Origin of the sequence: Streptomyces sp. NPDC059256, assembly GCF_042753785.1 — a bacterium.
Classification (GTDB): domain Bacteria; phylum Actinomycetota; class Actinomycetes; order Streptomycetales; family Streptomycetaceae; genus Streptomyces.
Genome location: NZ_JBHYZO010000013.1, coordinates 63,942 through 105,471, shown reverse-complemented (window position 1 = coordinate 105,471; position 41,530 = coordinate 63,942). Strand labels below are relative to the sequence as shown.

Annotated in this window: 30 protein-coding genes and 1 pseudogene; 21 read left to right on the top strand and 10 right to left on the bottom strand. The window is 68.9% G+C overall.

Annotated features, from left to right (window positions below; translation table 11 throughout):
• Nucleotides 1-302 precede the first annotated feature (302 nt).
• Nucleotides 303-797, top strand: coding sequence for an SRPBCC family protein (locus ACFXJL_RS24885; protein ID WP_384642275.1), 495 nt, complete (start codon nt 303-305; stop codon nt 795-797).
• A 54-nt stretch (nt 798-851) separates the two neighbouring features.
• Complete coding sequence (locus ACFXJL_RS24880; RefSeq protein ID WP_384695774.1) at nt 852-2,123, top strand: aspartate aminotransferase family protein; 1,272 nt, start codon at nt 852-854, stop codon at nt 2,121-2,123.
• A gap of 69 nt (nt 2,124-2,192) precedes the next feature.
• Here ACFXJL_RS24880 and ACFXJL_RS24875 read toward each other — a convergent pair whose 3' ends face one another.
• The gene (locus ACFXJL_RS24875) at nt 2,193-5,123 is read right to left on the bottom strand and encodes a BTAD domain-containing putative transcriptional regulator (protein WP_384695771.1); all 2,931 of its coding nucleotides are present in this window, start codon (nt 5,121-5,123) and stop codon (nt 2,193-2,195) included.
• A gap of 613 nt (nt 5,124-5,736) precedes the next feature.
• Between ACFXJL_RS24875 and ACFXJL_RS24870 the strand changes: the two genes are divergently transcribed.
• Nucleotides 5,737-7,980, top strand: coding sequence for a tetratricopeptide repeat protein (locus tag ACFXJL_RS24870; RefSeq protein ID WP_384695768.1), 2,244 nt, complete (start codon nt 5,737-5,739; stop codon nt 7,978-7,980).
• Nucleotides 7,981-8,183: 203 nt separating this feature from the next.
• Complete coding sequence (locus ACFXJL_RS24865; protein WP_384695765.1) at nt 8,184-9,716, top strand: phytoene desaturase family protein; 1,533 nt, start codon at nt 8,184-8,186, stop codon at nt 9,714-9,716.
• 89 nt (nt 9,717-9,805) lie between these two features.
• On the opposite strand, the gene ACFXJL_RS24860 is transcribed toward ACFXJL_RS24865, so the two are convergent.
• On the bottom strand, nt 9,806-11,632 hold the full coding sequence (locus ACFXJL_RS24860; RefSeq protein WP_384695763.1) for a serine hydrolase: 1,827 nt from the start codon (nt 11,630-11,632) through the stop codon (nt 9,806-9,808).
• A 399-nt stretch (nt 11,633-12,031) separates the two neighbouring features.
• Here ACFXJL_RS24860 and ACFXJL_RS24855 point away from each other — a divergent pair, with 399 nt between their 5' ends.
• The 3 genes and pseudogenes from ACFXJL_RS24855 to ACFXJL_RS24845 all read left to right on the top strand — a co-directional run bounded on the left by ACFXJL_RS24855 (nt 12,032) and on the right by ACFXJL_RS24845 (nt 15,714).
• Nucleotides 12,032-12,511: a hypothetical protein gene (locus ACFXJL_RS24855; protein WP_358879962.1), complete on the top strand. Its 480-nt coding sequence runs from the start codon at nt 12,032-12,034 to the stop codon at nt 12,509-12,511.
• Between the two features lie 684 nt (nt 12,512-13,195).
• Entirely contained in the window at nt 13,196-14,554 is a 1,359-nt protein-coding gene (locus ACFXJL_RS24850; RefSeq protein WP_329026881.1) for a bifunctional o-acetylhomoserine/o-acetylserine sulfhydrylase, read from the top strand.
• A 149-nt stretch (nt 14,555-14,703) separates the two neighbouring features.
• Nucleotides 14,704-15,714, top strand: a pseudogene (locus ACFXJL_RS24845) (homoserine O-acetyltransferase).
• Nucleotides 15,715-15,766: 52 nt separating this feature from the next.
• Here the strand turns inward: ACFXJL_RS24845 and ACFXJL_RS24840 are convergent.
• Nucleotides 15,767-16,867, bottom strand: coding sequence for a calcium:proton antiporter (locus ACFXJL_RS24840; protein ID WP_358879965.1), 1,101 nt, complete (start codon nt 16,865-16,867; stop codon nt 15,767-15,769).
• A 217-nt stretch (nt 16,868-17,084) separates the two neighbouring features.
• Entirely contained in the window at nt 17,085-19,481 is a 2,397-nt protein-coding gene (locus tag ACFXJL_RS24835) for a penicillin acylase family protein (RefSeq protein WP_384695758.1), read from the bottom strand.
• Nucleotides 19,482-20,192: 711 nt separating this feature from the next.
• Here ACFXJL_RS24835 and ACFXJL_RS24830 point away from each other — a divergent pair.
• On the top strand, nt 20,193-20,435 hold the full coding sequence (locus ACFXJL_RS24830) for a DUF397 domain-containing protein (RefSeq protein ID WP_329026888.1): 243 nt from the start codon (nt 20,193-20,195) through the stop codon (nt 20,433-20,435).
• 183 nt (nt 20,436-20,618) lie between these two features.
• Nucleotides 20,619-21,140, top strand: coding sequence for a GNAT family N-acetyltransferase (locus ACFXJL_RS24825; RefSeq protein ID WP_358879967.1), 522 nt, complete (start codon nt 20,619-20,621; stop codon nt 21,138-21,140).
• Between the two features lie 94 nt (nt 21,141-21,234).
• Here the strand turns inward: ACFXJL_RS24825 and ACFXJL_RS24820 are convergent, their stop codons facing one another.
• Nucleotides 21,235-22,548, bottom strand: coding sequence for an amidohydrolase family protein (locus tag ACFXJL_RS24820; protein WP_384695753.1), 1,314 nt, complete (start codon nt 22,546-22,548; stop codon nt 21,235-21,237).
• A gap of 900 nt (nt 22,549-23,448) precedes the next feature.
• On the opposite strand from ACFXJL_RS24820, the gene ACFXJL_RS24815 reads away from it, so the two are divergent.
• Nucleotides 23,449-23,691: a DUF397 domain-containing protein gene (locus ACFXJL_RS24815; protein ID WP_358879969.1), complete on the top strand. Its 243-nt coding sequence runs from the start codon at nt 23,449-23,451 to the stop codon at nt 23,689-23,691.
• A gap of 65 nt (nt 23,692-23,756) precedes the next feature.
• A complete protein-coding gene (locus ACFXJL_RS24810) occupies nt 23,757-24,563 on the top strand; it encodes an SAM-dependent methyltransferase (protein WP_384695750.1) in 807 nt (268 codons plus the stop codon).
• A gap of 21 nt (nt 24,564-24,584) precedes the next feature.
• On the opposite strand, the gene ACFXJL_RS24805 is transcribed toward ACFXJL_RS24810, so the two are convergent.
• Nucleotides 24,585-24,899 (bottom strand): VOC family protein, encoded by a 315-nt coding sequence (locus ACFXJL_RS24805; protein ID WP_384695747.1) that lies wholly within the window; start codon nt 24,897-24,899, stop codon nt 24,585-24,587.
• Between the two features lie 697 nt (nt 24,900-25,596).
• Here ACFXJL_RS24805 and ACFXJL_RS24800 point away from each other — a divergent pair.
• The 3 genes from ACFXJL_RS24800 to ACFXJL_RS24790 all read left to right on the top strand — a co-directional run bounded on the left by ACFXJL_RS24800 (nt 25,597) and on the right by ACFXJL_RS24790 (nt 27,186).
• Nucleotides 25,597-25,938, top strand: coding sequence for an RNHCP domain-containing protein (locus ACFXJL_RS24800; RefSeq protein WP_329028001.1), 342 nt, complete (start codon nt 25,597-25,599; stop codon nt 25,936-25,938).
• Between the two features lie 26 nt (nt 25,939-25,964).
• The gene (locus ACFXJL_RS24795) at nt 25,965-26,390 is read left to right on the top strand and encodes an RNHCP domain-containing protein (RefSeq protein WP_384695744.1); all 426 of its coding nucleotides are present in this window, start codon (nt 25,965-25,967) and stop codon (nt 26,388-26,390) included.
• A 286-nt stretch (nt 26,391-26,676) separates the two neighbouring features.
• Nucleotides 26,677-27,186 (top strand): N-acetyltransferase, encoded by a 510-nt coding sequence (locus ACFXJL_RS24790; protein WP_358879973.1) that lies wholly within the window; start codon nt 26,677-26,679, stop codon nt 27,184-27,186.
• A gap of 242 nt (nt 27,187-27,428) precedes the next feature.
• Here the strand turns inward: ACFXJL_RS24790 and ACFXJL_RS24785 are convergent, their stop codons facing one another.
• Entirely contained in the window at nt 27,429-28,229 is an 801-nt protein-coding gene (locus ACFXJL_RS24785; RefSeq protein ID WP_358879974.1) for an SAM-dependent methyltransferase, read from the bottom strand.
• A 936-nt stretch (nt 28,230-29,165) separates the two neighbouring features.
• On the opposite strand from ACFXJL_RS24785, the gene ACFXJL_RS24780 reads away from it, so the two are divergent.
• Nucleotides 29,166-30,017, top strand: coding sequence for an SAM-dependent methyltransferase (locus tag ACFXJL_RS24780; protein WP_358879975.1), 852 nt, complete (start codon nt 29,166-29,168; stop codon nt 30,015-30,017).
• A gap of 484 nt (nt 30,018-30,501) precedes the next feature.
• Complete coding sequence (locus ACFXJL_RS24775; protein ID WP_384695740.1) at nt 30,502-31,431, top strand: class I SAM-dependent methyltransferase; 930 nt, start codon at nt 30,502-30,504, stop codon at nt 31,429-31,431.
• Nucleotides 31,432-31,561: 130 nt separating this feature from the next.
• Here ACFXJL_RS24775 and ACFXJL_RS24770 read toward each other — a convergent pair whose 3' ends face one another.
• A complete protein-coding gene (locus tag ACFXJL_RS24770; RefSeq protein WP_329026910.1) occupies nt 31,562-32,146 on the bottom strand; it encodes a helix-turn-helix domain-containing protein in 585 nt (194 codons plus the stop codon).
• 143 nt (nt 32,147-32,289) lie between these two features.
• On the opposite strand from ACFXJL_RS24770, the gene speB reads away from it, so the two are divergent.
• Genes speB through ACFXJL_RS24750 form a run of 4 tightly spaced genes read left to right on the top strand, consistent with a single transcriptional unit; the run spans nt 32,290 to nt 36,546 of the window.
• Nucleotides 32,290-33,255, top strand: coding sequence for an agmatinase (gene speB / locus ACFXJL_RS24765; protein WP_358879978.1), 966 nt, complete (start codon nt 32,290-32,292; stop codon nt 33,253-33,255).
• A 26-nt stretch (nt 33,256-33,281) separates the two neighbouring features.
• Nucleotides 33,282-34,730, top strand: coding sequence for a purine-cytosine permease family protein (locus ACFXJL_RS24760; protein ID WP_384695737.1), 1,449 nt, complete (start codon nt 33,282-33,284; stop codon nt 34,728-34,730).
• Nucleotides 34,727-35,584: a nitrilase family protein gene (locus tag ACFXJL_RS24755; RefSeq protein WP_384695734.1), complete on the top strand. Its 858-nt coding sequence runs from the start codon at nt 34,727-34,729 to the stop codon at nt 35,582-35,584. The genes ACFXJL_RS24760 and ACFXJL_RS24755 overlap by 4 nt, the downstream gene beginning before the upstream one ends.
• Entirely contained in the window at nt 35,581-36,546 is a 966-nt protein-coding gene (locus ACFXJL_RS24750) for a carbon-nitrogen hydrolase family protein (RefSeq protein WP_384695731.1), read from the top strand. The genes ACFXJL_RS24755 and ACFXJL_RS24750 overlap by 4 nt, the downstream gene beginning before the upstream one ends.
• A 200-nt stretch (nt 36,547-36,746) precedes the next feature.
• On the opposite strand, the gene gdhA is transcribed toward ACFXJL_RS24750, so the two are convergent.
• Both gdhA and ACFXJL_RS24740 read right to left on the bottom strand, forming a co-directional pair.
• Nucleotides 36,747-38,102 (bottom strand): NADP-specific glutamate dehydrogenase, encoded by a 1,356-nt coding sequence (gene gdhA / locus ACFXJL_RS24745; protein WP_384695728.1) that lies wholly within the window; start codon nt 38,100-38,102, stop codon nt 36,747-36,749.
• Between the two features lie 466 nt (nt 38,103-38,568).
• Nucleotides 38,569-39,909, bottom strand: a complete 1,341-nt coding sequence (locus ACFXJL_RS24740) for a tetratricopeptide repeat protein (protein WP_384695725.1) — start codon at nt 39,907-39,909, stop codon at nt 38,569-38,571.
• Between the two features lie 138 nt (nt 39,910-40,047).
• On the opposite strand from ACFXJL_RS24740, the gene ACFXJL_RS24735 reads away from it, so the two are divergent.
• Nucleotides 40,048-41,400 (top strand): M64 family metallopeptidase, encoded by a 1,353-nt coding sequence (locus ACFXJL_RS24735; RefSeq protein WP_384695722.1) that lies wholly within the window; start codon nt 40,048-40,050, stop codon nt 41,398-41,400.
• The last annotated feature ends 130 nt before the right edge of the window (nt 41,401-41,530 follow it).

The following is a 41,530-nucleotide window of genomic DNA, read 5'->3' as shown; positions in this document are numbered from 1 at the left end:
TTTGTGGGTTTACTAACCCAGCTTGGCCCGCCTGCGGGCTACCCCCCGCGTAACACCCACACCCCCCGGGTTGGGGTGGGGCGGGCCCGCCCCCCCCCCGCCCCCCCACCCCTCCTCACCTCACCCGACGCCCCTGCCCGTACAACAACCACCTCGCCGTCCGCTCAGATCCCCGCCGCGCAAGCACCGAGCGACGGGAGTCAATCGCGTGTACTCGACCCGACCACGGCCGGAGACCTACACGAACCTGCTGTTGCACAGCGCAAGGGCCCCGGCCGCCCGGGTGCCATCGAGCCCGCCCCATGAAGCTCCGCACCGCCGCGCACCACGGAAAGAAGGCCGCCATGCACTGTGTCGTCGTCGAACTCCACACCGCCCTGGCGCCCGCCCACCTCTGGTCGGCGGTCATTGACGTGGACCGGCACAGCAGCTGCTCGGAGAACATCGTCCTCGCCGACATCGTGGAACAGGCGGGGCCCGAGCACCGGATGACCGCCTGGCGCATGCAGTGGGGCGATGTCGGCCTCCAATGGACCCAGATCGAGCAGATCGACACCCGCGCCAGCCGGCTCTACTTCCACCGCGTCGGCGGTGACCTGCGCTGCTTCACCGGTCACTGGGCCGTCCGCCCCGCAGGCGTCGGGGGCAGCCTCCTCACGCTGTACGCCGAGTTCCAGATCGGGGACGCCTCGCTCGCCGAACGGCTCAGCCCCACATTGGCCAGCGGGCTCTGGGAGAACGCCCACCTCATGGTCGCCTCCCTCCAACCACGCCTGCTGTCGAGCGCGCTGCACTGATCCACCACCCCCGCCCCGCCCGTACATCCGTAGCCCGCTCACAGGAGGTCGCGCGTGGCCGCCAGCCCGCAGTCCCCGCCCCAGATCGCCACCGCCCAGCCCGGCGCCACCTTCGACCGGCTTCGACGCCATCTGTCACGCGGGGTCGCGCTGACCGCGGAATCGATGGGCAACGGAGCCGTCGAAGCCTCTGCCGCAGGAGCCTCGATCACCCTCTCGGACCGGCGCACCGCCCTTGACTTCGGGTCCTACTCGGTCGCCCTCCTCGGACACCGCCACCCCGGTGTCGTCGAGGCCGTACACCGCCAGTTGGCGACGATGCCCACCTCCACCCGGGCGCTCGCCAACCCGGTCACCGCGGAGGCCGCCGCCACCCTCGTCGACTACTTCGGCGGCGCCCTGCCCAAGGTCCATTTCGGTCTGAACGGCTCCGACGCCGTGGAAGCAGCGGTCAAACTGGCCCGCCTCGCCACCGGTAGGGACCGGGTGCTTGCGGTACGGGGCGGCTACCACGGCACCTCGCTCGGCGCACTCGCGCTGACGCACCACCCCGGATTGCGGGCCGGGTTGCGCGGCTGTGTGTCACAGACCGTCCACCTGGATCCGTTCGAACCCGCCGCCGTCATGGACGAGATCGCGCGGGGGCCGGTCGCGGCCCTCGTCTTCGAACCCGTACAGGGGGAGAACGGCGCCCTTCCCCTACCGACGGACGTGCTGCACCGCTGGGCACTCGATGCCAGGGCCCACGGTGCCTTCGTCATCGCGGACGAGATCCAGAGCGGGCTGCGCCGGTGCGGTGAACGCTCGGTCGCCCTTGCCGAAGGGCTCCCCGTGGACGCCGTCCTGACCGGCGGACCACTGGGCGGCGGAGTGATGCCCCTGTCCGCCGTGGTCTGTACGGAGGTGCTTTATCGACCGCTCGGCGCGGACCCCCTGCTGCACACCACCACCTTCGGGGGGCACCCCCTCAGCTGCGCCGCGCTCCCGGCCGCTCTGGACGCGATCGAAGGACTCGCCGAGCATGGACGATCGCTGGCCGATGGGCTGGCCAACGGGTTGCGCGGACTCCACGATCTCCACCCCAGGATGCTCAGCGGATTCCGAGGCCGCGGGCTGCTCTGGAGCATCGGATTCACCGCCCCGCACATGGCCGGCGAGGTCATGGTGAGGCTGGCCGATGCGGGCCTCCTGGTATCGCCGTGCCTCAGCGATCCCCGGAGCGTACGGCTGCTCCCTCCGCTCACCACCACCCACGCCGAACTCGACCAGGCACTGGGCGTTCTCGACAGCGCACTGACCGATGTGGCCCGCTGCGGGACCTTCTGATGCGTGATCACCATCCGACATGACCCGGGTACACCCTTCGTACGACGTCGGGGTGGCACCCCCCGTGGATCACGGTTCCGCGGTCAGCCGCCGCAGGGTCTGTTCCGCCTTGTCGCCGTCGACCGCACCGAGTCCCCGGTACAACGCCACTGACTCCCGTACACAGGCGATCGCCCGGTCGCGCTGTCCGAGTTCGGCGAGCGCCTCGCCGAGCGTAGCCAGCGCGCGGGCCTCAGCCCTGGTCATCGCCGTCTCCCGACCGATCTCCACGGCCTGTTCGGCGGCGCCCGCCGCGGCCTGGGCGTCCGCGCACAACAGATGGGTCTCCGCGATCCGATGCAGGACGTGGGCCTCCAGATACCGCATGCCCAACTCCCGACTCAGCTCCAAGGACGCCGCATAGCAACGCATGGCGGCCTCCGTATCACCGAGCTGCCTCCACGCAGTGCCGCGATGGATCAGGGTCTGGGCCTCTCCCATGGAGTCACCGAGCCGTCGGTACAGCGCGAGTCCGTCCCCGCTGGTGACGATCGCCTCGTCGGGCTGCTCCATCATGATGTGGGAGAACGTCAGATTGCCGAGCGCGTTCGCCTCTGCCGACAGATTGCCGGTGGCCTGCTGTAGGGTCCGCGCCTGAGCCAGCAGGGCTACCGTCTTGGCGTTGTGGCCGTGGCGATGGGCCGTCACCAGCGCTCGTACGATGAGCACCTCGGCGAGCACCAGCTGATCGTCCTGGCCGCGGCAGATCGCCTCTGCCCGTTCGATGGGGGCCTCGGCCTCTTCGGACCGACTGATCTGCCAGAGCCCACCGCCGAGCATGTAGAGAGCCCCGGCCTCCTCCCGGGCGAGTCCGGCGCGCCGGCTGCCGTCAGCGATCGCCTGGCCCAACTCCACGATGTCGTACCAGGCGTAGGTGCGCTCCAGCAGCGGGTCCAGCCCCAACAACAGGTCCGCGGCCGTGCCCACCAACGACGGCGCCCGCCTCACGGTCTGTCCCAGGACCCGCAGCACGAAGTCCCGTTCGCGGTCGAACCACGCAAGGGCGGCGTGCGCATCGCGGAAACCGATCCCCTCCGATGCCTCAGGCGTCAGCCGCTCGGCTATCAGATGCCCCGGCCGCACCACGCGATAGGCGTTGCGGGCGGTGGCGAGGAGGAAGTCGAGCAGATTCGCCAGACAGTGCGTGATCTCCGTGTCGGAGTCGGTCTCGGCGCTCAAATGGCGTGCGAACAGCCGCAACAGATCGTGGTAGCGATAGCTTCCGGCCCGAGGTGACTGCAACAGGCTGGCATCGAGGAGGGCGTCGAGCACGTCTTCCGCGTCGTACTCGTCGACGCCGAGCAACGCGGCAGCGCAGCTCAGCGAGACGGTCGCCGCATCGGGCAGCGCCAGCAGCCGAAATGCTCGCGCCAGTACGGGATCGAGCTGGTCGTATCCGAGCCTGAAGCACGCCTGCACATTGAGGTCCCCGGTACGCAGCTGGTCGAGGCCGCGGCGCTCGTCCGCGAGCCTGCGCAGGCACTCGGCGATGCTCGTACCGGGGCGGGCGAGCAGCCGACAGGCGATCACACGCACCGCCAGGGGCAGCTGCCCACAGGCGGCCAGCAGTTCCTCCGTTGCTTCCGGTTCGGCGGCCACCCGCTCGGGGCCCACCACGGATGTGAACAGCTCCAGGGACTCGGCGGGGGCGAGCGGGTCGAGATCGACGGGGTGCGCGGGGACGGCGGTCATCCGTGCGCGACTCGTGACGATCACGGCACAGCCCGGATAGCCGGGGAGCAGCTGTCTGATCTGTTCCGCGTCGGTCGCGTTGTCCAACACCACCAGGACCCTGCGGCCGTGCAGGGTGGTGCGGTACAGCGCGGCGCGTGCCTCCAAGCCGTCGGGTACCGCGCTCTCGGGGACGCCGAGGGCATGGAGGAACGCGGCCAGCACGGACGCGGGGTCCGCCGGATCCTCCTGGACGCCGGCGAGGTCCACGAAGAGTTGGCCCGCGGGGAAGTGTGCACGCACCTCATGGGCCACATGGACCGCGAGTGAGGTCTTGCCCGCCCCGCCGATGCCGGAGATGGCGCAGATCCGCACCGCGGAGCCGGCCGGTTGGGTGAGCCGGGCCTTCAGCTCGGCGACCAGATCCACCCGGCCGGTGAAGTCATCGATGTCGGTGGGCAGTTGTGCGGGCACGGGCACGGTCGCGGGGGCCGGAGCCCCGGAGGCGGCGCACAGCAGATCGGGGTCCGAGCGGAGGATCCGCTCATGGAGTTCGCCCAGGCGGGGGTCAGGGTCGATGCCCAGTTCGGTGGCGAGCGTCGTCCGGGTGTCCGCGAACACCGCCAGTGCCTCCGCCTGCCTGCCGCACTGGTAGAGCGCCCGCATCAGCAGGAGACGCAGGCTCTCCCGCAACGGGTGCGCCGCGACGGCAGCGGTCAGGTCGGCTACGGCGGCGCCGGCATGGCCCAACTCCAGATCGAGTTCTATCCGCGACTCCAGGAGATCCAGGTACCGCTGGGTCAGCCGCTCCCGCTGTGCCACCGCGAACGGCCCGGTCAGGCCGGTCAGCGGGGTCCCCTGCCAACGTCCGACGGCCCGGCGCAACAGGCCGTGGGCCCCCACCGCATCGCCCTCCTGTCGGGCTCGTGCCGCGGCTGCCGCCTCTCGATCCGCCTCCGTGACGTCGGCCCCGCCTGCCGGCAGATGGAGTGCGTACGTGGTGCCGACCGAGACCAGAAGACCCGGGCCGGCCGCGACGCGGTGCTCAGGCTCCAGGACCGTGCGGATGCGGGAGATGTAGGTGCGGACCGTGGTGGCGGCGGCCTTGGGCGCCTGATGGCCCCACAGTCCGTCGATGAGCTCCTCGATGGCGACCGGTTGCCCCGCGGCCACCACCAGCATGGCCAGCGTCGCCCGCTGTTGCGGGCCGGCGAGTGCCAACTCCTCGCCACCGCGCCAGCCGCGCACGGCTCCGAGGAGGGAGAACCTCACCGCGGGCAAGTCGCCCATGCCCGTTCCTTCCCCGAGGTCGGCAGCCATGTCCCCAGTCGCGGGGGGTTGTCCGGTGTGTTGCCCACCGGGATGAGCGGACTCGGCCCCACGGCCGACCTCACCGTGCACCGGTCGTCCCCGGAACGCTCATGCGACCACCATCCGTCCTCTGCACATTCGGCACCGGATCATCTCAACGATCAACCGGTGGGTGCGGTCGGTCCCGGCGAAATGGCCGGTTGCCGTGCGTTTGAAATCTGTAGCGGGCATCTCGGCACCGACGGCGCAATGTTTCGTACCGGTCTGCGGGTGCTTCCCGGCGCCGACAGAAGCCGGGTGCTGTGCGGGATTCCCGTTGCGCGGGCTTCGACAGTGATCGGGACCGGCCGATCGCTCCTGTGGCAATCTGTGGACCGCCCCCGCTGACGGGTTGCTGTCCCATCACTTCAGCCCCATCCGACGCGACGCCCCATGCCGCACTCTCGCGCAACGCAGCGGCAGGTCACATCTTGAGAGCGATGGGGCGACTCGGGCCCGCCACGAGCCCCTCGACGTACAGACTGCGCAGCCAGGACGCCATACTGGAGCGCCGGGGAGGGCGGCAGTGGAGCGACGGGGGCGACAGGACGCGATGGCGGAATCCAGGCTGATCCAAGGCCGGTATCGGCTTCTCGACGTCATCGGACGCGGGGGCATGGGCGAGGTGTGGCGGGCCGTCGACGAGTCGTTGGGACGACGGGTCGCGGTCAAGTGCCTCAAGCCGATGGGCGCACACCCCGACACGGGTATCGCGCCCGTGCTGAGGGAACGGTTCCGCCGGGAGGCCCGGGTCGCCGCGTCCCTCCAACACCGCGGAGTCACGGTCGTCCATGACTTCGGCGAGTCCGACGGCGTGCTCTATCTCGTCATGGAACTGCTGGAAGGCCGCAACCTCAGCCAGCTGCTGGAGGAGAACAGACAGCGCCCGCTGCCGGTCCACGATGTCGTCGACATCGCGGAGCAGGTGGCCGACGCCCTTGCCTACACCCATGAGCGGGGAATCGTCCATCGCGACCTCAAGCCCGCCAACATCATGCGGCTGACCGACGGCGAGGTGAAGATCTGCGACTTCGGCATCGCTCGACTCGGCGAGAGCATGGGACTGACCTCGCGCCTCACCGGCACCGGCATCGCCATGGGCACCCCGCACTACATGTCGCCCGAGCAGATCGGCGGCGGCCCCGTCGACCACCGTAGCGACCTCTACTCACTGGGATGCGTCCTGTACGAGATCGCCACCGGCGTTCCCCCCTTCGACCACGAGGACGCCTGGGCCGTACTGGTGGGTCACCGGGACACTCCGCCGCAGCCGCTGCGCACCCACCGGGACGACATCCCCGACCCCCTACAGCGCATCGTGCTCGACCTGCTCGCCAAGGCGCCCGACGGCCGTCCGGCCGACGCCAAGGACCTGCGCCGCCGCATCAGCACCTCGATCGAGCGGGCAGTGCCGCACCTCACCTACAGCGGCCAGGCACGGTCGCCCGGCGTCCGGTTCGCCCCGCACTCAGGAGCACTACCGGCCCTGCCGACCTGGACCACGGGCATGACGGGCGGCCACCGCGCGACCGGTGGCGCGGCGCGCCCCGAACCCGTGGACCCCCCGGCCGGCCTGACCGGCGAGTGGACGACGGGGATCGACAGCCGCCGTGTCGCCGCCGCGCCATTGCTCACCGCACCCAGGCGTCCCACCCCGTCCCCCGAGTCGCTGGCCGTACTCGCCAGTCGGCACAGCGCCGGACTCAGCCTCGGTCGCCTCGGTCGTTGGGAGGAGGCGGGCGAAGTACACAGGGCGGTTGCCGCCGAGCGCGAACACGCCCTGGGCCCCGACCACCCCGACACCCTCGCCAGCCGCTACGAGGTCGCCTTCACCCTCAGTAGGACCGGACGGGCCGCGGACGCCCTCCGCGAGTTCGAACGCGTGGCCGACGGCCGTGCGCAGACCCTTGGCGCCGACCACGCCGACACCCTGGCAGCACGTCAGGAATCGGCGTACGTGCTCGGCCAACTCGGCCGTCACTTCGAGGCGCACGAGATCTACACGGCTGTGCTCGCCTCCCGTGAGCGAACCATGGGCCCCGATCATCCCGACACCCTCCGCTGCCGCCACAACCTGGCCTTCAGCCTCAGCCGGCTCGGCCGGTTGGAGGACTCGTTCGCGATGGCGGTCGATGTCGCGTCCGCCAGGGCCCGAGTGCTCGGGCCTGACCACCCCGACACCTTGGTCACCCGCTACGAGGTGGCGTACACCCTGGGCCAGTTGGGGCGCTGGCCCGAGGCGTTGGAGACCTACCGGCAGGTGGCGACCGCGCGTGCCCGTGCCCTTGGCGCCGACCATCCCGACACGCTCGCCGCCCGCTACGAGGTGGGCATCGGTCTCGGTCGCCTCGGCCACACCGACCAGGCGCTGGAGCTCTATCAGCGTCTGGTCGCGGACCGCAGCCGACTCAGCGGTCCGCGCCACCCCGAAACGCTTCGCGCCCGGCACGGCCTCGGCGTGAACCTGGGCCGGCTCGGCCGTTGGGAGGAGGCACTCACCGAGGCCAGGGACGTCAGCTCCCTCAGATCAGGGGTCCTGGGCGCCGACCACCCCGACACCCTGGTGAGCAGCAGGGAGGTCGCCGTGTGCCTGGGCTGGTTGGGCCGCTGGAACGACGCACTGACCGTGTACGAAGGGGTGGCCCTGGCCCGGGAGCGCGTATTGGGCATCGACCACCCCGAGGCGCTGGCGAGCCGCAACGACGAGGCGCACTGCCTGGAGCAGTTGGGTCGGCGCGCGGAAGCCGTGGAACTCTACCGTCGGGTCGCCGCACTGCGGGAGAGACGCGGCAGCTGAGAAGGGGGATCCTTGCGGCCGTGCCTCCGTTCCAGGACGCTGCGTCCGCAGCCGTCCCGGCCTGACGGCCCCCTGGCGAGCCCCGACCCGAGCCCCGACCCGAGCTGCACACCGCATGACGACGGCGGCCCGTGATCACACCGCGACCAAGGTGTCGCCCTCCGTGGTGGTTCGACAGCGGCCCCAGCGGTTATGTTCCGGCCATGCCCGCACACACTTCGTACGACGTCGTGATCGTCGGCGGTGGCCACAACGGTCTGGTCGCCGCTGCCTATCTGGCCCGCGCCGGGCGCTCCGTCCTCGTGCTGGAACGCGGACCGCACACCGGGGGTGCCGCAGTCTCCGCCCGTCCCTTCGCCGGGATCGACGCCCGACTGTCCCGCTACTCCTATCTGGTCTCCCTACTGCCGGAAAAGATCGTGCGCGACCTCGGGCTGCGCTTCTCCGTACGACGGCGACGCGTGTCCTCCTACACCCCCAGCGGCAACAGCGGACTCCTCGTGGGCGCCGGTCGCACCCAGGACTCCTTCACCCAACTCACCGGAGGAGAGCGGGAATTCTCGGCATGGCAGGAGTTCTACGGTATGACCGGCGCCCTGGCCGGCCGGGTCTTTCCCACCCTGACCGAACCGCTGCCCACCCGCGCGGAGCTGAAGGCCCGTATCGACGACGAAGTGGCCTGGCGCGTGCTGTTCGAGGAGCCCATCGGCGCGGCGATCGAAACGTACTTCCGCCATGACCTGGTGCGGGGCGTGGTGCTCACCGATGCCCTGATCGGGACCTTCGCGGACGCCCATGACCCCGGCCTGAGCCAGAACCGCTGCTTCCTCTACCACGTGATCGGCGGTGGCACCGGAGAGTGGGACGTGCCCGTCGGTGGGATGGGCGCGCTCACCGACGCGCTCGCCCTCGCCGCGCGGAACGCGGGGGCCATGATCGCGACCCTGCACGAGGCCACCCGCATCGACACCGACGGCGAGCGGGCAGAGGTCACGTGCCGTTCGCCCCACGCCGAGGTGACGGTGGCCGCCCGTCATGTCCTGGTGAACGCCTCCCCGCAGGAGCTGGCCGCTCTGCTGGGCACGTCACCGCCGGAGCCGGCCGAGGGCGCGCAGTTCAAGGTCAACATGGTCCTGCGGCGACTGCCCGGCTTGCGGGACCGAACGGTCGATCCCGCGGATGCCTTCGCAGGCACCTTCCATGTCTCCGAGGGGTACGGGCAGTTGGCCGCCGCCTATCAGGAAGCCGCATCGGGAACCATGCCCAGTGCACCCCCGTCCGAGATCTACTGTCACACGCTCACCGATCCCTCGATCCTCAGTTCGGATCTTGCGGCCCGCGGCTATCACACCCTCACCCTCTTCGGACTCCACACTCCCGCACGATTGTTCGCCACCGAGCCCGCGCGAGCCCGCGCCGAACTCCTCGAAGCGACCCTCGCAGAACTCGACACCCACCTCGACGAGTCCATCCGGGACTGCCTCGCCACCGACGAGCAGGGCGAACCCTGTATCGAGGCCCGCAGCCCGCTCGACCTGGAGCAGGAACTTCGTCTTCCGGGTGGGCATATCTTCCACCGTGACCTCAGTTTCCCCTATGCCACCGACTCCAGCGGGCGTTGGGGCGTCGAGACGGAGCATCCCAATGTGCTGCTGTGCGGTGCCGGCGCGGTGCGCGGCGGGGGAGTCAGCGGGGTGCCCGGACACAATGCGGCCATGGCGGTACTGGGCCGGTGAACTGCCATCCTGGGCCCAACGCCGGGCCGGCCACTCGGCGCGGTGAAAGCGCGCACCGCGACGGCCGCGCCCTCGGCTTCCGTTGGGGTTCAGTCCGCAGACGCGGTCCATCCGACGGCCTCGATCCGGGCCGTATCCGCCGGGCGCCGCTCGTCGAAGAGCGTGCGGACCCGGTCCTCGACCCTGATCGCGTCGACGTAGACGCCCCGCCCGACCGACCGTGCATCCGTGGTGTACCTCCAGCGGATCCGCACCGAAGTCTCCCGCCAGGGTGAGAGATCGGCGGTGAGTCGGTGCCACACCCGTTCGGACCAGCCGCCCACCGATCCGTCCGGATGGTCCCCCGCCGGCTGACGCGCTCCCAGGCGTACGGTGTCGAAGGGCACCGGTCGCCAGGTGGTGCCGCCGTCGGCCGACGCCTCCAATCTGAGCCGGCCCGCTCCCGGGGCGATGTCCCACCACACGGAACTGACCAACCGGGTCGACGGCGAGTCCACGGGTAGTGCGGGCAGCGTCAGCGTCACGTCGGATGCGTTGGCCATCCCCGAGAACCAGGCGGTGCGCCCCCGTCGTGGACGCACCGCGACGGCCCGCGCCAAGCGATCAGCCGTCGCCACTCGTGGCGCACTCCCCGACCGCCAGGTGCGAACGGGGTGCACGGAGTTGCCCAGGACGATCAGGAACGAGTCGGTACTGGGGTCGAGCACCAGGCTGGTGCCCGTGAATCCGGTGTGCCCGGCACTGAGCGGTGTCGCCATCGCCCCCATGTACCAGTGCTGGTACAACTCGAAGCCGAGGCCGTGGGCGTTCCCCGGGAACTCCGTGTTGGCGTCCTGGAACATCAGCTCGACCGATTCCGGTCGCAGGATGCGTGCGGCCCCGTAACTGCCCCCGTTCAGGAGCGCACGGGCCAGCACCGCCAGGTCCCAGGCGCAGGAGAACACCCCCGCATGTCCGGCGACACCGCCGAGCGCGAAGGCGTTCTCGTCGTGCACCTCGCCCCAGACGAGCCCCCGGTCGAGGCCGGACCAAGGCGGTCTGGAGTCCTCGGTGGCGGCGATCTTCGGCCGCCATGACGACGGCGGATTGAACCGGGTGCGCTGCATCCCCAGGGGAGCGGTGATGTCCTCGCGCAGGAGGACGTCCAACGACCGGCCGGTGATCCGCTCCAGCAGCAACTGGAGGGCGATCAGATTCAGATCGGAGTAGAGGTAGGTGCTTCCTGGCGGGCTCACGGGGGCCTCTTGCCACAGCAGTCGCAGCATTGCCTCCCGGGTCGGTTCCCGGTAGAAGGCGATCCACGGCCGCAGTCCCGATGTGTGCGTCAACATCTGACGGACGGTGATGTCCTCCTTGCCAGCAGCCGCGAACTCCGGCAGATAGGAGGCGACGGTGGCGTCGAGCTTCAGCTCTCCTCGCTCGATCCGCTGCACGGCCAGCAGCGAGGTGAACAGCTTGGATACCGAAGCCAGATCGAAGACGGTGTCCTCGGCCATGGGGATCTGCCGCTCGGCGGGCAGTTCGACACCCGTGTCGGACCGCTCGTCGTATCCGGCGTAGCGCACGGCCATGCCGATGGGGCGGTGCAGCGCGACCGTGCCGCCACGACCCGCCAGCAGCACCGCCCCCGCGTACCAGGGCTTGCGCGGGGAGGGACGGAGGAACGCTTCGGCCTCGGTGACCAACTGCTCCAGGTGCGCCCCGATCAGACCGGCCCGTCCGGGCGTGCCTCGACGCAAGGTGGGCCCGCTCCCGCGAAGGGCAGCTTCGGCTGACGGGCCGTCGGCGTGCCCGTCGTCCGAGCCTGCGGCGTCCGCGAAGGAAGCCGGCGCCAATGCGAACGCCCCGCCGAGGGCCAGTGCCCCGCTTCCGAGCCGGCGTCTGCTGACTCCCGCGCCTGTCGTGTCCTCGGTCACCCGGAACCCCTCTCCTCTGTGAATCCGCCGAGAATTCGCGGGTCCTCGAATAGCAGTGAAGCTTTCTTGCGGAAGTCGTGCGCTGTCAACACTCCGACCGCTATGACACCGCCCGGCGGATTGCTGCTTCCGTCTGCCCCGCAGGTCGACGGTTTATCAGAGCTGCCGAGGCGTCGAGGCGCAACCCGGTCCCACCTGGGGGATCGGGTGCCCCGTGCCGTGCGCGGGAACACGTCCCACGGGACTCCGGCATGCGAGGGGGCGGGGCCTTACCGCGTCCGTGGCAGTGGGCGCAACAGCGCGCCCCACGGGGGACACGTGCGTATAGCCTGGCGACACGGAGCGGTACCGCTGCCGGGCCGCGGTGGGTACGGCCGGACTCTCCAGGGGGCGGGATCGATGAGCAGGGCGACACCAGTCTGCTGCGGGGACAGGCTCTTCTGGGCCTACGACGTGGGGCTGGGCGTCCTCTTCGCCGAGGCGATCCGCGTGGCCGAGGAATCCACCGCGGAGCGGCGTCCCCTGTGGTGGGGCGAGTTGGTGCACCAGCTGCGGGTGCATGCGGTGGTGGGGGCGAGCATGGCCGTGCTCCTGGACGAGTTCAGTGCGGAGGAACAGCGGGCGTTGCTGGGGTGGGTCTCACGAGCGGGCGTCCAGCTGACCGAGCGGGGTGGTGTCGATCTCGCCGAGGTCGCCGGGTGGAACGTGCTGGACGGCCAGACCATCGATCTGCGCGGCGCCCGCCATGTGGCCCCCGGCCCACTGGTGGAGTTGGGGCAGGCCATGTCCGATCTGGTGGACGACACCCTGCCGCCGCCACCACCGGGGCGCCACTGGTACTTCGGCACACCGGCCGGCCGGGTCCTCCAGGGAGAGTGAATTCCGGTGGGAGGGCGCTGGAACCGCACCCCCTGATCTTTGTATGCGCGTAGGGCGCGGTTTCGCCCCTACAGGCAGTCCGGTCCAGCCGTGAGCCCGCCCGGACGGGGCATGCCCAGCGGGTACACGATCCGTCTCTGTCCGCGGCCCGTTTGGGCCACGGTGCCGGGTCCCTTGCCCCCGGTCGTCCGGCCCTGGCCCGAACGAGGGGCCACTGCGTGCGGACCGACCCCGTACGGGCCCGAACAGGCTCGCATCAACACCGAACGTACATTCGGTAATTTATCCAATATTGCCGTGGTATTGCGGCAGTGTGGCGAAACGGGTGCCGCCCTTCCCGGTACCGCCCCGGGTCGTTACGTTGCAGTGCACGATCTCTCAGGACCCCTCGGCCATCGGCAGCGGGAAGGGCACGCGGTTGAACGACGGCACCTCACGACGACGGCGATCCGCGCGCCGGCCGTCCGCACGCGATCGGCATCCGCCCGTTGAGAGACCTGCCGAGCCGGCCACCGCTTTCGACGTCCGGCCACCGCCGCGCCGGACCGCGCCCGTCAGCCCGGCGCTGCCATCGCAAACTCCGCCCCTGCTCCGGCACCTCTTCGAGCAGTGCAGCGGATGCCCCGGGAACGCCCTACAACCTCCCTCCGTCCGACACCGTCCACCACATCCGAAGGAAGAACCATGAGCCAGCCCATCGACTCGGTCGCCGCCGGTCACACGCCCGACGACACCGCATCCGTACCCGGCCCGGGCTGGTCCTTCGAGACCAAGCAGGTCCACGCCGGCACCGCACCCGACCCCACCACCGGTGCGCGGGCCGTCCCGATCTACCAGACGACCTCCTTCGTCTTCCGTGACACCCAGCACGCGGCCGACCTCTTCTCGCTCGCGGAGCCCGGGAACATCTACACCCGGATCCACAACCCCACTCAGGACGCCCTGGAGCAGCGGGTCGCAGCCCTGGAGGGCGGGGTGGCGGCCGTGGCGCTCGCCTCCGGACAGGCCGCCGAGACCCTGGCGATCCTGACCCTGGCGAGCGCCGGCGACCACATCGTCTCCAGCACCTCCCTCTACGGAGGCACGTACAACCTCTTCCGCCATACCTTGCCCCGCTTCGGCATCGAGGTCTCCTTCGTCGACGACCCGGACGACCTTGACGCCTGGCGCGCCGCCGTCCGCCCCAACACCAAGGCGCTCTTCGCCGAAACGCTGGGCAATCCCCGCGGCAACGTCCTCGACGTCCAGGGCGTGGCGGACACCGCTCACGCCGCCGGCGTCCCGCTCATCGTCGACAACACGGTCCCCACGCCCTATCTGCTGCGGCCCATCGAGCACGGCGCCGACATCGTCGTCCACTCGGCGACCAAGTTCCTCGGCGGCCACGGCACCACCCTCGGCGGTGTCGTCGTGGACGGCGGCACCTTCGACTTCGGGGCGCACGCCGAGCGCTTCCCCGACTTCAACGAGCCCGACCCCAGCTACCACGGTCTGAGGTACTGGCCGGCCCTGGGGCCCAGCGCCTTCGCGATCAAGCTCCGCGTCCAACTCCTGCGGGACATCGGCCCCGCCATCGCACCGCACTCCGCCTTCCTCCTGCTCCAGGGCATCGAAACGCTCAGCCTGCGCATCGAACGGCACTCCGCCAACGCCCAGGCGCTCGCCGAATGGCTGTCGCAGCGCGATGAAGTGGCCGCCGTCCACTACCCCGGTCTGCCCGGAAACCGCTGGCACGGGGCCGCCCAGCGCTATCTCCCGCGGGGCGCCGGTGCCGTCCTCTCCTTCGAACTGCGGGACGGGGTGGAAGCCGGCAAGCGATTCGTCGACGCCGTGGAACTCTTCAGCCATCTCGCCAACATCGGCGATGTACGCAGCCTGATCATCCATCCGGCATCCACCACGCACAGCCAACTCTCCCCCGAGCAGCTCGCCGCCACCGGAACCTCCCCCGGGCTGGTCCGACTCTCGGTGGGCGTCGAGAACATCGCCGACCTCAAGGCGGATCTGGAAGCAGGATTCCGCGCGGCGAAGGGCGCATCCTGAACCCTCAGGCCCACACGGTGCCCCGGAACGCCCTCCTGCCCCCCGCCACCGGGGCCTGGCAGGAGGGCGACCCGCCCGGCCGGCGACAGTGGGCCCGACTGCGCTCGGCACTGCCCCTGGAGAGCGGCGGGGAACTCCCCGGGGTCCGGATGGCGTACGAGACTTGGGGGCAGCTCGCCCCCGACGCATCCAATGCGGTACTCGTCCTCCACGCGCTGACCGGTGACAGCCACGTCAGCGGCCCGGCCGGCCCCGGCCATCGCACCGAGGGCTGGTGGGACGGGCTGATCGGGCCGGGACGCGCCCTCGACACCGACCGCTGGTTCGTGGTCGCGCCCAATGTGCTCGGTGGCTGCCAGGGCAGCACCGGCCCGTCCTCGCCCCACCCCGACGGTGGTCGTTGGGGCGGAGCCTTCCCCTTCGTCACCACCCGGGACCAGACCGAGGCAGAGGCACTCCTCGCCGATCAGCTGGGCATCGATCGCTGAGCCCTCGTGGTCGGCGGCTCGATGGGAGGGATGCGAGCGTTGGAGTGGGCGGTGTCCTGGCCGGACCGGGTGGCCTCGTTGCTCGTGCTCGCCTCCACCGCGGCGGCGAGCGCGGAGCAGATAGCCTGGGCGAGTGTGCAGTTGGGCGCGATCCGTACCGACGCCAACTGGCGCGGCGGTGACTACCACGACGCCGGACCCGGGCGCGGACCCCACCAGGGCCTGGGACTCGCCCGACGACTGGCCCATGTCACCTACCGCAGCGAGAGCGAACTCGACATCAGGTTCGGGCGCGCGGCGCAGGGAGCGGAAGACCCCTGGCGCGGCGGTCGCTACCAGGTGCAGTCATATCTCGACCACCACGCCAGCAAACTGGTCCACCGCTTCGACGCCGGCAGCTACGTCGTCCTCACCGAGGCCATGAACAGCCATGACGTCGGTCGAGGCCGCGGCGGAACAGCAGCGGCCCTGGGCCGGGTCAGCGCCCGCACGCTGATTGCCGGCGTCGATTCCGACCGGCTCTATCCACTCGCGCAGCAACACCACCTCGCCGCACACATCCCCGGGGCCGACCGGGTACGCACCATCACGTCGCCCTGCGGCCACGACGGGTTCCTCATGGAGGTCGAGCAGGTCGCCGCGCTGGTCGGGGAACTACTCGACACCGAGTGACCCGGGCGGCCGGGGCCATATCCATGCCAGTCGCGTTTCTTCTGTGTACCGCTCAGGGACTGAAGGAGAGGAAGACAAAGGCGGCGAACAACACCAGGTGCACCCCACCCTGGAGGAGCGTCGCCCGCCCCGGTACCACGGTCAGGGCGCTGACCACCGCGGTGAGCACCAGCAGCACCATATGGGTGGCGTCCTCGCCCAGTACCAGTGGTCCTTCGAGCCAGAGCGTCGCCAAGGCAATGGCCGGAATGGTCAGACCGATGCTGGCGATGGCAGAGCCGTAGGCCAGATTGAGACTGGTCTGCATCCGACCCAGACGGGCCGCCCGTACGGCGGCGAGCGTCTCCGGGGCGAGCACCAGGAGGGCGATCACCACCCCGACCACCGCCGTGGGCAATCCCGCCGACTCCACACCGTCCTCGATGGCCGGCGAAACGAGCTTCGCATTGCCGACCACGGCCACCAGCGCCAGCACCAACAGCGCAACGCTCGACCAGGTCTCACGGTCGCTCGGCAGCGGGGCGTGGTCATCGGGGTCGGCGGCCTGGTCCTGGGAGCGCACCGGGAGGAAGTAGTCCCGGTGGCGCACCGTCTGGACTCCGACGAACAACGCATACAGACACAGGGACGCCCCGGCGGCGAACGCCAACTGGCTTCCGGTGAACTCGGGGCCGGGCTGACCCGTAGTGAAGGTCGGCAGCACCAGCGTCATGGTGGCGAGCGTGCAGACGGTCGCCAGGGCGCCGCCGGAACCCTCGGCATTGAAGACGGCGACCCGATTGCGCAAGGCTCCGACCAGTACCGAGAGGCCGACGATCCCATTGCACGTGATCATGACGGCGGCGAAGACGGTGTCCCTGGCGTAGGTGGACGCCTTGGCGCCGCCCCCCACCATCAAGGTCACGATCAGCCCCACCTCGATGACGGTCACGGCGACGGCGAGGACGAGCGAGCCGAACGGCTCACCGACGCGGTGCGCCACCACCTCCGCGTGGTGCACCGCGGCCAGCACGGCACCGATGAGACATACCCCGATGAGCGCAACGGCAGGACCGGGCAGCTCCCGACCCCACCCCAGTACGAGGGCGATCACCGCAATGGGCGGCACCCACGTGGTCCACTGGGATCTCAGCCGTGGTGCGCCAGTCTTCATGCACGCCACGCTGCCAGCAGCGAGGGCCGGGCGCGCGGGGTGCTGCGCCAACGGGGTGCGGAGCGCAACCCCTCACCAGCGCTCCGGAACGGACCGGCTGTCGACGTGCGCGACTGCTCGGGGCCGTCCACCCCGAGCAGCGCCGCCGATCGACTTCACCGTCGAGCCGGCCGCCCCCGCCCGCGGTCGATGGCCGGCCCGCTTCGCGCGGTGTGCCTCATCGTTCACGCACCCGCACCACCCGCAGGGCGGGCGAGCTCAGAATGTCCTTCTCGCAGAAGCGGGAGGTCACCCACTTCCCGGCCGCGTACAACGTCGTCTGGTCCTGGTAGTGGGGCGAGAGCGGATTCGACGACTGGGAGTACGTCAGCAAAGTCCGCGCCACCGGGCACCGCCCCCGGCCCCAGCCCACCGCCTGGAGATGACTCGACCCCATGGCCACCTCCGCGTAGCCGCCGCGGGCGGGATCCCATCGCGCCTCGACCTTGTTCCACACGCCGAGGGACTCCGTACCCCCGGGGACTGCGATGCGCTCGCCGTTGCGGACCACGAACTGGTGCCGTCCGAGCGGTGCGTCCAGGGCGATGCCGGCCTGGCGCAGCTCGGCCACCGCGGCGGTCAGTGCCTGTCCGAACAGGGCCGACTGGGTGTTGACCGTACGGGGTGTACCCACCGGATCCGTCACCGAGAACGGCGTCCGCCAGAGCGTTGCCGCCGACTGGGCGCTCAGCCGCCGCCAGAACCGGTCGAAGAGCAGTGCGCCGCGGCTGTCCGCGCCGACCGTGCGGTCCCAGTTCGCCAGAGCCCGGCAGGCTTCCGTGTCATCGGGCAGGGCAGCGGGGCATGCCCGGACCACATCGGCGATCGCCAGGTCCGCGACCGGTACCCGATGGGCGAACTGCTGACGCTGGAGGTCCGCCACGGTGAGGCCGCCCCTGGTGGCCATGGCCGATACATCCTCGATCCCACCGCGGGTGCGCGGCGATCGGGGAGTGCCGACCGTGCCGAAGATCCGTTCGTATCCGGTCAGCGGTTGACTCGCGTTGGCGAGCCAGGCGCTGTCGTTGGAGTTGGCGGCATAGGGAGCGTTGACCAGGGTGGGCATCCTGGAGGGGCCGAGGATGCCCGGTTGGACCGCGTCCTGGTCCGAGCCGAGAGCACAGGCAGTGCGGGACCCGTCCAACACGGCCATGCCCGAGGCCGGGTACATGGCCTGCCCCAGGGGTGTCGAGCACTGCGTGACCAGCTCATCCGTCATACGGGGCAACACCTGCGACTGCGTGAACAGCGTGCCGCCCCCGGAGTCCGCGGCGATGGTGTTGACCCAGGGCAATCCCTGGGTCCGTCGTAGCGCGCGCAGGGCTTCGCCGGTGGAACCGGAGGCACCCAGGGCAAGCGCCGAGTCGGGCAGGCGCAGGTTGCTCGCGTTCGGGTCGTGCAGCGCGTACGCGACGTTCGTCGACCACGGCAGGGGCAGCGTCGGGCCGAGCGAGGTGATCACGGGGCCGTACCGCGTCCACCATTGCGTGCGGGTCACGGGGGACGCGCCCTGCACCTCGACGGTGACCGTCCGCTGACGCATCCTCTCCCGCAGACCGTCCACGACGTACACGGTGGGATCGGCGGGGTCGAGCACCAACTGGTGCAGATTCATCGGTACGCCGGTGGAGACGGTGTGGCTCCACGCCACCTTCTCGTTGAAGCCGATGTTCACCACCGTGGTGCCCAACAGGGCTCCGCCCGACACGTTCAACACGCCGGGAATGGTCTGCTGGACCTGCCAGAACCGTCGTCCGCCGTGCCAGGGGTAGTGGGGATTGCCCAGCAGCAGTCCACGTCCGTCGGCGGTCGTGTCGCCACGGAACGCGACGGCGTTGGAGCCCATCCCCGTACTCCGTGTGCTCTCGTCCGAGAACAGCCGACGCGCCGCCTCGGCTGCCACTGCGGGTACGGGTACGGTCGCGGGTCCGCCCACCCGCTGGGGCGGCTGCGCCGAGGTGATGCTGTCGACGAGTCGTCCCTGACCGCCGAGCACCGCGAGGGCATGGTTTCGGCGCGCCACGTCCAGGGCGGACACCGGACGCACCCAGGCGGCGTTCCGGCAGGCGGGATCCGTGATCTGACGTTGCCTCAGCCAGGCGTTGTATCCGGCCGCCCAGCCCCGCATCAGCTCCTTCGACGCGCTGCTGGGGCCCCTCGGTGCGGGAGTGGCGAGGAGTTGTTCGACCGTCCTGCTGTTGCGCACCCCTCGGAAGTACAGATCGCTGGAGAGGTTGTTGGCAGCCGCCGACAGTGAATCGTCCGCGTCGGCGTCGGGGCCGAAGTGCAAGGACCGTTCGCCGCGGACCGTGAGGAAGCCGTCGGCGAGGACGCACACCTGATCGGCCGCCTGCGCCCAGCCGGTGCCGAAGCCGAGCCCCACGTAGTCCTTCGCCAGGACATGGGGGATGCCGTGCTCGGTGTACCGGATCACCGCGGACGGACCATCACCGGACAAGCGGAGATCGGGTGCTTCGGTGCTACGGGCCGCCGCGCTGGTCGGCAGGAGGGTCGCCCCTATCGCCAGGGCGATGCCCACGAGTCCACAGCGTCCGGTACGGGTACGGAGCAACACGGTGCCTCCCCAGAGGGGCGAACGACAGGGGTCGCCCCATGCAGTCAGCCCGGGCATTTCCTGTCAACGGGGCGATCAGGCCAACGGGGGAGGGCGTATGTCATCCCTTGCGCGCCCCCGGTTCACCGAGGTCGGGGTTGTGTTCTGTGCGGCGCTTGGGCCCCCCTGGGGCCGGTGGGCTCTCGCGCCGCGCGCGCCCCTGTTGAGGGAGTCCGGAACCTTTCGAAGTGAGGGTGTGATTCGACCTCGTCCCGGAAGGATTCGGATTGACGCCGTGCCTGTCGGCGGGCATCGGCGGGCATGGACGGGCGTCAGCGAGCCGCTGTTCGTTCGTCATCCAGGGCTCCCTCAAGGCATACTCTCAACCTCAAGTCTAGGGTGAGAGTTGTAGGGGTCGTCCTTCTGCTCGGATGCCCGTCGGAAGGCTCCCCCTCCCAGATTCCCGTAGCGGAAAGGCGGGGAGTCGGCGGATCCACCGATGTGTCGGTGGTGTTGTCGAACGCCAGATCCACCGGCTGGTGCCGGTCGTGAACGGCTGTCCCGGCACCGATCACGATCGATTCGCCTCGGCTGCCCGGACGTCTGGGCAGGTGGCCGGGCCGGCGGCTTCGGCGGACGATCGTGCGGTTCGTGCCGGGTGCGTCGACGGCCTGTGCGGGAGGGCGACAGGTGGCTACGCTGGCTCGGAACCCATGCGGGAGGAGCACGGACGTGGCCGAGAGCACCACCACCACGCAGATGTTTTCGAGTTGGGAGAAGCCTGAGCTCGACCTCAGCAGAGCGGATTGGCGCTCCGGTACCCAAGGGACGGGAGACGTTCAGATCGCGTTCGTCGAAGGCTTCATCGCCATGCGAAACGGCGGCCGACCCGAGAGCCCGTCACTGATCTTCACCCCGGCGGAGTGGCGGGCGTTCGTACTGAACGCCCGGGAGGGGGAGTTCGACCTCACCTGACCTGCGGTACCGCCTCCAGTCGTGGGCGCGGTGCGATGGGACGGCGCTCCGTCCGTCGAGCTGAAACCCTGTTCACCCGTGGACGGTACGCAGCCGTAGCTCGTCCTCGGCTCCCTGGCGTGCTGGCAACCGCCCCCGAAAAGCACGAGCGTCCACAACAACCCGTGTGATAGGCACGGGAGCATGGCGGATCTGATCACAACGCGGTTACTTCTCCATCCACTGAGCATCGACGAGGCCCGGCGATTGGTGGAGAGCACACCTCAGGGCGAGGATCATTGGGAGGCCGGATATCCCACTGACGGCAATGTGACGGGCGCTCGCATGTTCCTCGACAACTGCGCCCGGACAGGCGATGTAAGGCCGTACGGCCGATATGAGATCCGTCGCGCCGACAACGGCCGAGCCATCGGTGGCGTGGGCTTCCACGGCCCGCCGAACGCCGTCGGCACGGTGACGATCGGCTACGGACTGGCTCCCTCGGCGCAGGGCAAGGGCTATGCCTCGGAGGCGCTGCGGGGCCTCTTGGCGGCGGCGCGCGATTGGGGTGTGGCAGCAGTCGAAGGCGACGCTGATCGGGACAACATCGCATCCCGACGTGTGATGGAAGCCGTCGGGATGCGATGCGTCGCCGAGGACGAACGCCTGGCGTACTACCGGATCGCCTGGTCCGACGAGCCGGATGATGCTGGGGTTGGACCGTGACCCGCCGCCGAGGTGAGGCCGACGGTCGATGGCGGGTCACGGTCCGGTCGTACCCGGTGAGCGGCCCGACCGGGCGACGACCTGCGCGGACCCGTCAGGCGTCGACGGGGAAGCCGTAGCTGATCACTGTGCTCGGGTTCTTGAGTGCTGCCACGTCGTCCAGCGGATCGCGGTCGACCAGTACGGCGTCACCGCGGAAGCCGCGCTCCAGCCGTCCGGCGCTCCGCGACAGTCCCACCAGCCGTGCCGCACCCGTGGTCGCCGTACGGATCGCGTCCAGCGCGGGCAGCCCGGCCTCGCGCAGCAGTTCGACCTCTCGGCCGATCGGATCGACCGCACCGGTCGAGGAGTCGGTTCCGGAGGCGATGGGAACCCCGAGCTCATGGGCCCGTAGCGCGGCGCGCTGGGCGATGGGGAGGAAGCGTCTGCCGCGCTCGGCGAGTATCGGGTCCGGATCCGCTGCGAGACTGGCCATGGCGGCGAGCGTGGGAGTGAAGTAGGTACCCCTCCTCCGCATTTCCCGCATGGTGCGCTCGCCGAGGTACACCCCGTGTTCGATGCTGCTGACCCCGGCCATCACCGCGTCGTGGATGCCCTTTTCGCTGTAGCTGTGGCACAGCACGGTCGCGCCGCCCCTTCGGGCCGCGGCCACGGTCGTGGCGAGTTGATCGCGGTCGTACACCTGGGTCAGCGGATCCTCCGTCGGTGATCCGGCCCGCTCGTTGACCCGCGTCTTGATGACGTCGACGCCTCGGGACAGGTTCACCTCCACCACCCGGCGCAGCGCCTCGGCCGTGCGTACGCCGTCCTTGAGCCGGCTGAGCGGTGCGAGGTCCGGGTCGGCCAGGATCGTGTCCCCGAGCTTGGGTGTGACGAAGACGCCCGCCGCCCGTATCCGCGGCACGCGTCCGGGTGCCCAGCGCGCCAACTCTCGCAGCGCGATGTCCTGGTAGAAGCTGGTGCTTCCGCTTCTGATGCTCGTCGCTCCGAGCTTGATGGCCCGGTGGGCGTCGGTCTGGTTGCTCAAGTGGATGTGGGCGTCGATGAGTCCCGGCAGGATCCAGCGGCCGTTCGCCCGAATGACGCGAGCGACCTTGCGTACCGCCGCCACGTCGTTGCGCGTGGCCCTTCGGGTGCCTGCCGCACGGACGGAACCGTCTTCGATGACCACCACGGCATCCTCGGTGACCCGGCCCGTCAGCGGGTCAAGCAGCGTACCGCCGTCGATGATCAAGGTGCCCCCGCGGGGCGGGCGGGACTGATGGGTCCGAGCGCCTTCCGTCGCTGAGGCGGTTCCCGCGGCCGTGCCGGTGAGTGCCGCTCCTCCCGCGAGGACGGCCGCGCCGGCGAGTACGCCGCGACGCGTGACCCGGGAGGGAGGGGGCGGAATGGTGGGGTCAACGCACATGGACCTAGCTCCTTGAGGGTGTGGCTATGGCTCCGCGCTCGCTCTCCTGCTGCGCGATCAGTGCTCGATGGCCAGGACCCTAGCCGCATGTATGTGTGCAGACAACAGTTAATGCACGGGAGTGTGCAGTTCCGGCTGGTACGACGAAAGGGGCGTACCGCGCCTGCTCCTGTGGTCGGGGTGTCGTAGCCCCGAAGGCCGAAGCCGTCCTGACGTTGAGGCGCCGCTCGTTCGCCATGGGGCCAGAACCCTTTGTGTCTCCCGCTGTTCGGGAGTTCCGGGTCATGGGCCGTACCCACGCACTCGGTCGGCGGCGGGGCCCATGGCGAAACACGTCGGTTCCCCAACTGCCCAGAGGTGCCCCGGCGCGGGAGATCGGGGCAGTCGTAGTGCAGTCGCGTGCGTCAACACGGTGATGACCTGCATGCCTTCTCAGCTGCCGGGATTACACGCTGAACAATGCACAGTGCATTGTCGTGAAGTGCTCTGTGCACCCCACCTCACTCATGGCAAACTGCTCCCCAACGGGCCTACGGGCAGGGACGTTTGACGGTGTGCCGGAGGGTCGGTGCCGTTCGATGGACACCGGCCGGTCGAACGAATCGGTACGGCGGACCACGACACCGCGCGCCCCTGTCGGAGGGCGGACCCGGTCGCGAAAGGACCGGCGAAGCTCTTCGTCGGCCCGTGACGACGGATGGTCTGCACGAAGGAGGGGGAGACGATGTGGTGGCCACCACCGAGCCTGGTAGCCGGGCCGGCCACATCAGCATCCCCGACCCCGTTCGCGACCTTCCGCGACTCCACTCGCGCGACCGCCGCCCCGCCGAGCGTTGACCGCAGCACACCCCCCAGCAAGTTCAGAGATGTCCCGGGGACGGACATCCACAAGGAGATGCAATGACCGCGCGTATCCACCATGTCGACCACGCCGCCGCCGACCTGGGCGACGAGAACTGGAACCGGCCGTGGAGCGGACCCAACGGAGCCTCCTGCGTGGAGGCCAAGAAACTCCCCGGAGGAAGGATCGCCCTGCGTCAGTCCAGCGACCCCCACGGCCCGGCCCTGGTCTGCACCACGGAGGAGATGCGGGTCTTCATCCAGTGGACCAAGGACGGCGGCGCTGACTTCCTGATCTCTTGAGTGCCCACGGAGTCGTCTGACACCACATCCGAGGCACCCGCACCAACGAGAGACAAGGACGGAACATGACAGCGACAACGGACGATGGATCGCCCCAGTTAAACCCCCACCAACCCCATCCGGCCCGTATGTACGACTACTTCCTCAACGGGAAGGACCACCATGTCGTCGACGCGGCGGCAGCCGAACAGGTCCTGACCTTCTACCCCCAGGCCAAGGCCGCCGCACAGGCCAACCGTCGCTTTATGCAGCGAGCCGTGGGACAGCTCGCCCAGAGCGGTCTGCGACAGTTCCTTGACATCGGCACCGGCATCCCCACCGAGCCGAACCTCCATCAGATCGCCCAGGGCGCCATACCGGATGCGCGGGTCGTCTACGTCGACAACGACCCCATCGTCCTACGCCATGCCGAAGCCCTGTTGAGCAGCCGCCCTGAAGGGCGCACCGAGTACGTCCAGGCGGACGTCCGCCATCCAGAGGCGATCCTCGACGCGGCTCGTGAAGTGCTCGACTTCGACGAACCCGTCGGACTGTCCCTCGTGGCACTCCTGCACTTCATCGACGACGCACAGGACCCCCGCAGACTGGTACGCGACCTCCTCGCGCCCCTGGCGCCCGGAAGTCATCTGGTGCTGTCCCATGGAACCGCCGACGTCGACCCCGAAACCATGGCACGGGTCATGGAGGTCTATCGAAGCGGCGGTGTCACCGTCCAACTGCGCACCAGGGAAGAGATCGCCGCCTTCTTCGAGGGACTGGTACTCCTCGATCCGGGTCTGGCGCTGGTGGGGGACTGGCACCGACCGGTCGACACCCCGGAGGGCGACGACCTGCAGGTCCCGCTCTACGTGGGCATCGCCCGCAAGCAGTAGGGCGGGCAGCCCGGCCGCGGCTCAGAAGGACGGGGCCGCAGCCAGCACACTGAGGATCACGGTGCGTCCATCGGGATCGGTCAGGCGGTGTTGGCCCGGGGCGTATGCCGACGCGCCCCGGGCCGCCCGCACCGTGAAGCCGAGTCGTAGATATCCCGTGGCCGGGCGCCTACCGCTCGGATACAGCTCCCACACACACCCGTCCTGCGTCTGCGCGGCGTAGTGCTCGGGCCCGTTGCCGTGCCGCTCCTTGACGAAGTCGAACCCGAGACCGGTGTAGAAGGCGTGACAGGCTTCGAGCCGATCGGTGTAGAGCACGGTCAAGGTGGTGTGCACGTGGTCATCTCCTCTGCTGCGCCGTGGTGGCCGCTTCCATCAGAGCATGGGCCGTCCGTCGAACTGTCGACCACGGCCTCCTGGACCAGACTCTTCGTCCGACACGGGAAAACCTAGAGAACGTGCCCGTGGTGGCACCGCCACGGCCCTGCGTACGGATGTCCGCCCCCGGTGCCCGCCGACCATCGCGGACTCATCGACGCTTCTCCCTGGCCGATCGATGCGCCGCCCTGGGACGTGGTCCGACAGCGATGTGGGAAAACCATTGGCACGCACCGACAGGTGCTTGTTAGCGTGCTCACCGCCTCCTTAGGCAGCCGTTCCTCGATGCCATCGGACCGCTCGGCCCGAGAAAGTAGTTGATGTATGCCCCGGTCCGTGCCGAGAAGGCCCCGCCGAACCGTGAACCGGTCCGGTCGCTGACCACAGCCTGATCGCCGATCCGACCCCCGTCGCTGTCAGCACGGGCCGTCGGTGAGTCCATCAAGGTCTCCGACACCGCGTTCCCGCTGGTGCGTCGCTTTGGCGCGCCCCGAGAACCGCGGCTCCCACCGCGCCTCATGGCCACGATTCGCCCAGGGCCGCTCGGCCTCCTCCTGCTGTCATCGCTTCATACCTTCAGCAAGGAGCACCGAGGGTGTCTTCACACAACTCGCATTCCCCTGCCTCCGGCGGACCCGTTTCCACCCCGAGCCCCATCCAGCGGACGAAGACGTTCGCCTGTGTACGTTGCGGACTGACCGTCAGCGAACTCGGGCCGGACGGCACCGGGCGCAACCACTGCCCCAGTTGCCTGCACTCACGACACGTCCACGACCACGTCGAGGGCGGTGCTTCCGACTGCCGATCACGGATGGCACCCATTTCCATCGCCGTCCTCAGGAACGGCGACTGGATGGTGATCCACCGCTGCACCCGCTGCGACGAGCTCACCTCCAGCGCCATCTGCACCGACGACAACCAGCTGATCCTCATGCGCATGGCCGTCAGGCCACTGGCCCAGCCGCCCTTCCCACTCGAACTGTTCGCGGAACTGTGAGGGGACCGGAAGGACGGAGGACGACCATGCCACGACGCAAAGCACCCAGGAATCGCCAGCGCCCTGCGCGCACCCAACGACACAAGGACGTGCTCCACGGACACAACGGCAGCCAGGGGGAGGCGTTCAGATGCGTCGGCTGCCGGCTCGACGTCTCCGTGAGCGCGCCCGGAACAGCCCATCGAAACCACTGCCCACACTGTCTGACGAGCCTTCACGTCGACCGGCGCGTACCGGGCGACCGTGACGCCACGTGCCGCGGCCGGATGACGGCGCTGAGCATGGCCGCACGCGCAGACGGCGAATGGATGATTATCCATCAATGTCTGTCGTGCGGTGAACTCAATGCCAACCGGATCGCCGGGGACGACAATGCCCTGGCCCTGGTACGGATCGCCGTACGGCCGCTTGCGGACGGAAGCATGCCCGTCCGCGCGCTGCTCACCCTCTGAAGGACCGAGAGCCTTCCGGGTGCGATCCACCACAGCGGGTGGCTCGCACCCGGAAGGCCGGCCGAGGACGGCACCACTGCGCGTGCCGATCTCGGTCGAACACCGCCCGGGAGTCATTCACCTCCCCGGGCGCCCGCTGCAGGCGGCTTCTTCCTCCGGATACGGAATGGCATGTCTCGGCATGCCAGGTGGGGGAGAGATCATTCGATGCGTCCGCCCGGACGCGACCGCACTGCTGATGGCGTACCGCTCCCGCTCCCTCCTTGCTGCCGGAAAGAGATGCACCATGACCCAGTGGACCACCCGTGCCGAAGCCCCTGCGGACAGGGCGGCGATTCACCAGATCAATGCCGCCGCCTTCGCCACCGAAGCCGAAGCGGATCTGGTGGATGCGCTCCGCGCCGATCCCGACGCATGGATCGACGGACTGTCCTGGGTGGCCGTTGCCCCGGACGGAACCCTTGCCGCACACGCCCTGCTCACGCGGTGCCATGTGGAGGGCCGGCCCGCGCTCGCCCTCGCACCCTGCGCGACTCTGCCCGTCCACCAGGGCCAAGGGGCCGCCTCCGCGGCCATCAGGGCCGCCCTCGACGCCGCGGTACGGATGGGGGAGAGTCTCGTGCTCGTCCTCGGACACTCCGACTACTACCCGCGGTTCGGATTCCTGCCGGCTTCCCGATGGGGTATCCGCGCACCGTTTGAGGTGCCCGACGAGGCGATGATGGCGCTCGTCCTGGATTCGGATGTACCCGTTCCGTCCGGTGTGATCAGATATGCGGCACCGTTCGGCGTCTGAACGGCCCGCACTGCCTCACGCCTCGAACCAGCCGTCAACGGTGCACCAGCTCGATCCCGGTGTTCCCCTCGTGCCACCCCGGGTTCCCCCTCTTGGCCGGTGCCCGGGCCCACAGACGGCCGGCCCGGGCACCGGTCAAGAGGCGCAAAGAGACCTCCGACGTGGGTGCGATACCCGTACGTCGGAGGTCTCGGCCGTACTCGGCGTCGTGGAACCCCTCCGCCTAGCTGATCAACAGTCGGCTACGGCTTGACGGCCACGAAGCCCCACTGCTCCACCGGCTCTCCGGTCGGAGGCTGATCGGGCCGCCACAGACTGATCGAGCCGAAGCCAGGCTCCACCAGGTCGAGTCCAGCGCTGAAGGAACGCATCACCTCGGCCGCACGGGACTTGTAGGGCAGCGCCCCACCGCTCTCGTACTCGTCCGAACCCGCGCTGGTCTCCGGCGTCTCGATCGTGTCGCACTGGATGAGGCAACTGCCGGAGGGGAAGGCTCCGAGATAGCTGTTCAACAGGGAGGCCGCAGCCTCGTCATCCGTGACATGGCCAAGGGTCGACAGCAACATCAGGGCCACGGGCTGCTTGAGATCGAGGGTGTTCTCCGCCTCGCGCAGGACGGTCGGGGCGTCCGTGAGATCCGCGTGGATGTAATTGGTCGCACCCTCGGGCTTGCTGACCAGCAGCGCACGGGCGTGGGCCAGCACGATGGGATCGTTGTCCACATAGACGATGCGTGACTCCGGGGCGGATGCCTGGGCCACTTCATGGGTGGAGTTGGCGGTGGGCAGCCCGGTGCCGAGGTCGAGGAACTGCCGTATGCCGCGCTCCTCAGCCAGGTACCGCACGGCACGCGCCTGGAAGGCACGGGAAGCACGGGCGATGTCGATGATCTGCGGGAACATCTCCTCCATCCGTGCGCCCAGGGCCTGATCGACGGGGTAGTTGTCCTTCCCACCCAGCCAGTAGTTCCACACCCGCGCCGAATGCGGCGTACTCGTGTCGATCCGATCTGCCGGGGGCTGAGCCTGCTGCTCCGCGTTCATCGAACTCTCCTTGTGTCAGCCCCCGCACAGCACATACGGAGGCAGACCCATGGTTCACCAGACTTCCTGCATAAGCCAGCGGCAAAGGCACACAACTCCGTTACAGCGGTGCTCAAGTGGACTGTCGATCGGCGACAAGGCCCTCTCGAAAACGCCGACAGGGGGTCTTGAGGTCGTCGACCGCACCGAGAGGGCTTCGGAACGGCACCCAGGAACCGCGGGACCGTTCGACCGTCAGATCCCCTGAGGGGGGTCAGGCGCTCCGGTCCTGGAGGTCTGCGGAGCCGCTCTTCATGATCAACAGGGCATCGGCCCGAGCATGGCCGGATCTGGTGGCGGCACGGGAGTCCCGGATGGAGGCTCGCCCGGGTCCTGTCAGCAGCCCTCGACCACTGCGGGTACGGAGGCGGGCCCGCGGTGGGTTGGGGGAGTCGACCGGTGAGAGGACACGCCTCAAGAAATGCAGATCAATTCCTCCATGGTCCATACCGGAGATGCCCACGAGGGAATACTCAGGTGCTCGCCGGCGATCTGGACGGTGCATCCACGTTCCCCGGGACATACAACTGCCACACATCTGTCGTGTATCGGCAGGAGGTGTGCGCTCATGAGGCCTCCGGAACGCACGCGCACTCTAGCCGTGAAAGGGAAGTCGCAGGACTCGATAGGCCCGAAGGGCGAGGTGCAACCGGAGTGCACCAGCGTTGCGATCTTTGAGACGAAGGACCCTACCAGCCCAAGCGACCGCCGGAGAGAAACTTGGTCGCGAGAGCATCATCGCCCCCTGGCACCGCACATGACACAAGGTCAAGTTCCGTCACCCAACGGAGTGTTGGGGCGCTCCAGACGTTCCGTTCGTGCGGGTTTCAAGGGTAGTCTCATCGTCCCAGGGGGCAGCCCCTGGTCTCGCGAGGAAGAAAGGCGGAGCACACAGCCGTGGCCAATGACCGTGGGGTCGAGAAGAACTCCATCCCTTTTGATGTACCCACCTCTGCCCGGGCCTACGGTTGGATGCTGGGCGGCAAGGACAATTACGAAGTCGATCGAAAGTTCCTCCTCTCCACGCTCGCGGACTTCCCCGAGTGTGTGGACATCGCTCGACAGAACCGTGAGTTCCTTTACCGGGCGGTTCGCTATCTGGCCGAAGAGCAGGGAATTCGGCAATTCATCGACATGGGCTGCGGTCTGCCGACCGACAACAACGTGCATCAGGTCGCGCAGCGATTCCAGCCGGATGCCAGGGTCGTCTACGTGGACATCGATCCCATCGTGCTGGCCCACGGTCAGGCCCTTCTCGCCGACGACGCGAGCACCACGGTCATCACCGGCGATATGCGGAACCAACAGACCATTCTCAGCCATCCCGAGGTAGACCGTCTGATCGACCTCGATGAGCCGGTCGCCGTGCTGTTCCTGTCCGTGGTCCACCACCTGGCCGATGTGGACGACCCGCGCAGCGTGCTGCGAACCGTCATTGACAATGCGGCCCCTGGTAGCTATCTCGGCCTGTCCCAGGTCGTCTGTGACGATCCGGTGGCCGGTGCCGCCATGTCCGCCCATATCTCGGGCCTCGGCATCCCCTGGCAGACCCGTACCCCCGGCGAATTGGACGCGCTGCTCGACGGGTTGGAGCCGGTCGACCCCGGCTTGGTGAACCTTGCCGACTGGCGCCCCGACCCCGAACAGCCGGCGCTCGCCTCCGTACACCCGGCACTTGCTCCCTACTTGGGCGCGACCTCATCCAACCAGCGGGTCTACGAGTACGGCGGGGTGCTGCGCCGGCCGTAGCCCCCTGGGGCACGCCTTTCGTTCGCGCTGAGGGGCGACACCTGACACGGTGTCGCCCCTCAGTCATGAGGAACCGCGAGCCTGTGGGAACCGCTCGGATCTGGCTCACACCGACCACGTCACGCCGTCCCAGGGCGTTCTGCGAGAGCGTCGCCCGCGCCCGCTCAGGGCAGCCGACCTGCCCGCTCGGCATCAGTTGGGCGGAACCGCATCGGCGACCAGAGGACAGTGGGCCGGTCACATCGAGTGCCTCGGACCACCGTTCTCGGCCACTGCCCCTGTCACCCGGCCAGGCGGCGCCCGTCCATGCGTGCCAGCAGATCAGGTGGGGAAGGGATCTTCGCGTCCGATGCCCTCCCGGCCCCACGAAATGAGCGTCGCCCCCACGACATGGACGCTCACATGCTTGGCACGGGTCGCCGGGCGGAGGACTTGGGACCGCCGAGAACAGCACCAGCCGTCTCCCGTGGAAGGAACTCCGCCTGTGCACAGGAAGTCGTCCGTCGGTGTCGCCGAACCGTCGCCCAGCCTGCTGGAGCGGATGCCGATCCTTCGGCGCTCGCTCGATCGACTGGAGAGCAAGCCCCTCGCCTTCGGCCTGGTCATGTGGGCGTTCGGGCTGGCACAACCGGTCTTCCTGGACCATGTCATCACCCCCGAGCCCCGCCACGAGCTCAGCGAGGTACGAACCCTGCTGGAGACGGGACGCCAACGCTACGGCGAACGCCTCACCGGATTCCTCAAGCACTCCGAGCAGTTGGCACGCATTCCCCTGCACGGAGTGGAGAAGGGGGCCGTCCCCTACTGGGGCAACACCTGGTTACCGCCCCTCGACGCCCTGGCGCTCTACGGAATCCTGGCCGACGAGCAACCGGCCCGCTATCTGGAGATCGGGTCCGGCAACTCCACCAAGTTCGCCCGCCGTGCGATCGAGGACCTGGGGCTGACGACCCACGTCACCTCCATCGACCCCCAACCCCGCGCCACCATCGACCACCTGTGCGACCGTGTGCTGCGCGTTCCGCTCCAGGAAGTAGATCTGTCGGTCTTCGCCGAACTCACAGCGGGTGACGTCCTCTTCCTCGACGGCTCGCACCGGCTGCACATGGGATCGGACGTCATGAGGTTCTTCTTCGACGTCCTGCCGCGGCTGGCGCCCGGGGTCATCGTCCAGATCCACGACATCATGCTGCCCGGCGACTATCCGCCGTCGTGGCGCTGGCGCTACTACTCCGAGCAGTATCTGCTCGCGGCGCTCCTCACCGCTGCCCCCGGGCGGTTCGCGGTCGAACTGCCCAACGCCTTCATCCACACCGATCCCGAGCTGAGCCGCATCGCGGAGCCGCTCTGGCGCAAGCTGGGCGTGACGGACCATCAGAACCCCGGCTCGTTCTGGTGGCGGCACACCGGCTGACGGCAGCAACGATCCGGATGCCGCCCGGGCTGCCGCGCTCATGCCGCGGCGGCCCGGCTCGGGGCGATCGGCCCCGGATCCGTCCGCTCCGGGCAGGGGAGCGATCCCACGGCTCCCACGGCACCCCGACCTAGCGCGAGCCGCTCCAGGCGGCCGGGACGAACGTCCAGAGCACTTCCGCCACCGAGGTCCCCGTGTTGCGCCAGTTGTGCGGTTCGCGCCCGGAGAAGGTGAGCGTGTCCCCAGGGGCCAGGGGCAGCGTGCGATCGGTGAAGAAGACCGTGAGCTCCCCACTGATGACATGGAGCACCTCGACCTCACAGTTGATCGTGTAGAGATCCTCGCCGCCGTCCGCCCCCGGCTCCAGCAGGGAGCGCAGTACCTGCACCCGTGACTGTGCGCGAGGTGTGATCATGCGGTCGGTGACGCCGCGACCGCCCATGTTGATGTGGGGCGCGTCCGCCAGATGGACCACTTCGATCTCCGCGTCCTCGAAGAGCGAACCCACGGGCAAGGAGAGGACCTGGCAGAGAGTGACGAGAGTCGCCACGCTCGGTGAGGTCTCGTCCCGTTCGACCCGGCTGACGAAACCCCTGGTCAGGCTGGTTGCCGCTGCTACCTGCTCAATGGTGAGGCCCTGCGCCTGGCGACAGGCGCGCAGCCGCGCACCGACACGGACCGGGAGCGCGGACGGCTTCGGATGCAGCGCTTTCATGAAGTCCTCGCGTCGGTCGGTCGATCCCCGGCCACCCTTGACAGGGTGATAACCCAGAGCAACACTACCGGAACGTGAGTTGTCTAATAGGCATTCTTTGTTGTCTATCAGTGACTCCCCGCACGTAGAGATCCGAGGCTCCGATGAATGCTCCCGAATCCCCCATCGGCCCACCCGACGCAAGCGTCAACCCTCGCTATGCGGGGATTGCCACGTTTGCCCGGCTACCGCGTCTGGAGGACGTCCCACGGGCCGACATCGCCGTCGTCGGAGTCCCCTTCGACAGCGGGGTGAGCTACCGTCCCGGAGCCCGGTTCGGCCCCGCGCACATCCGTGAGGCATCCCGACTCCTGCGTCCGTACAACCCGGCACAGGACGTCGAGCCCTTCGCCCAACAGCAGATCGCGGATGCCGGAGACATCTCGGCCAACCCGTTCCATCTGACGGAGGCCGTGCAGCAGATCGAGACCGCCGCCGAGCAGCTCTCTGCCGACGGGAAGCGACTGCTGACCCTCGGTGGCGACCACACGATCGCCCTGCCGCTGCTGCGTGTCGCCGCCCGCCGCCATGGACCCGTCGCCGTCCTCCACTTCGACGCACACCTCGACACCTGGGACACCTACTTCGGTGCTCCCGTCACCCACGGCACGCCGTTTCGCCGTGCGTCCGAGGAGGGGCTCATCGACCTCTCGGCCAGCACGCACGTCGGCATCCGCGGACCGCTCTACTCCCGCGACGACCTGCGGGACGACGAGCGACTCGGCTTCGCCGTCATCTCCAGCGTCGACATCGAGACCGAAGGGCTTCCCCGAGCCATCGAGCGCATGCTCACCCGTCTCGGCGACCGTCCGGTGTACCTTTCGATCGACATCGACGTACTCGATCCCGCCCATGCGCCCGGCACCGGGACTCCCGAGGCCGGTGGCATGACGAGCCGCGAACTGCTCGCCATGATCCGCGCGCTCCGGGCGGTCAACCTTGTCGGTGCCGACGTCGTCGAGGTCGCCCCGGCCTATGACCACGCACAACTCACGGCCGTCGCCGCCTCGCACGTCGCTTACGAGATCCTCTCGGCCATGACCCCAGCCAGCTCCGTCCACGCCGGCTAACCGGCCTATTCACCGGGAGGACAACGATGTCTTCGCCAGAGATCGCGCCCCAGCGCGACAGTGTGATCGAGCAGCACTCGATCGACTACGTACCCAGTTCAGAGCGCCATGGGAAGGTGTGGCACCAGGGCCCCTTCTGGTTCACCGGGAACTTCGTCCTGCCGACCATGGTCGCCGGATTCGTCGGACCCGCCATGGGACTCAGCGTCGGATTCAGCGTGCTCGCCATCGTCCTCGGCGTTGGCTTCGGCACCTTCTTCATGGCCTTCCACGCCAACCAGGGCCCGCGGATGGGCCTGCCGCAGATGATCCAGTCACGAGCACAGTTCGGCAGCCGCGGCGCCTCCGTGCCGTTCGCCGCGACCGTGTTCGTCTATGTCGGCTTCCTCGTCTTCGACACCGTCCTCGCGGCCCAGGGCATCGGGCTGGTGCTCCCCGACAACAAGCTCTTCTGGTACCCGCTGCTCATCGCGGTCTCCATCGTCATCGCGGTGGTCGGCCACGATCTGCTCCACTTCGTCCAGCGCTGGTTGACCTATGCGCTGATCGTGGTGTTCGCGATCCTCACCGTGGTCGCCATCGTGCACTACTCCTCCAACCCGCTCGTCGAGGGCGCCCCCGCCGCCGACGCGGGATGGAACACCACGGCGTTCCTCGTACAGATCTCCCTCGCCGCCGGATACAACATCAGCTACTCGGTGTACGTCTCCGACTACACCCGCTACCTGCCGGCGAAGGTGCCCGCGGGCAAGCTGATCACCGCGGTGTACGCGGGCGCCACCTTCTCCGCGGTCTGGCTGATGTCCCTCGGCTCGATCCTCGCCAGCTACATCCCGAACCCCGACCCGATCCTCGCCCTGCGCGAAGTGGGAGACCTCCTCTTCCCCGGCTTCGGCCTGATCGCGGTGATGGTCTCCGTCCTGGCACTGATCTCCATCATGGGAGTCAACGCCTACGGCGCCATGCTCACGGGAACCAGTGCGGTCGACGGGTTCAAGAAGGTCCGCCCGACGGTGGGCCTGCGGGTCATCGGCCTCACCGTTGTCGGCATCGCCACCCTCATCGTCGCCCTGCTGATCCCCGACGACTACATCGGCAGCTTCAACAACTTCGTCCTGCTGATGCTGTACTTCCTCGTCCCGTGGACCGCGGTCAACCTCGTCGACTTCTACTTCGTGCGCCGGGGCGGATACGCCATCGCGGAGATCCTCAAGCCGAACGGCATCTACGGCTACTGGGCGTGGCAAGGAGTCGTCGCGTATATCGTGGGATTTGTGGCGATGATTCCGTTCTTCTCGACCAGTTTCTATGTGGGGCCGGTCGCGGACGCCCTGGGCGGAGCCGACTTCTCCTTCGCCGTGGGACTGATCGTGGCTGGTGGGCTCTACGTCCTCCTGGCACGCACCATCGACCATGATGCGGAAGCCGCCGCCCGCACGGCCAGCGAGGCAGAGCTGGAGGGAACGCACCGATGACCACGGCATCCGCACCCAGCACCGTCACTGTCGCGTGTTGTCAGCTGGCCCCACAGGTCGGTCGGACGACGGACAACCGGGCGCGCATCGAGTCGGCCGTTCGGGCCGCCGCCGGGAAGGGCGCCGACATCGTCGTCCTTCCCGAGCTCGCCAACTCCGGCTATGTCTTCGAGAGCGCCGACGAACTGCTCTCGCTGGCCGAGCCGATCGACGGCCCGACCATCCGGGAGTGGGAAGCACTGGCGAGGGAACTGCGGCTGGTGATCGTCAGCGGCTTCGCCGAGCTGGGTGCGGACGGCCGTGCCTACAACAGCGGCGTCCTCATCGACGAGACGGGGCTCCGCGCCGCCTATCGCAAGGCGCATCTGTGGAACGCCGAGAAGACCTGGGGCTTCACTCCCGGCGACCAGCCACCCCCGGTCGTGGACACACCCTTCGGCCGGATCGGGCTGATGGTCTGCTACGACCTGGAGTTTCCCGAGTGGGTCCGCAAGGTGGCGCTCGCCGGCGCCGAACTGCTGTGCGGACCGGTCAACTGGCCGTTGTACCCGCGCCCGGAAGGCGAACGACCGGGCGAGATCGTCCGGATCCAGGCGGACGCCGCGGTCAACCGGATGTTCGTCGCGGTCGCGGACCGCACCGGCCCGGAGCGCGGACAGCACTGGCTCGGCGGCACGGTGATCGTCGACCCGGACGGCTATCCCCTCACCCCACTGCACCTGGGTGAGGAAGCGATCGTCACGGCGTCGGTGGTGTTGTCCGAGGCGCGGAACAAGGCCATCAGCGAACGCAACGACGTACACGGCGACAGGCGCCCGGAACTGTACGAGCGGATCGGAACGGAACCGTCATGACCACCACCGTAGCCATCGTCCAGCAGCCACCGGCACTCCTCGACCTGGACGAGTCACTGCGCCGTGCCGCCGTCCATGTGACGGCCGCCGCCGAGGCGGGTGCGACCCTCGTGGTCTTCCCCGAGACCTGGCTGACGTGCTATCCCGCCTGGGTGTTCGGGCTGGCGGGTTGGCGGGACACCACGGCCCAGCAGTGGCACGCACGGCTGCTGGAGCAGAGCCCGGTACTCGATCACACCGGGGGAGTGGACGACGACCTCGCCCCCGTTCGCGCCGCGGCACGGGATGCCGGTGTGACCGTGGTGCTGGGACTGAACGAGCGGCCGGCACGGACCAGCGGCTCGCTCTACAACTCCCTCATCACCATCGGACCCGACGGCCGGACGCTCAACCTGCATCGCAAGCTGACACCGACCCACACCGAACGCATCGTCTGGGCACCGGGCGACGGGGCGGGCCTCCAGGTCGTCGAAACCCCGGCCGGCCGCGTCGGCGGACTCATCTGCTGGGAGCACTTCAGTCCGCTGACGCGCCAGGCCCTGCATGCGCAGAACGAGGAACTCCACGTCGCCGCATGGCCTGACATGCCCGACAGCCATACGATCGCAGCCCGCTCGTACGCGCTGGAAGGACGCTGCTTCGTCGTCTCCGCAGGGCAGATCCTGTCGACGGACGATCTGCCGGACGATCTCCTCGATGCCTATCGCGCAGGGATCGGCCCGGACGCGGTGGACAGCGGACTGATCTTCACCGGTGGCTCCAGCGTGGCTGCGCCGGACGGATCCTGGCTGGTCGAACCGGTCTTTGACGAGGCGCGCATCATCACGGCGACGGTGGAGCTCGATCACCGGTACCGGGAGTCGCTCGACCTCGACGTTGCGGGCCACTACGCCCGGCCGGATGTGTTCCAGCTCTCCGTCGACCGCCGCAGGCGCGATACCGGAGTCACCTTCACCGACTGACGTACGGGCGGTTTGCCGACGGTTCGGAACCGCCGGAACGGGCCTTCCCGTTCCCGACGAAGCGTGGGTGAGCCCGGCTGCCGCGTTGTCGGTCAGCCCCGGCAAGCTGATGGGAACACCGCGCACAGCCCTGCGCCATCGGGCCGTGCGCGGTGCTGCCGCCCGGTGCGGTGCGGTCGACCGTGCGACTTTGGGTGCGGTCAGATGACGCCCTGCGCCAACATGGCCTCCGCGACCCGCTCGAAGCCCGCGATGTTCGCCCCGGTGACATAGTTCCCGGGCTGTCCGTACCGCTCGGCCGTCTCGTGGCAGGCGTCATGGATGTGCCGCATGATCTCCGCGAGCCGCTCCTCCGTGTACTCGAACGACCATGAGTCGCGGGACGCGTTCTGCTGCATCTCCAATGCGCTCGTCGCAACCCCGCCGGCGTTGGCCGCCTTGCCGGGGCCGAAGGCGACCCCCGCCTTCTGGAGCACCCGAACCGCTTCGGGCGTGGTGGGCATGTTCGCCCCCTCCGCGACCGCCTTGACCCCGTTGCGGACCAGCGCGAGCGCATCGGTCTCGTACAACTCGTTCTGGGTCGCGCAGGGCAGGGCAACGTCGCACGGGACCTGCCACACCCCGGAACCCGAGATGAATCGGGCGCTGGTGCCGCGCCGCTCCGCGTACTCCGCGACCCGGCCCCGCTCCACGTTCTTGATCTGCTTCAGCAGGTCGAGGTCGATGCCCTTCTCGTCCACGATGAATCCATCCGAGTCCGAGCAGGTGACCACGGTGGCACCCAACTGCTGGGCCTTCTCGATGGCGTAGACGGCGACATTGCCCGAACCGGACACGGCGACCCGCTGCCCCTCGAAGTCCTCGCCGAGCGTCTGCAACATCTGACGGGTGAAGAGGACGCAGCCGTATCCCGTGGCCTCGGTGCGAGCTTGAGCGCCACCCCAACCGGTGCCCTTTCCGGTGAGGACGCCCGACTCGTAGCGGTTGGTGATCCGCTTGTACTGCCCGAACAGATAGCCGATCTCGCGCTGGCCCACCCCGATGTCACCCGCCGGCACATCGGTGTACTCGCCGAGATGACGGTGGAGCTCGGTCATCAACGACTGACAGAACCGCATGATCTCGGCGTCCGAGCGGTTCTTGGGGTCGAAGTCGCTGCCGCCCTTGCCGCCGCCGAGGGGCATTCCCGTCAGAGCGTTCTTGAAGATCTGCTCGAAGCCCAGGAACTTGACGATTCCGAGGTTCACCGACGGGTGGAACCGCAGACCGCCCTTGAAGGGACCGAGCGCGCTGTTGAACTCGATGCGAAAGCCCCGATTGACCTGGACCTCGCCGGAGTCGTCCACCCACGGCACCCGGAAGATCAACTGTCGCTCCGGCTCGCAGATCCGCTCAAGGATCTTTGCATCGGCGAACTCCGGGCGCTGGGTGAAGACCGGGCCCAGACTGTCCAGCACCTCCCGCACGGCCTGGTGGAACTCGGCCTCGCCGGGGTTGCGGTTCAGTACCTGTGCATACAGGGGTTCGAGCGCACGGGTCTGCGCTTCGCTCGACAAATCAGCAGAAGAACGTGAAGAACGTGAAGAACGTGGTGGACGTGAGGAATGTGAAGAAAGGGGAGATGGCGCCATCTGCGATCGGGCTCCTCGGCACGTCAGTGAGGACAGCCGCGGCTGCGTGGCGCGACCGGTCTTCGTTGACCGGACCGCCCGTCCGCCAGGTCGATCGGGACCGACGGCACAGGAGCGGCTCTCCCAGAGAAAGGATGTGCGCTGCAACGATACGCGCAGATGTTGCGATTGCTGCTGATGGGCGGCGTTTGTGCGATGGCGAACGGGCAGATACGCCATGTGGGGCGGCTCCGCAGGCCGGACGGAGGCCGGTGGCCGTTGCCGCGACGCCGTTGCAACCGACCGTGGGGCCGCATCTCGCCAGCGGTCCTGTGATCGTCGCCGGGCGGTACGGGAGGGAGTCCCGCACGCCGTACGCGAGCCTCCCCCAGGGCGCCAGCCCTTGCTGCGGTCACACACTCCGGTAGGGCGGAGCCGCCGGCGGTGGTCCCAGGGTGGTGGTGCCGGGCGCCGCCCGGTGACCGAGCCCGGTGCGATACGCATCCAGGGCTGCTTCGACGCGTCCGCTTCGGCGCAGGAGATCGCCGAGCAGTCGGCAGAGGTCGGCGAGATCGCCGGTGGCCCCGCTGCGCTCCAGTAGTGCCAGGGCCACGACGTAGTGCTCCTCGGCCTCCTCGGCGTCCCCCCGTTCTTCGGCGATCAGCCCCAGGAGCCGGTGTGCACCTCCCGCATGGACCGCCCCGTGCCGGTCGCCCAACTCCAGGAGTGTGGCCACCAACTCGGCCGCTTCGTCATGCCGGCCCAAACGGCGCAGGACATCGGCCAACTCGACCTCGACCTGTGCGGTGTAGAGCGTGGCGCGCTTCTCGGTGAGCATGTCCCTCGCCGTTCGCAGTTCATGCTCCGCCGAGATCAGTTCGCCGTTCTGCGCATGGACGTAGCCGCGCATCCAGTGGCAGTGGGCCAGATCGGTGTGCAGTCTCAGTTGGCGGTAGATCGCCTGGGCCTTGGCCAGGGAGGCGTCGGCGTCGGCGATGCGCCCTTCGGCGAGGAAGGTCCGTGCGACCTGGCGGTGCATCCCCGCCACGAGCGCCGGATCGTTGACGTGCGGGGTAAGCGCCAGGGCGAGTTCGGCGGCGTGGGCGGCACGCGCGTGGGCGCCCATGTCGATGTAGGGGCCGATGACGGCGGTGTAGAGCAGTACGAGTGCCTCGGGGTCGGCCAGGCCGTTCGCGCTGAGCTCATCGATGGTGGATTCGAGCAGGTAGCAGGCGTACCTCAGCTCACCGGCCAGTAAATGAGCGACGGCCCGGCCACGGATCGCCCTGCATCTGCGGGGGAGCGACTGATCGCCCAGCAGGCGTTCTGCTTCCTCGAAGTGGCTTCGGGCGGCTTCCAGTTCGCCGGTCTCCAAGCCGCAGTCGCCCAGCCCCAGGAGCGCCTCGGCCTGCTCGGGGACGAGAGTCAACTGCTCGGCGTCCGTCAGCAGCCGACGGTAGAGGACCGCGGCGTCGTCGGCCGCGCCCGTGGCGAGTTGCTGCTGTGCGTCGGTCAGCGCGAGACGAAGCTCCGTGGCCAGCCGTGCCGGACGCCCGGTGGCCAGTTCCTCGAACGACGTTCCGAGACGTTCGGCGAAGAACCTGAGAGCGGTCTCCGAAGGTCTGACCTTGCCCGATTCCAGGGTGGAGACGTACGCCGGCGTGTAGGAGGGGTGGGCCAGTTGTCGCTGTGTCAGACCCAGTTCCTTGCGCAGTCGCTGTACCCGGCGACCGATCTCGGCCGGTTCGTCCATGAGGACCCCCTCGTAGCGTGACTGCCCAGTATTCAGGGCCGGCGGAGCATTGCGCATGTCCCACCCACCCCCCTAACTTAATCACCGAGTTCATTCCGTTTAACAAGATGCTTAACTTCTTCTCGGGGAGAGGAACCGATGCGCTCACCCCTGCGCAGAGCCATGACCGCGGCCGGAGTGGTCACCGCGGTCGCCGCCGTACTGGCCGCCGCCCCCGGTGGGGCAGCCGCCGCTCCGACACCGACGCCCTCGGCCGCCGTCGAGGTGGAGATACCCGGTCCGGAGCACGGCACGGTAGCCGGCTCCGGCCGTACTCTTGTTCCTCAACGTGGCCAGAACCGACCGCAATCCCGCCTCTCGGCCGTGGAGAAGGCCGAGGACGGTCAGGTCGGCAAACTGGTGGACAATGGTTCCACGACGGATCGCCTGGACATCGTCATCGTCGGCGACGGCTACACAACCGCGGAGCTGTCGCAGTTCCACACCGACGCCAAGGCGATCTGGGACCAGACGGCGGCCGTCGAGCCGTACACGACGTACCGGAACCTCTTCAACATCTGGACGGTGGACGCCGTCTCCAACCAGTCCGGCGTCACCGGTGACCCCGATCGCGGCACGGTCCGCGACACGGCGCTCGGCTCCTACTTCTGGTGCGGTGACATCGAACGACTGCTCTGCATCGACCAGGAGAAGGTCGATCGCTACGTCGCCAAGGCACCCGAAGCCGACTTGGTGATCGTCCTCGCCAACAGCAAGAAGTACGGCGGCGCCGGCTACAACGTACCCAGCGCAACCCTCGGGTACGAAGGCATCTCCACCGCATCGGCGGGCAATGAACAATCCGGCCAGGTGGCCATCCACGAGACCGGGCACTCCCTCGGCAAGCTCGCCGACGAGTACTTCTACCCCGGCTACCCGGGCTACGAGCGGTACACGGGCCCCGAACCCGCCGACTCCAACATCTCCACCCTCACGGCCGAGGACATCGCCGCCCAACGCACCAAGTGGCACCGTTGGCTCGGCGAGCCGTCACCTGACGGCGGAACGATCGGCGCCTTCGAAGGTGGCGGCTACTTCGTCCAGGGGCTCTACCGGCCCACCGACAACTCCCTGATGCGTTCGGTGGGCAAGCCGTTCAACCTCCCCGGCGTCGAAGCGATGATCGCCGGCTTCTACCGTCATGCGAAGCCACTCACCGCCGTAACCCCGACGGACCGCACCCTGCGCTTGCGGCATACCGTCAAGACCACGGTCCCTGCGCTCACCGGCAAGGACGGGCGTCAGCTGAAGATCCGCTGGTACCTCGACGGCAAGGAGCTCAAGCGCCTTGCGGGCCGCACTCAGGTACGGGTCTCCGATGTGACACTGCGCCTGCTGGACCTGCGCACCCACCGACTGACGGTCACCGTGGACGACCACACCACGGCCGTGCGTGACCCCAGGATCGCGGCGACCATGAAGTCCGCGATCACCTGGAAGGTCCGTCTCTGACGCCCTTCCTCCGAGTCGTGGGGGGGGGGGGGGGGGGGGCGGGGGGGGGGGGGGCGGGGGCGGGGGGGGGGGGGGGGCCCCCCCCCGGCCCCCCGCCCCCCCCGGGCGGAGCGGGGGGGGGGGCGCGCCC

Coding starts and splice junctions, on each gene's coding strand:
- speB (WP_358879978.1), top strand. CDS start 32,290: ATGAATGCTCCCGAATCCCCCATCGGCCCACCCGACGCAAGCGTCAAC.
- ACFXJL_RS24795 (WP_384695744.1), top strand. CDS start 25,965: ATGCCACGACGCAAAGCACCCAGGAATCGCCAGCGCCCTGCGCGCACC.
- ACFXJL_RS24865 (WP_384695765.1), top strand. CDS start 8,184: ATGCCCGCACACACTTCGTACGACGTCGTGATCGTCGGCGGTGGCCAC.
- ACFXJL_RS24790 (WP_358879973.1), top strand. CDS start 26,677: ATGACCCAGTGGACCACCCGTGCCGAAGCCCCTGCGGACAGGGCGGCG.
- ACFXJL_RS24850 (WP_329026881.1), top strand. CDS start 13,196: ATGAGCCAGCCCATCGACTCGGTCGCCGCCGGTCACACGCCCGACGAC.
- ACFXJL_RS24750 (WP_384695731.1), top strand. CDS start 35,581: ATGACCACCACCGTAGCCATCGTCCAGCAGCCACCGGCACTCCTCGAC.
- ACFXJL_RS24815 (WP_358879969.1), top strand. CDS start 23,449: ATGACCGCGCGTATCCACCATGTCGACCACGCCGCCGCCGACCTGGGC.
- ACFXJL_RS24820 (WP_384695753.1), bottom strand. CDS start 22,548: ATGTGCGTTGACCCCACCATTCCGCCCCCTCCCTCCCGGGTCACGCGT.
- ACFXJL_RS24885 (WP_384642275.1), top strand. CDS start 303: ATGAAGCTCCGCACCGCCGCGCACCACGGAAAGAAGGCCGCCATGCAC.
- ACFXJL_RS24855 (WP_358879962.1), top strand. CDS start 12,032: ATGAGCAGGGCGACACCAGTCTGCTGCGGGGACAGGCTCTTCTGGGCC.
- ACFXJL_RS24840 (WP_358879965.1), bottom strand. CDS start 16,867: ATGAAGACTGGCGCACCACGGCTGAGATCCCAGTGGACCACGTGGGTG.
- ACFXJL_RS24740 (WP_384695725.1), bottom strand. CDS start 39,909: ATGGACGAACCGGCCGAGATCGGTCGCCGGGTACAGCGACTGCGCAAG.
- ACFXJL_RS24735 (WP_384695722.1), top strand. CDS start 40,048: ATGCGCTCACCCCTGCGCAGAGCCATGACCGCGGCCGGAGTGGTCACC.
- ACFXJL_RS24870 (WP_384695768.1), top strand. CDS start 5,737: ATGGCGGAATCCAGGCTGATCCAAGGCCGGTATCGGCTTCTCGACGTC.
- ACFXJL_RS24770 (WP_329026910.1), bottom strand. CDS start 32,146: ATGAAAGCGCTGCATCCGAAGCCGTCCGCGCTCCCGGTCCGTGTCGGT.
- ACFXJL_RS24755 (WP_384695734.1), top strand. CDS start 34,727: ATGACCACGGCATCCGCACCCAGCACCGTCACTGTCGCGTGTTGTCAG.
- ACFXJL_RS24810 (WP_384695750.1), top strand. CDS start 23,757: ATGACAGCGACAACGGACGATGGATCGCCCCAGTTAAACCCCCACCAA.
- ACFXJL_RS24825 (WP_358879967.1), top strand. CDS start 20,619: ATGGCGGATCTGATCACAACGCGGTTACTTCTCCATCCACTGAGCATC.
- ACFXJL_RS24875 (WP_384695771.1), bottom strand. CDS start 5,123: ATGGGCGACTTGCCCGCGGTGAGGTTCTCCCTCCTCGGAGCCGTGCGC.
- ACFXJL_RS24760 (WP_384695737.1), top strand. CDS start 33,282: ATGTCTTCGCCAGAGATCGCGCCCCAGCGCGACAGTGTGATCGAGCAG.
- ACFXJL_RS24785 (WP_358879974.1), bottom strand. CDS start 28,229: ATGAACGCGGAGCAGCAGGCTCAGCCCCCGGCAGATCGGATCGACACG.